Source organism: Streptomyces sp. NPDC029292, from assembly GCF_055569295.1.
Genome location: NZ_JBVHXR010000014.1, coordinates 109861 through 166701, shown reverse-complemented (window position 1 = coordinate 166701; position 56841 = coordinate 109861). Strand labels below are relative to the sequence as shown.

At 69.4% G+C, this 56841-nt stretch carries 50 protein-coding genes and 2 pseudogenes (1 of these 52 only partly in view); 30 read left to right on the top strand and 22 right to left on the bottom strand.

Translation table 11 applies throughout. From position 1 onward, the window contains the following. Positions 1 to 25: 25 nt before the first annotated feature. From ACZ4WS_RS28635 to ACZ4WS_RS28605, 7 genes are all read right to left on the bottom strand, one after another. Complete coding sequence (locus ACZ4WS_RS28635) at positions 26 to 247, bottom strand: hypothetical protein (RefSeq protein WP_467984804.1); 222 nt, start codon at positions 245 to 247, stop codon at positions 26 to 28. A gap of 255 nt (positions 248 to 502) precedes the next feature. Continuing rightward, entirely contained in the window at positions 503 to 1492 is a 990-nt protein-coding gene (locus ACZ4WS_RS28630) for a zinc-dependent alcohol dehydrogenase family protein (protein WP_467984802.1), read from the bottom strand. Continuing rightward, the gene (locus tag ACZ4WS_RS28625; RefSeq protein WP_467984800.1) at positions 1489 to 2337 is read right to left on the bottom strand and encodes a carbohydrate ABC transporter permease; all 849 of its coding nucleotides are present in this window, start codon (positions 2335 to 2337) and stop codon (positions 1489 to 1491) included. The genes ACZ4WS_RS28630 and ACZ4WS_RS28625 overlap by 4 nt, the downstream gene beginning before the upstream one ends. Continuing rightward, on the bottom strand, positions 2334 to 3272 hold the full coding sequence (locus ACZ4WS_RS28620) for a carbohydrate ABC transporter permease (RefSeq protein ID WP_467984798.1): 939 nt from the start codon (positions 3270 to 3272) through the stop codon (positions 2334 to 2336). Before ACZ4WS_RS28620 ends, ACZ4WS_RS28625 begins: the two co-directional genes overlap by 4 nt. Continuing rightward, positions 3269 to 4636: an ABC transporter substrate-binding protein gene (locus ACZ4WS_RS28615; RefSeq protein WP_467984796.1), complete on the bottom strand. Its 1368-nt coding sequence runs from the start codon at positions 4634 to 4636 to the stop codon at positions 3269 to 3271. The genes ACZ4WS_RS28620 and ACZ4WS_RS28615 overlap by 4 nt, the downstream gene beginning before the upstream one ends. A gap of 112 nt (positions 4637 to 4748) precedes the next feature. Then, on the bottom strand, positions 4749 to 5519 hold the full coding sequence (locus ACZ4WS_RS28610) for a DeoR/GlpR family DNA-binding transcription regulator (RefSeq protein ID WP_467984794.1): 771 nt from the start codon (positions 5517 to 5519) through the stop codon (positions 4749 to 4751). A gap of 275 nt (positions 5520 to 5794) precedes the next feature. Further along, positions 5795 to 6619 carry an NAD-dependent epimerase/dehydratase family protein gene (locus tag ACZ4WS_RS28605; RefSeq protein ID WP_467984792.1) on the bottom strand — a complete coding sequence of 275 codons (825 nt, stop codon included), beginning with the start codon at positions 6617 to 6619 and terminating at the stop codon, positions 5795 to 5797. A gap of 266 nt (positions 6620 to 6885) precedes the next feature. Between ACZ4WS_RS28605 and ACZ4WS_RS28600 the strand changes: the two genes are divergently transcribed. Then, positions 6886 to 7827 carry a 5-dehydro-4-deoxyglucarate dehydratase gene (locus ACZ4WS_RS28600; RefSeq protein WP_467984789.1) on the top strand — a complete coding sequence of 314 codons (942 nt, stop codon included), beginning with the start codon at positions 6886 to 6888 and terminating at the stop codon, positions 7825 to 7827. Positions 7828 to 7912: 85 nt separating this feature from the next. After that, positions 7913 to 9082, top strand: a complete 1170-nt coding sequence (locus tag ACZ4WS_RS28595; RefSeq protein WP_467984787.1) for a hypothetical protein — start codon at positions 7913 to 7915, stop codon at positions 9080 to 9082. A gap of 120 nt (positions 9083 to 9202) precedes the next feature. On the opposite strand, the gene ACZ4WS_RS28590 is transcribed toward ACZ4WS_RS28595, so the two are convergent. Continuing rightward, a complete protein-coding gene (locus ACZ4WS_RS28590; protein WP_467984785.1) occupies positions 9203 to 10396 on the bottom strand; it encodes an MFS transporter in 1194 nt (397 codons plus the stop codon). A gap of 144 nt (positions 10397 to 10540) precedes the next feature. Between ACZ4WS_RS28590 and ACZ4WS_RS28585 the strand changes: the two genes are divergently transcribed. The 19 genes and pseudogenes from ACZ4WS_RS28585 to ACZ4WS_RS28495 all read left to right on the top strand — a co-directional run bounded on the left by ACZ4WS_RS28585 (position 10541) and on the right by ACZ4WS_RS28495 (position 32120). Continuing rightward, complete coding sequence (locus ACZ4WS_RS28585; protein WP_467984783.1) at positions 10541 to 11137, top strand: TIGR03086 family metal-binding protein; 597 nt, start codon at positions 10541 to 10543, stop codon at positions 11135 to 11137. Between the two features lie 213 nt (positions 11138 to 11350). Beyond that, a complete protein-coding gene (locus ACZ4WS_RS28580; protein ID WP_467984781.1) occupies positions 11351 to 12106 on the top strand; it encodes an MBL fold metallo-hydrolase in 756 nt (251 codons plus the stop codon). Between the two features lie 163 nt (positions 12107 to 12269). After that, the gene (locus ACZ4WS_RS28575) at positions 12270 to 12926 is read left to right on the top strand and encodes a GntR family transcriptional regulator (protein WP_467984779.1); all 657 of its coding nucleotides are present in this window, start codon (positions 12270 to 12272) and stop codon (positions 12924 to 12926) included. Beyond that, on the top strand, positions 12923 to 13831 hold the full coding sequence (locus tag ACZ4WS_RS28570) for a dihydrodipicolinate synthase family protein (protein ID WP_467984777.1): 909 nt from the start codon (positions 12923 to 12925) through the stop codon (positions 13829 to 13831). The genes ACZ4WS_RS28575 and ACZ4WS_RS28570 overlap by 4 nt, the downstream gene beginning before the upstream one ends. Then, entirely contained in the window at positions 13828 to 15549 is a 1722-nt protein-coding gene (araD, locus tag ACZ4WS_RS28565) for an L-arabinonate dehydratase (protein WP_467984775.1), read from the top strand. The genes ACZ4WS_RS28570 and araD overlap by 4 nt, the downstream gene beginning before the upstream one ends. A gap of 121 nt (positions 15550 to 15670) precedes the next feature. After that, the gene (locus tag ACZ4WS_RS28560; protein ID WP_467984773.1) at positions 15671 to 16606 is read left to right on the top strand and encodes a carbohydrate ABC transporter permease; all 936 of its coding nucleotides are present in this window, start codon (positions 15671 to 15673) and stop codon (positions 16604 to 16606) included. Positions 16607 to 16674: 68 nt separating this feature from the next. Beyond that, complete coding sequence (locus tag ACZ4WS_RS28555; RefSeq protein ID WP_467984995.1) at positions 16675 to 17523, top strand: carbohydrate ABC transporter permease; 849 nt, start codon at positions 16675 to 16677, stop codon at positions 17521 to 17523. A gap of 35 nt (positions 17524 to 17558) precedes the next feature. After that, positions 17559 to 18827 carry a pectate lyase family protein gene (locus tag ACZ4WS_RS28550; protein WP_467984993.1) on the top strand — a complete coding sequence of 423 codons (1269 nt, stop codon included), beginning with the start codon at positions 17559 to 17561 and terminating at the stop codon, positions 18825 to 18827. Then, positions 18824 to 19996, top strand: a complete 1173-nt coding sequence (locus tag ACZ4WS_RS28545) for a Gfo/Idh/MocA family protein (protein WP_467984771.1) — start codon at positions 18824 to 18826, stop codon at positions 19994 to 19996. Before ACZ4WS_RS28550 ends, ACZ4WS_RS28545 begins: the two co-directional genes overlap by 4 nt. After that, a complete protein-coding gene (locus tag ACZ4WS_RS28540; RefSeq protein WP_467984769.1) occupies positions 19993 to 20835 on the top strand; it encodes a DUF6807 domain-containing protein in 843 nt (280 codons plus the stop codon). Before ACZ4WS_RS28545 ends, ACZ4WS_RS28540 begins: the two co-directional genes overlap by 4 nt. Further along, complete coding sequence (locus tag ACZ4WS_RS28535; protein ID WP_467984767.1) at positions 20832 to 22367, top strand: glycoside hydrolase family 43 protein; 1536 nt, start codon at positions 20832 to 20834, stop codon at positions 22365 to 22367. The genes ACZ4WS_RS28540 and ACZ4WS_RS28535 overlap by 4 nt, the downstream gene beginning before the upstream one ends. A 40-nt stretch (positions 22368 to 22407) precedes the next feature. Then, positions 22408 to 24011: pseudogene (locus tag ACZ4WS_RS28530) on the top strand (pectate lyase family protein). Positions 24012 to 24056: 45 nt separating this feature from the next. After that, positions 24057 to 25391, top strand: coding sequence for an ABC transporter substrate-binding protein (locus tag ACZ4WS_RS28525; RefSeq protein WP_467984765.1), 1335 nt, complete (start codon positions 24057 to 24059; stop codon positions 25389 to 25391). A 161-nt stretch (positions 25392 to 25552) separates the two neighbouring features. Beyond that, positions 25553 to 26356 (top strand): rhamnogalacturonan acetylesterase, encoded by an 804-nt coding sequence (locus tag ACZ4WS_RS28520; protein WP_467984763.1) that lies wholly within the window; start codon positions 25553 to 25555, stop codon positions 26354 to 26356. A gap of 27 nt (positions 26357 to 26383) precedes the next feature. Beyond that, positions 26384 to 27697 (top strand): pectate lyase family protein, encoded by a 1314-nt coding sequence (locus ACZ4WS_RS28515; RefSeq protein ID WP_467984761.1) that lies wholly within the window; start codon positions 26384 to 26386, stop codon positions 27695 to 27697. Between the two features lie 2 nt (positions 27698 to 27699). After that, positions 27700 to 28842: a pectinesterase family protein gene (locus ACZ4WS_RS28510; RefSeq protein ID WP_467984759.1), complete on the top strand. Its 1143-nt coding sequence runs from the start codon at positions 27700 to 27702 to the stop codon at positions 28840 to 28842. A gap of 1 nt (position 28843) precedes the next feature. Further along, complete coding sequence (locus ACZ4WS_RS28505; protein ID WP_467984757.1) at positions 28844 to 29857, top strand: pectinesterase family protein; 1014 nt, start codon at positions 28844 to 28846, stop codon at positions 29855 to 29857. 87 nt (positions 29858 to 29944) lie between these two features. Continuing rightward, positions 29945 to 31057, top strand: coding sequence for a right-handed parallel beta-helix repeat-containing protein (locus ACZ4WS_RS28500; protein ID WP_467984755.1), 1113 nt, complete (start codon positions 29945 to 29947; stop codon positions 31055 to 31057). Positions 31058 to 31325: 268 nt separating this feature from the next. Then, positions 31326 to 32120 (top strand): HAD family acid phosphatase, encoded by a 795-nt coding sequence (locus tag ACZ4WS_RS28495; protein WP_467984753.1) that lies wholly within the window; start codon positions 31326 to 31328, stop codon positions 32118 to 32120. A 6-nt stretch (positions 32121 to 32126) separates the two neighbouring features. Here ACZ4WS_RS28495 and ACZ4WS_RS28490 read toward each other — a convergent pair whose 3' ends face one another. Beyond that, positions 32127 to 34340, bottom strand: coding sequence for a glycoside hydrolase family 43 protein (locus ACZ4WS_RS28490; RefSeq protein WP_467984751.1), 2214 nt, complete (start codon positions 34338 to 34340; stop codon positions 32127 to 32129). Between the two features lie 238 nt (positions 34341 to 34578). On the opposite strand from ACZ4WS_RS28490, the gene ACZ4WS_RS28485 reads away from it, so the two are divergent. Beyond that, on the top strand, positions 34579 to 35736 hold the full coding sequence (locus ACZ4WS_RS28485; protein ID WP_467984749.1) for a right-handed parallel beta-helix repeat-containing protein: 1158 nt from the start codon (positions 34579 to 34581) through the stop codon (positions 35734 to 35736). A gap of 73 nt (positions 35737 to 35809) precedes the next feature. Here the strand turns inward: ACZ4WS_RS28485 and ACZ4WS_RS28480 are convergent, their stop codons facing one another. The 4 genes from ACZ4WS_RS28480 to ACZ4WS_RS28465 form a co-directional block, all read right to left on the bottom strand. Then, complete coding sequence (locus ACZ4WS_RS28480) at positions 35810 to 37492, bottom strand: rhamnogalacturonan lyase B N-terminal domain-containing protein (RefSeq protein WP_467984747.1); 1683 nt, start codon at positions 37490 to 37492, stop codon at positions 35810 to 35812. A 10-nt stretch (positions 37493 to 37502) separates the two neighbouring features. Then, entirely contained in the window at positions 37503 to 38333 is an 831-nt protein-coding gene (locus ACZ4WS_RS28475; protein ID WP_467984745.1) for a pectate lyase, read from the bottom strand. An 86-nt stretch (positions 38334 to 38419) separates the two neighbouring features. Further along, positions 38420 to 39301, bottom strand: coding sequence for a hypothetical protein (locus tag ACZ4WS_RS28470; protein ID WP_467984743.1), 882 nt, complete (start codon positions 39299 to 39301; stop codon positions 38420 to 38422). Beyond that, complete coding sequence (locus tag ACZ4WS_RS28465) at positions 39298 to 39864, bottom strand: SigE family RNA polymerase sigma factor (protein ID WP_467984741.1); 567 nt, start codon at positions 39862 to 39864, stop codon at positions 39298 to 39300. The genes ACZ4WS_RS28470 and ACZ4WS_RS28465 overlap by 4 nt, the downstream gene beginning before the upstream one ends. 256 nt (positions 39865 to 40120) lie before the next feature. Here ACZ4WS_RS28465 and ACZ4WS_RS28460 point away from each other — a divergent pair, with 256 nt between their 5' ends. Continuing rightward, positions 40121 to 41572, top strand: coding sequence for an NCS2 family permease (locus ACZ4WS_RS28460; protein ID WP_467984739.1), 1452 nt, complete (start codon positions 40121 to 40123; stop codon positions 41570 to 41572). A 66-nt stretch (positions 41573 to 41638) separates the two neighbouring features. On the opposite strand, the gene ACZ4WS_RS28455 is transcribed toward ACZ4WS_RS28460, so the two are convergent. From ACZ4WS_RS28455 to ACZ4WS_RS28445, 3 genes are all read right to left on the bottom strand, one after another. Beyond that, positions 41639 to 43090, bottom strand: coding sequence for a peptidoglycan D,D-transpeptidase FtsI family protein (locus ACZ4WS_RS28455; RefSeq protein WP_467984737.1), 1452 nt, complete (start codon positions 43088 to 43090; stop codon positions 41639 to 41641). An 80-nt stretch (positions 43091 to 43170) separates the two neighbouring features. Next, positions 43171 to 43641: a GNAT family N-acetyltransferase gene (locus ACZ4WS_RS28450; protein WP_467984735.1), complete on the bottom strand. Its 471-nt coding sequence runs from the start codon at positions 43639 to 43641 to the stop codon at positions 43171 to 43173. A gap of 1 nt (position 43642) precedes the next feature. Continuing rightward, positions 43643 to 44416, bottom strand: a complete 774-nt coding sequence (locus ACZ4WS_RS28445; protein ID WP_153291284.1) for an IclR family transcriptional regulator — start codon at positions 44414 to 44416, stop codon at positions 43643 to 43645. A gap of 143 nt (positions 44417 to 44559) precedes the next feature. Between ACZ4WS_RS28445 and ACZ4WS_RS28440 the strand changes: the two genes are divergently transcribed. Then, entirely contained in the window at positions 44560 to 46089 is a 1530-nt protein-coding gene (locus tag ACZ4WS_RS28440; protein ID WP_467984732.1) for an aldehyde dehydrogenase (NADP(+)), read from the top strand. Between the two features lie 132 nt (positions 46090 to 46221). Continuing rightward, positions 46222 to 46830, top strand: coding sequence for a DUF1349 domain-containing protein (locus ACZ4WS_RS28435; protein WP_467984730.1), 609 nt, complete (start codon positions 46222 to 46224; stop codon positions 46828 to 46830). Positions 46831 to 46918: 88 nt separating this feature from the next. Here ACZ4WS_RS28435 and ACZ4WS_RS28430 read toward each other — a convergent pair whose 3' ends face one another. Next, positions 46919 to 48304: an MFS transporter gene (locus tag ACZ4WS_RS28430; RefSeq protein ID WP_467984728.1), complete on the bottom strand. Its 1386-nt coding sequence runs from the start codon at positions 48302 to 48304 to the stop codon at positions 46919 to 46921. A 70-nt stretch (positions 48305 to 48374) separates the two neighbouring features. Here ACZ4WS_RS28430 and ACZ4WS_RS28425 point away from each other — a divergent pair, with 70 nt between their 5' ends. From ACZ4WS_RS28425 to ACZ4WS_RS28405, 5 genes and pseudogenes are all read left to right on the top strand, one after another. Next, entirely contained in the window at positions 48375 to 49370 is a 996-nt protein-coding gene (locus tag ACZ4WS_RS28425) for a GlxA family transcriptional regulator (protein WP_467984726.1), read from the top strand. Beyond that, positions 49367 to 49873, top strand: a complete 507-nt coding sequence (locus ACZ4WS_RS28420; RefSeq protein WP_467984723.1) for a GNAT family N-acetyltransferase — start codon at positions 49367 to 49369, stop codon at positions 49871 to 49873. Before ACZ4WS_RS28425 ends, ACZ4WS_RS28420 begins: the two co-directional genes overlap by 4 nt. 75 nt (positions 49874 to 49948) lie before the next feature. Beyond that, the gene (locus ACZ4WS_RS28415) at positions 49949 to 50668 is read left to right on the top strand and encodes a DsbA family oxidoreductase (RefSeq protein ID WP_467984721.1); all 720 of its coding nucleotides are present in this window, start codon (positions 49949 to 49951) and stop codon (positions 50666 to 50668) included. Between the two features lie 96 nt (positions 50669 to 50764). Beyond that, a complete protein-coding gene (locus ACZ4WS_RS28410) occupies positions 50765 to 51814 on the top strand; it encodes an aminotransferase class V-fold PLP-dependent enzyme (RefSeq protein WP_467984720.1) in 1050 nt (349 codons plus the stop codon). Positions 51815 to 51939: 125 nt separating this feature from the next. Then, positions 51940 to 52278 (top strand): annotated as a pseudogene (locus tag ACZ4WS_RS28405) (maleylpyruvate isomerase family mycothiol-dependent enzyme); the annotation flags it as partial. Between the two features lie 205 nt (positions 52279 to 52483). Here the strand turns inward: ACZ4WS_RS28405 and thpD are convergent. The 5 genes from thpD to ACZ4WS_RS28380 form a co-directional block, all read right to left on the bottom strand. After that, positions 52484 to 53371: an ectoine hydroxylase gene (gene thpD / locus ACZ4WS_RS28400; protein ID WP_467984717.1), complete on the bottom strand. Its 888-nt coding sequence runs from the start codon at positions 53369 to 53371 to the stop codon at positions 52484 to 52486. 7 nt (positions 53372 to 53378) lie between these two features. Further along, complete coding sequence (locus ACZ4WS_RS28395; protein WP_467984715.1) at positions 53379 to 53783, bottom strand: ectoine synthase; 405 nt, start codon at positions 53781 to 53783, stop codon at positions 53379 to 53381. A 47-nt stretch (positions 53784 to 53830) separates the two neighbouring features. Then, positions 53831 to 55102: a diaminobutyrate--2-oxoglutarate transaminase gene (gene ectB, locus ACZ4WS_RS28390; protein WP_467984713.1), complete on the bottom strand. Its 1272-nt coding sequence runs from the start codon at positions 55100 to 55102 to the stop codon at positions 53831 to 53833. 37 nt (positions 55103 to 55139) lie between these two features. Next, the gene (gene ectA / locus ACZ4WS_RS28385; protein WP_467984711.1) at positions 55140 to 55682 is read right to left on the bottom strand and encodes a diaminobutyrate acetyltransferase; all 543 of its coding nucleotides are present in this window, start codon (positions 55680 to 55682) and stop codon (positions 55140 to 55142) included. Positions 55683 to 56122: 440 nt separating this feature from the next. Further along, positions 56123 to 56841: the 3' portion of a pyridoxal-phosphate-dependent aminotransferase family protein gene (locus ACZ4WS_RS28380; RefSeq protein ID WP_467984991.1), read on the bottom strand. It continues 385 nt past the right edge of the window; 719 of the gene's 1104 nt are visible here — the last part of the coding sequence; its start codon lies beyond the right edge, outside the window; its stop codon occupies positions 56123 to 56125.

Genomic DNA, 56841 nt, shown 5'->3' with positions numbered 1-56841 from the left:
TTCCCTTACCCTGCCGCCAATTGAGTCAGCGGCTGTTGCGGGGGTGGTTGCGGGCCGTTCGCTCGTTGCCCCGCTTGTAGTTTCCGGTCCAGCGGGCCATGACCAGCTGGGGATCGCCGGATTTCACCTCCGTGAGGAACTGGTCGGCTCGGGCGCCACGCAGCGTTCCGGCGGGGCGGCCGAGGTGCGTGATCATTACGGTGCCGTCGGACTGCTCGGCGTACGAGAATCCCTGGGGGCGTGGCATGACGTGGATGCTAGGGCCGCTGGATGGCCGGGGCCCAGTGGATTTCACCCCGCCACCCCTGCACTTCCCCAAAGTCGTCGGCTCCGCTCGAGCAGGAGACCCCCCACGTCTCCTGGAGCTGCCGCCCCCGGACAGTGGGCCCTGCCGCTTCTTCAGTATCCCCGCAATCCTGAACAGCGGTTCTGCCGCCTCAGTACGGCCAGGTCGACGGGTCACTCACGAAGCGGCAGCCCAGGCATGGGCGGGCAACGTTCTCTAGGGGACCACCACGATCTTCCTGCCGATCCCGGACGCGAACTGCTCCAGTGCCTGGGGGTACTGGTCCAGAGGCAGCCGGTCGCTGATGAAGATCTCGGGATCCAGGACCCCGTTCGCGAACAGCTCAGCCGCGCGTTCGAAGCTGTGGAGGACGGCCATGGAGCCGGTGATGGTGAGCTCCTGGTTATACATGCGGTACGGGTCGATCGTCACCCGGGTCGCGTAGTCGGCCACGCCGAACTGGAGGAAGGTGCCGGCCTTGGCGACCCGGTCCAGGCCGTCCTGGATCGCCGCGGCGTTCCCCGTGGCGTCGATGACCACGTCCCAGCCCTGCGGCCGGCCCAGCTCATCGGCGTTCGCGGCGGAGCCGGAGACCCCGAGGCGCTGGGCCGTGGACAGGCGCTCCCGGTTGAGGTCGACGACGTCCACGCTCGCCGCCCCCGTACGCTTCGCGAGCTCCAGCATCATCAGGCCCATGGTCCCGGAGCCGTAGATCAGGACATGTGCGCCGAGACGGGAGTTCAGGACGTCGTAGCCGCGTACGGCGCAGGAGAGTGGTTCGACGAGCGCCGCGTCCTGGGTGCGGACGTGCTCGGGGAGCTTCACGCAGTTGGCCACGGGGGCGACGGCGTACTGGGCCGCCCCGCCCGCCGTCGTCACGCCGATCGCGGCCCACCGCTCGCAGAGGTTGTTGTGGCCCGTACGGCAGTACCGGCACTCGTAGCAGTAGAGGGAGGGATCGACGGCGACTCGGTCGCCGACCGAGAGTTCCGTGACCTGGGTGCCGACCCCGACCACCTCGCCCGCGAACTCGTGCCCCGGCACGATCGGCAGCTTGGGCGCGAACTCGCCCTGGAGGATGTGCAGGTCCGTACCGCACAGGCCGCAGGCCGCGACCTCGACGACGACCTCGCGGGGGCCCGGCGTCGGGTCCGGGACCTCGGCCACGACGGCGCGACCGACGGACTCGATGACTGCGGCCTTCATTTCACGGCTCCCAACGACAGACCCTGGACCAGCTTGTCCTGGGCGGCGAACCCCGCGGCGAGCACCGGCAGGGAGATGACGAGCGACGCGGCGCACACCTTCGCCAGGAACAGGCCCTGGCTGGTGATGAAGCCGGTCAGGAAGACGGGGGCGGTCTCGGCGACCACACCCGTGAGCACTCGGGCGAAGAGGAGTTCGTTCCAGCTGAAGATGAAGCAGATGAGGGCGGTGGCGGCGATGCCCGGCAGGGCGATGGGGGCCACCACGCGCGCGAGGATCGTCGGGAGGCGCGCCCCGTCGATCTGGGCCGCCTCGATGACCGCCACCGGCACCTCGGCGAGGAACGACTGCATCATCCACACCGCGATCGGCAGGTTCATGGAGGTGTAGAGGATGACCAGGAGCCAGATGTTGTCCAGCATTCCCGTGTTCTTCGCGAAGAGGTAGATCGGGAGCAGGCCTGCCACCACCGGCAGCATCTTCGTCGACAGGAAGAAGAACAGGACGTCCGTCCACTTCTTCACCGGGCGGATCGACAGGGCGTACGCCGCCGGGAACGCCAGCAGCAGGACGCAGAGGGTGGAGACCGCTGATGCCACCGTGGAGTTGATCAGAGCGGGCCAGGGGCTCGCGCCGCCTCCCGTGCCGAAGAACTCGCGGTAGCCGTCGAGGGTGAGGGCGGCGCCGAAGGACGGCGGGTTGGTCGCCGCGTCCGACTCCGAGTGGAACGACGTCAGGGCCATCCAGGCGATGGGCAGGAAGAAGACGATTCCGGCCAGCCAGGCCACCAGGCCGAGGCCCGCTCCTTTACGGCGGGCACGTACGCGTACGGCGATGTCGCTCATGCGCGGGACACCTCCTCGCGGAACAGGGACGACACCACGCGCAGGGCGAAGGTCGCGATGATGATCGAACCGATGACGACCAGGACGCCCGCGGCCGAGGCGAGGCCGTTCTCGTGGGCCTGGTAGAAGCTCTGGTAGACGGTGTAGGGCAGGTTCGCGGTGCCCAGGCCGCCGGAGGTGAGCGTGAAGACCGCGTCGAAGTTCTGGACGATGTAGATCGAGCCCAGCAGGGCACCCAGTTCGAGGTAGCGGCGCAGGTGGGGGAGGGTCAGATGGCGGAAGATCTGCCAGTCGCTCGCGCCGTCCACCCGGGCGGCCTCGATCTGCTGGTGGTCGCGGCTCTGCAGCCCGGCCAGCAGGATCAGCATCATGAACGGTGTCCACTGCCAGACCAGGGAGGCCTCGACCGCCAGGAGCGGGGTGTTGGAGATCCAGTCCGGCTGCGGACCGCCGACGTAGTGCAACAGGCCGTTGAGCAGGCCGTATTCAGGGTTGTAGAGGACGTGCTTCCAGAGCAGTGCCGCCGCCACCGGGACCACCAGGAAGGGCGCGATGAGGAGCGTACGGACGATGCCTCGACCGCGGAACCTCCGGTCCAGGAGCAGGGCCAGACCCAGGCCCAGGATCAGGCTGACCAGGACCACGGTCACGGTCAGCAGGATCGTCGTCCAGACCGAGTGGCGCAGGTCCGGATCGGTCAGGACGTCCGAGTAGTTGCCGAGGCCCGTGAAGTGGCGGGCCTTCGGGTAGAGGGCGTTCCAGTCGAAGAAGGAGATCACCAGCGTGGCCACGAAGGGGAGCTGGGTCACGGCGATCATGAAGATCAGGGCGGGGAGCAGGGGGGCGCGGGTGGCCCAGGCGCGCAGTCGGCCGGAGGGCCTGCGCGCGGTGCGTACGGAAGCGGTCGCCAGGGGCGCTGTCGTTGCGGCGGTCATCGTCCCTCGTACTCCTTGGAGATCTTCTCGGCGAGTTTCTGGGACTTCTTCAGGGCCGACTCGACGGACTGGCGTCCGGCGATGGCCGCGCTGATCTCCTGCGAGACCTTGGTGCCGAGATCGGTGAACTCGGGGATGCCGACGAACTGGATGCCGGGCGCGGGACGCGGCTGCACCCCGGGGTCGCGCGGCCGGGCGCCCTCGATGGCGTCGCGCGTCGTGGCCTGGAAGGCCGCGGCCTCCTTGACGTAGGCGGCGTTCGCGTAGGTCGAGGCGCGCTTGCCGGCCGGGACGTTGGACCAGCCGATCGTGTCCCCGACCAGCTGCTCGTACTGCTTGCTGGAGGCCCAGGAGATGAACTTCCAGGCCTTGTCCGAGTTGTGGGAGGCCTTCTGGAGGCCCCAGGCCCAGGTGTAGAGCCAGCCGGAGGACTTGGTCTTCTCGACGGGCGCGGGTACGTAGCCGATCTTGCCCTTGACCGGGGAGTCGGATGCCTCCAGCGAGCCCGCCGCGGACGTGGCGTCGTACCACATGGCCGTCTTGCCCTGCGTCATGTTGTTGAGGCACTCGGCGAAGCCGGACTGGGCCGCGCCCGACTCACCGTGCTTGCGCACGAGGTCCACGTAGAACTTCGTCGCCTTTTCGAACTCGGGGGAGTCCAGGCGTGCCTTCCAGTCCTTGTCGAACCAGGTGCCTCCGAAGGTGTTCACGACGGTGGTGAGGGGGGCCATGAGCTCGCCCCAGCCGGGCAGGCCGCGCAGACAGATGCCCTTCATGCCGGACTCGGCGCCGTCGGCCTCGGCGGCGAGCTGTCCCACCTGCTCCCACGTGGGGTGCGCGGGCATGGTCAGGCCCTTCTTGGCGAACACGTCCTTGCGGTACATCAGGAAGGACGACTCGCCGTAGAACGGCTGCCCGTAGAGCTTGCCGTCGTCGGCCGTCAGGGACTGCCGCATGGGCGTGAGGATGTCCTGCTCGTCGTAGGCGCTGTCCTGACGCACATACGAGTCCATATCGTGCAGCCAGCCGTTCCTGGCGTAGATCGGTATCTCGTAGTTGGACAGCGTGGCGACGTCGTACTGGCCCGCCTGGTTGGCGAAGTCCTGGCTGATCTTGTCGCGGACGTCGTTCTCCGGCAGGACGGTGAAGTTCACCCTGATGCCGGTGTCTTTGGTGAAGTGGGCCTTGGTGAGCTTCTGCAGCTCCACCATCTGCGGGTTGTTGACCATCAGGACGTTGATGGAGTTGCCGCCTGAACCTGACCCGCCCGCTCCGACCCAACAGCCGGAGAGCAGCGGGGCGAGCAGCGTCCCTGCGGCGGCCGCGGCGAGTGCGCGCGACCTCCGTCGGCTCTGGGTTCGCATGGATCGCTCCTGGACGTATAGGGAGATAAAGGGCGTCTCCGGGTGTGGGCGTGCCCTTGAGGTGGGTGGGTTGGTCTTTCAAACGCGATTCGAGAGTGCGTGAGTTGGGTTTTCAGACTCGGATGACCTGGGGGCCTTGCAGTGAGTAGCGGTGCGCCTCGGGCGCAGGGAGCAGCGTGCTCGTGACGATCGCCTCCAAGGAGCTGATGTCGGCGAACCGACAGAAGCTGACCGCGCCGAACTTGGTGTGCACGCCCGCGAAGACCGTGCGCCGGGAGGCGCGGATCGCCTGTGCCTTGACCTCGCTGACCGCGGGGTCGGGGGTGGTCAGGCCGTGTTCGCGGGAGATGCCGTTGGCTCCGATGTAGGCGAGGTCGATGACGAAGCCCGCGAGCATCTTCGTCGTCCAGTGGTCCACGGTCGCGAGCGTGCCGGGGCGGACCCGGCCGCCGAGCAGCAGGACGCTCGTGTGGTCGGCCTCGGCGAGCGCGCCCGCTGTGGCCAGGGATGCGGTGACCACGGTCAGTGGCCGGTCCCGGGGCAGTGCCTCGGCGATGAGCTGCGGGGTGAACCCCTCGTCGACGAAGACCGTCTCGGCGTCCCCGAGGAGCTCGGCCGCCGCGGCCGCGATGCGGCGCTTCTCGGGCACATGGCTCGTGGTGCGGAAGGCGAGCGTCGTCTCGAAGCCGGCGCTCTCCACGGGATAGGCGCCGCCGTGGGTGCGGCGCACCAGGCCGTGGTCCTCCAGGGTGCGCAGATCCCGCCGTACGGTCTCCTTGGCGACGCCCAGTTCCGCGGCGAGCGCGGTGACGTCGACCGAGCCCGTGCGGCGCGCGGCCCGTACGATCTCGCGCTGTCGTTCTTCCGCTGTCATCGCCGTCATGGTCGTCACCCGCTCCCTCGCGCTCCGTCGCGCACTGCCCGTTCGGGCCCTGTGCGGCCCTTGAGGGAAGTTCTACAGCGGGTATCGGCCACTGACCAGGCCTGTTGCGTGCCCGATGCTGCCCGGCTGTGCCCGTATGGCGATACGGGTGCCCGCGGCGGACCTGGGGCGGAGCGGGTGCGAAGGTGGGATCGGGCACGGTTCGTGCCCGAAAACCGGAGCGGGCGGGCCCGTTCGGTGCCCGCCCGCTCTTGGTTCGTGCTCTCGCCGTGGCGTCAGTACGGCCAGATCGGCGGGTGCGTGGTGAAGTGGCCGCCCAGGTGGGCGTGGTCCGGGTTGGCCGGGTCCAGCTCGCCCTGCTCGGCGATGAGCTTCTCGGCGTACGGCTCGGAGTCGTCCTGCGGCTCGTAGCCGAGCGCCCGCGCGGTCGACAGGTCCCACCACAGGCGGGTGTTGGCGGACGAGCCGTAGACGACCGTGTGTCGCACGTCCTCGGCGGTCAGGGCCGCGTGGAAGAGGCGGGCGCCGTCCTCGGGGCTCATCCAGACGGAGAGCATGCGCACGCTGGTGGGCTCGGCGAAGCAGGAGCCGATGCGGACCGAGACCGTCTCCTGGCCGTACTTGTCCCAGTAGAACTGGGCCAGGTCCTCGCCGAAGGACTTGGACAGGCCGTAGAAGGTGTCCGGGCGGCGCGGGGCGTCGATCGGGATCAGCGCGCTGTCGTCGAAGGGGGCGTCTCCCTGGGGGCGCGGGGTGAAGCCCACCGCGTGGTTGGAGGAGGCGAAGACGATGCGGCGTACGCCTTCCTCGCGTGCCGCCTCGTACAGGTTGTACGTCCCCTCGATGTTCGCCTTGAGGATCTTCTCGAAGGAGGCCTCCAGGGAGATGCCCGCGAGGTGGATGATCGCGTCGACGCCCCGGACCGCCTCGCGCAGCGCGGCCCGGTCGGCGAGGTCCGCGGTGATCGCGTCCGGCTCGCCCTCGATGGGGAGCAGGTCGAGGAGGCGCAGCTCGTAGCCGTACTTCGGCAGCAGCCCCCGCATCAGGGTGCCGAGTCCGCCGGCGGCGCCGGTGAGCAGAACGGTGCGGGGAGCGGGCATCCTCGGGTCTCCTTGAATCGTCAGCCGTAGGCCGTGAGCCGTCAGCCATGGACCATGCGTATGCGTGTACGGCATTCACATCCATGGACACGCTAAGGATCACTGACGTGCTGCGTCAAGTGTCGCGCGGAGGCGGGGAATCCGCCTCCGTGTTGCGGGTTTGCCTGCTTGACCGGCCCCAAGGTCGCGCTTTAGCGTGGGCGCGTTCAGAAATATGGACGTGGATCAGAAACGTGCACCGGTGCGTGCCTGTTGAGGGAGAGTCCGTGACGTCAGCCCCCCTTGCCGCTCGGCTCAGCATCCCCAGCGGGCCGCTGTTCTTCCCCGTCACCGCGTACGGCCCCGACGGCTCCGTCGACCTCGATGTCTACCGGGAGCATGTGCGGCGCGGCGTCGAGGCCGGTGCCGCGGCCGTCTTCGCCTGCTGCGGCACCGGGGAGTTCCACGCGCTCACCCCCGAGGAGTTCGAGGCGTGCGTGCGGGTGGCTGTCGAGGCGGCGGAGGGGCGCGTGCCGGTGGTCGCGGGGGCCGGGTACGGGACCGCGCTCGCCGTGCGGTTCGCCCGGCTGGCGGAGGCCGCCGGGGCCGACGGGCTGCTAGCCATGCCGCCGTATCTCGTGGTGGCCGGGCAGGAAGGCCTGCTGCGGCACTATCGGGAGCTCGCCGCGGCGACCTCGTTGCCGGTCGTCGTCTATCAGCGCGACAACGCCGTGTTCACGCCCGAGACCGTGGTCGAGCTGGCGCGCACCGAGGGGATCATCGGGTTCAAGGACGGGGTGGGCGATCTGGACCTGATGCAGCGGATCGTGAGCGCGGTGCGCAGCGAAGTGCCGGGCGAGTTCCTGTACTTCAACGGGCTGCCGACGGCCGAGCTGACGGGGCTCGCGTACCGGGGCATCGGGATCACGCTGTACTCGTCCGCGGTGTTCTGCTTCGCTCCGGAGATCGCGCTGGCCTTTCACAAGGCGTTGAACGCCGGAGACGACGATGTGGTGAACCGGCTGGTCGACGGGTTCTACCGGCCGTTCGTCGATCTGCGGGCGCAGGGTCGGGGGTACGCGGTCTCGCTCGTCAAGGCGGGGGTCCGGCTGCGGGGGCTCGACGTCGGTGAGGTGCGACCGCCGCTGCACGAACCGGCCGAGGACCATGTCAAGCAGCTCGCGCAGCTGATCGAGCGTGGGTACGCGCTGCTCGAAGAGGGCGAGTGAGGCGTGTGAGGCACATGAGGCGCGTGAGGCGCGTGAGGAGCGTCAGGCGTGTGACGGTACTGGTGGGGCTTCTTGGGGAGGGTGTGTGAAGGCGTCCGCTTTCGTCTATCCGTGGGACGTCGTCGGGGATCCGGGGGCGGCCTCGTGGATCGCCGGGCTCGGGGTGCGGCAGGTGACCCTCGCGTCCGCGTACCACTCCACGCGGGCGTTGACGCCCCGGCATCCTCGCCATCGGATCGTCACCGCCTCGCACGCCGCCGTGTTGTATCCGGTGGCGGACGCGCGGTGGGAGGGGCGGTCGCTTCGGCCGTACGCGGCCGGGGAGTGGGCGCCCGGGGACGCGTACGGGGCGGCTGCCGCCGAGCTCGCGAAGGCCGGTCTCGAGGTCCACACCTGGGTGGTCCTCGCGCACAACTCCCGGCTGGGAGAGGAGCATCCGGACACGTCCGTCGTCAACGCCTACGGGGACCGGTATCCGTGGGCGCCGTGCATCGCGCAGGACGACACGCGGGCGTATCTGGTCGACCTCGCGGCCGAGGCCGCGGTGCGGCCCGGGGCCCGCGGTACGGAGCTGGAGTCACTGGGGTGGTACGGGCTCGCCCATCTGCACGCGCACGACAAGATCGGCGGGGTGGGGCTCGGGGACGCCGGGCAGTACCTGATGTCGTTGTGCTTCTGCGCGGTGTGCCGGCAGGGGTACGGGCGGCAGGGGCTCGACGCCGATGCGTTGGCGGTGGCCGTACGGGAGGCTCTGGAGCCGGTGTGGCGCGGGGCGCCGTCGGACGGGGGCTGGGCCGGGGTCGAGAAGCTGCTCGGGGCGGAGGCCGCGGGGGCCACGCGGGCGTGGCGTGACGGTGTGGCCCGTACGCTCCAGGAGGCGGCGGTCTCGGCAGTACGGGAGGCCGCGCCCGCCGGGTTCCAGGTGCTGCTGCACGCGGATCCGGTGTCGTACCACTGTGGCGCGAACGCCGGTGTCGATCCCGGGCACATTCTGTCCGTGGCGGACGGGGTGGTGGTGCCCTGCACGGGGGGTGCGGGCCTGTTGACGCCCTTCGCCGAGGCGGGTCGGGAGGGGAGTGTGCTGGCCGCCAACTTCACCGTGGTGTCGGGGATGGGGGGCCGGCCGGGCACGCTCGCCGCGGACGCGGCGCGTGCGGCTTCGTCGGGGGCGACGGAACTTCGGCTGTATCACGCCGGGTTGGCGTCGGACGGGGATCTGGAGACGGTGCGGGGGGCGTTGGCGGGGCTGGGCTGAGAGCGGTTTTCGCCCCGGACGGGCTAAAGGATTCAGCCCCTCCGGCGTTTGAGGAGCGGGGTCTGGGGCGGAGCCCCAGGTACGGGACGGGTAGGGGCGGAGGGGGCGAAAACCCCGCTCTTAGCCCCGTACCGGCGCCGAGCGTCCGCGCAGCAAAGGTGCCACCGTCACCAGGAGCGTCACGCCCAGGGTCACCACCAGGAGCCGGTAGTCGACCAGTTCGACCAGGGCGGCGCCGGCGGCCAGGCCGAGTGCGTTCGGGGCGTACAGGAGGGTGTTCGCGGTGGCGGTGGTGCGGCCCAGGAGGTGGTCCGGGGTCTCGTGCTGGACCGCGGTGTACGCCGCGATCAGGACACAGGGCAGCCCGACGCCCACGGCCGCGCTGGAGGCGAGGGCGACGACGTCGGACGGCACCGCGCGGAGCGCCACCGCGCAGGCCGTGAGCGCGATCCCGCACCCGGCGAAGCGGCGCTCACCCAGGTGGCGCAGCAGGGGGCCGGAGACGAGGCCGATGGTTACGGAGCCGGCGCCCTGGACGACGTACAGGAGGCCCACGTACGCGGGGGAGTGGCCCAGGCCCTCGACGACGGCGTAGATCGTCGCGCCGTTGAGGCCCGCGAAGAGCATGGTCGTACCCCCGGCCAGGACCAGCGGGCGCAGGCGGGCATGGTGCCAGAGGTAGCGGGTGCCCTCCGCCGTGAGGGTGCGCCAGCCCGCGGTGTCCCGCGCGGGCGGCGTCTCGCGGATGCGCAGCCGCGCGTACACGCCCGCCGCCAGCGCGAACGTCACCGCGTCCAGGAGGGCGACCCGCGCGCCGCCGTACGCCGCGTACAGGCCCGCCCCGGCGAGGGGAGCCAGCAGCTTCATGCTCTCGTTGGCCGTCATGCGCAGGCCGTTGAAGTCGCCGAGGAGGCGTTTGTCGACGGCCGTGGCGATCAGCGCCGACTCCGCCGCGTCGTGGACGACGCCCGTGGCCCCGTACAGCAGGAGCACGATGAAGAGGATCCAGAGGCGGCCCGGTGTGGTGACGGCGAAAAGCGTCAGCAGGACCACGGCCAGACCCAGGTTCGTCCAGATCAGGAGGGGGCCGCGGCGCGTGCGGTCCGCGAGGGTGCCCAAGGCGGGGCCGATCAGCGTAGGGGCCCAGAGGGCGAAGACGCAGAGGGCCGCCAGTCCGTTCGAGCCCGTCAGGTCCTTGACCCAGATGCCGGACGCCAGCCACATCGCCGATGTGCCGAAGCCGGAGATCACCACGGCGGCCAGGTACGACCCCGCGCTGCGGTCACTCAGAACGCGTGTCACCGTCCATGTCATGGCAGGTGATCGTGGTTCTAAGGCGGCCGTCCGGGGATCGGGCAGGTGCCTTAGGTGTGGGTGAACCGGTGCGCCGCGAGCGATGAGTTTCGGGCGCGTCCCCGGTCTACCCCATGAGCGAAGACAAGCTGTGAGGAGAAACGGATGACCGGCCGGACTCTCGACACTCTCGACCTCGGGCCGCAGGCCCTGATCGTGGCGCGCCTCGCGAGTGGTGTGACGGAGGCGCAGCTCGACGGTGCGACCCCCTGTCCGGGGTTCGCGGTGCACAACATGCTGGGGCATCTGGCCGGACTGGCCGTCGCCTTCCGTGACGCCGGGCGCAAGGACCTCGGGGTGACCACGGACACCAGCCCCGACGACGTCGTGCCCGACATCGGGCCCCGCTGGCGCGAGGAGCTGCCGAAGGCGCTCGACGAGCTCGCGGAGGCCTGGCGCGACCCGGCCGCCTGGACCGGTGAGACCCGGGCGGGCGGGGTGTCCCTGCCGGGTGCGGTGGCGGGTGCCGTCGCCGCCGACGAGCTGGTGGTGCACGGCTGGGATCTCGCGCGCGCCACCGGCCAGGAGTACGAGCCCGATGCCGGGGCCCTGCGGGCGTCGTACGAGTTCCTCGTCGCCGCTGCGGAGGACCCGAGCAGGGGCGGGGGCATCTTCGGGCCCGTGGTGCCGGTGCCGGACGACGCGCCGCTCCTCGACCGGGCGATCGGGTTCAGCGGCCGCGACCCCGGCTGGAAGCCGTAGAGCGCCGGTAGGGAGAAACTGTAAGCCGTAGAGCCCGGTATGGAGTAACTGGAAGCTGTAAAGCCCGGTATGGAGTAACTGGAAGCCGTGAAGCGCCGGTAGGGAGTAACCGGAAGCCGTGAAGCGCCGGTAGGGAGTAACCGGAAGCCGTGAAGCGCCGGTAGGGAGTAAAAGGAGGCGCCTGCGGGCGGAGCGACTCCGTACGCTCCCCGCATGCCCCTCACCCTCACCGTCCTCGGTACCGCCTCGCCCCACCCGGGTCCCGGCCGCCCCTGCTCCGGCTATCTGCTGAGCGGCGGGGGCGCCGAGGTGTGGGTCGACGCCGGGCCCGGGAGCTTCGCAGAGTTGCAGAGGCATACGCATCCGGCGGGTCTGAGCGCGATCTGGATCTCGCATCTGCACGCGGATCACTGTGCCGATCTGCTGGCCGCCCTTTACGGGCTTGCCTATGGCGGGCTCACTCCCGCCGCGCCGCTTCCCGTGTACGCGCCGGGCGACCTGGGGCAGCGGCTCGCCGGTTTCTTCGGGCAGGGGGATCCGGGGTTCCTGGGCGGGATCTTCGACTTCCGGACCCTGTACGACGGGCATGAGGCGCGCCTCGGCGGGCTGCGACTCCTCAGCCGGGCCGTCGTTCACGACACCGAGGCGTACGGGCTGCGGGCCGAGTGCGAGGGGAGTGTTCTCGCGTTCTCGGGGGACAGCGGGCCGTGCCCCGCGCTCACCGAACTCGCCACGGACGCGGACCTGTTCCTGTGCGAGGCCGACATCGACCGGCATCGCGATGGCGAACGGAGAGTTCATCTCACGCCCGAGGACGCCGGGGCCGTGGCCGAGGAGGCGAGCGTGCGTGAGCTGCTCGTCACCCACGTGGGACCCACGCTCACGCCGGAGTCGGCCACCGAACGCGCCGCCGCCGTCTTCGGCGGCCGGACCTCCACCGCCCGCGAGGGCGACATCAGGACCGTCTGAGGACCGCCCCTCCCTCGAGTCACTCCAACTTCTTTTGTCAGAAGCGTTGACGAAACACAGTCACGCTCCTACCTTCATCGCGTCGTACTTCGTACGTCATATATGAGACGCGATATGCGAGATCCGATACACCAGATCCGCACGTGAGATCCGAGAGGCGCGCATGACCTCTGTGCCCACCCCGATCCCGTCCCGCACGCAGTTCGTGCTGGAGGGGATCAAACACCGCATCCTCACCGGGCAGTTGACCCCGGGACAGGCTCTGGTCGAGACCGAGCTCGCCGCGCAGTTCGGGGTGTCGAAGACGCCCGTGCGCGAGGCGCTCAAGACCCTGGCCGGCACCGGGCTCGTCGTGATGAACCAGTACAAGGGCGTCACGGTGCGCATGGTGGACGCGGACATGGCGCGCGAGGTGTACGACGTGCGGCTGCTCCTCGAACCGGAAGCGCTGCGCCGGACCGTACGGCGCGAGGCGTCGCTCGCCGCCGCCCGCGACGCGCTGACCCGCGCCGACGACGCCTCCGACACCGCCGAACGCTCGCTCGCCAACCGGGAGTTCCACCGCGCCCTGTACGTGGCCTGCGGCAACCCGCTGCTCGGCCGGATGCTCGACGAAGTACGGGATCAGGCCGCGCTGGTGTCGGCGGTCGCCTGGGCGGCCAACCCGTCCTGGGAGCGCGAGGCCAGCGAACACCGGGAGATCCTGCGGCTCGCCCTCGACGGGGACGCCGACGGCGCTGCCGGTGCGCTGCACGCCCATATCGCGTCGTTCGTGCAACGGGCCTTCCCCCAGGGCCAGGAAGAGAATGGACAGGAATGACAGCGACGTACGAGACCCAGCGGGCGGCGCTCGCCGAGGTCGTGGCGATCCCGGTGACCCCCTTCGCCGAGGACGGCACGATCGACCGCGACACCCACCGGGCCCTGCTGCGTCGGCTGCTGGATGGCGGCGTCAAGACCCTCACCCCGAACGGCAACACTGGCGAGTTCTACACGCTGACCCCCGAAGAGCGGCAGCTGGTCACGGAGTTGACCATCGAGGAGACGGGGGACCGGGCCGCCATCCTGGTCGGGGTCGGGCACGACGTGCCGACCGCCGTTGCCTCGGCGCGGCACGCACGGGAGCTCGGGGCGGAGATGGTGATGGTCCACCAGCCCGTGCACCCGTATGTGTCGCAGGGCGGCTGGGTCGACTATCACCGGGCCGTCGCCGAGGCCGTACCGGAGCTGGGAGTCGTTCCCTACATCCGTAATCCGCTGCTCGCCGGTGCTCGGCTCGCCGAGCTCGCCGATGCCTGCCCGAATGTCATCGGGGTCAAGTACGCCGTGCCGGACGCCGCGGGCTTCGCCGCCTTCGCGCGGGACGCGGGGCTCGAACGGTTCGTGTGGGTGGCCGGGCTCGCCGAGCCGTACGCGCCCTCGTACTTCTCGGCCGGTGCCACCGGTTTCACCTCGGGGCTCGTGAACGTCGCCCCGTCCGTTTCGCTGAACATGATCGAAGCGCTTCGATCCGGCGACTACCGGGCCGCCATGAAGGTCTGGGAGCAGATCCGCCGCTTCGAGGAGCTGCGCGCGGCCAACGGCTCCGCCAACAACGTGACCGTGGTCAAGGAGGCGCTGGCCTCGCTCGGGCTGTGCCGCCGTGACGTCCGCCCGCCGAGCAAGTCGCTGCCGGAGTCCGAGCGGGCGGAAGTCGCCGCCATCGCCGCGGGGTGGTCCATATGAAGGGCCCGGAGGACCTCAGAAGCCACCAGTGGTACGGCACCGAGGGGCTGCGCTCCTTCAGCCACCGGGCCAGGACACGGCAGCTCGGCTATCTGCCCGAGGAGCACCTGGGCAAGCCGGTCATCGCGATCCTCAACACCTGGTCCGACATCAATCCGTGTCATGTGCATCTGCGGGACCGTGCGCAGGCCGTGAAGCGGGGGGTGTGGCAGGCCGGGGGCTTCCCGCTCGAATTCCCGGTGTCCACGCTGAGCGAGACCTTCCAGAAGCCGACCCCGATGCTCTACCGCAACATGCTCGCGATGGAGACCGAGGAGCTGCTGCGGTCGTATCCCGTGGACGGGGCCGTGCTGATGGGCGGCTGCGACAAGTCGACGCCCGCCCTGCTCATGGGGGCCGCGTCCGTCGACCTGCCCGCCGTCTTCGTGCCCGCCGGGCCCATGCTGCCGGGCCACTGGCGCAATGAAGTCCTCGGCTCCGGCACCGACATGTGGAAGTACTGGGACGACAAGCGCGCCGGTCTCATCGGGGACTGCGAGATGACCGAGCTGGAGAGCGGGCTCGCCCGGTCGCCGGGGCACTGCATGACCATGGGTACGGCGTCCACGCTCACGGCGGCCGCCGAGGCGCTCGGCGTCACCGTGCCCGGCGCGTCGAGCATTCCCGCCGTCGACTCGGGGCACGACCGGATGGCGGCCGCCGCCGGTCTGCGGATCGTCGAACTCGTCCGCAAGGACCGGAAGCTGTCCGACATCCTCACCGAGGAGGCGTTCGAGGACGCGGTGACGACCGTCCTCGGGCTCGGCGGCTCGACCAACGCCGTGATCCATCTGATCGCCATGGCCGGACGCGCGGGCGTCACGCTCACGCTCGACGACTTCGACCGGATCGCGCGGACCGTACCGGTGCTCGCCAACGTCCGGCCCGGCGGCCAGAGGTACCTCATGGAGGACTTCCACTTCGCCGGCGGCCTGCCCGGGTTCCTGTCGCGGATCACCGATCTGCTGCACCTGGACCGGCCGACGGTGTCGTACGACAGCCTGCGCGAGCAGCTGGCGAGTGCCCAGGTTCACAACGACGACGTCATCCGCACCCGGGACAACCCGGTCGCGGCCGAGGGCGGCGTCGCCGTCCTGCGCGGCAACCTCTGCCCCGACGGCGCCGTCATCAAGCACATCGCCGCCGAGCCGCACCTGCTCAGGCACACCGGTCCCGCGGTCGTCTTCGACGACTACAAGACCATGCAACGGACCATCAACGACCCGGAGCTGGGCATCACCGCGGACAGTGTGCTGGTGCTGCGCAACGCCGGGCCCAAGGGCGGTCCGGGCATGCCCGAGTACGGGATGCTGCCCATCCCCGACCACCTGCTCAAGCAGGGAGTGCGGGACATGGTGCGGATCTCCGACGCCCGGATGAGCGGCACGAGTTACGGCGCCTGTGTGCTGCATGTGGCACCCGAGTCGTACATCGGCGGCCCGCTCGCGCTGGTGCGGACCGGGGACACGATCACTCTGGACGTCGAGGCAAGGTCACTCCAACTCAACGTGGACGACGCGGAGTTGGAGCGCAGGAGGGTGGAGTGGACGCCGCCGCCCGTCCGTTACGAGCGAGGCTACGGCGCGCTCTACAACGAGCAGATCACCCAGGCGGACACCGGCTGCGACTTCGAGTTCCTGGCCAGGCCGGGCAAGGTGCAGGACCCGTACGCGGGCTGAACCACCCTCGGCCGCCCGCCATTTGGCCGAGATCTCGAACAACGTACGCGAAGCGCTTCACCACAAGAACGCACCGGAAGCACCACCCCGCACGAGAACGCCCGAGAAACGGAGAACAGTCATGGCCCAAGCCGCAGCCGTGGCGAAACCGCCCGCGCCACCCCGGCGGCGCCGTGCCTCCGCGACCCCGCGCAGGCTCCCGTATCTGCTGATCGCCCCGGCGGCACTGCTGATGCTGGGTTTCATCGCCTACCCCGTCATCAGCGTCTTCTACTACAGCCTGCAGAACTACAACCCGACCAAGCCGTGGCGCAACGGCTTCGCGGGCTTCGACAACTTCACGCACGCCTTCACCAACGACCCCCAGTTCTGGGACACGCTGACCTTCAGCGCCAAGTGGGTCATCGTCGAGGTGGGCCTGCAGCTGCTGTTCGGCCTGGCACTCGCGCTGATCGTCAACCAGACCTTCGTGGGGCGGGCCGTCGGGCGCGCGCTGGTCTTCTCGCCGTGGGCCGTCTCCGGCGTGCTGACCTCCGCGATCTGGGTGCTGCTCTACAACTCCCAGACAGGCATCACCCGTTACCTCGCCGACGCGGGTATAGGGCAGTACGGCACCAGCTGGCTGTCGGACACCTCCACCGTCTTCCCGGCCGCCGTGGTCGCGGACCTGTGGCGCGGTGTCCCCTTCTTCGCCATCCTGATCCTCGCCGATCTCCAGTCCGTCTCCAAGGACCTGTACGAGGCCGCCGAGGTCGACGGCGCCAGCCGCTTCCGGCAGTTCCTGCACATCACGCTGCCGCACCTCAAGGACGCGATCATCCTGTCCACGCTGCTGCGCGCGGTGTGGGAGTTCAACAACGTCGACCTGCTCTACACGCTCACGGGCGGTGGTCCCGCGGGCGAGACGACGACCCTCCCGCTCTACATCGCCAACACCAGCGTCGACGCGCACAACTTCGGTTACGCGTCCGCCCTGACCACGGTCGCGTTCGTGATTCTGCTGTTCTGCTCGATCGTCTACCTGCGACTGAGCAAGTTCGGAGGTGGGGACAAGTGATTACCGAGGACGCCCAGTCCAACACCCGCACGGTCGTCGTGCCGGGCACCCCGGAGTCCGGCACGGGCATCGCCGTCCCGGTGCGCCCCGCGAAGAACCACCGTGCCTGGGACGAGGTCCCGCGCTGGCAGATCTACGTCCCCCTCGGCATCTACCTGCTCTTCACCCTGATCCCCTTCTACTGGATCCTGCTCTTCGCGCTGCGCCCGGCCGGTTCGACCTCGCTCGTGCCGTGGCCCATGACCTTCGAGCACTTCGACAAGGTGTGGAACGAGCGCAGCTTCGGGACCTACTTCCAGAACAGCGTGCTCATCGCCGTCGCCACCCTGGTGATGACCACGATCGTCGCCCTCGCCGGCGGTTACGCCCTCGCCCGCTTCGACTTCAAGGTCAAGCGCGGCTTCATGCTGGCCCTGCTCTGCTCCCAGTTCGTCCCGGGCGCGCTGCTCCTGGTCCCGCTCTTCCAGATCTTCGCCAAGCTCCAGATGATCAACTCGCTGGGCAGTGTCATCATCGCCGAGACGGTCTTCCAGCTGCCGCTGTCGATGATCCTCATCAGCGGGTTCATCAGGAACGTCCCGTACTCCCTGGAAGAGGCCGCCTGGGTCGACGGCTGCAACCGCTTCGACGCCTTCCGGATCGTCGTGCTCCCGCTGCTGCGGCCCGGGCTGATCGCCGTCGGCTCCTTCGCCTTCGTGCACGCCTGGAACCACTTCCTGTTCGCCCTGATGTTCCTCAGCGACCAGAGCAAGCAGACCATCCCCGTCGGCCTCAACACCCTGATGAGCTCCGACAGCGTCGACCTGGGTGCCCTCGCGGCGGGCGGCATCATCGCCGCCGTACCCGTGGTCATCGTCTTCGCCTTCATCCAGAAGTGGCTGATCACCGGCTTCAGCGCAGGGGCGGTGAAGGGATGAGCTCCGGGAAGAGACATCTTCTTCAAGTGGCTGCCATGGTCGGCCTGTTGGGAGCGGTGCTCAGCACCCCGGCCGGCGCCGACGCCCGGGACATCAGCCGCGACACCCTGGCCACGGACGACGGCTGGGCCGCGGCCGAGGGCGGCACCACCGGCGGTGCCGCCGCCGACGACGCGCACGTCTTCACCGTACGGACGCGGGCCGAACTGGTCCGCGCCCTCGACGGCGGCAGCGCCACCCCGAAGATCATCAGGATCGCGGGGACCATCGACGCCAACACCGACGACGACGGACATCACCTGGACTGCGACGACTACGCGACCGACGGGTACAGCGTGAAGACGTACCTGGCCGCCTACGACCCGCGCACCTGGGGCTCGGCCAAGCCCTCCGGCCCGCAGGAGGAGGCCCGGCAGGCCTCGGCCGCCGCGCAGGCCGAGCGCGTCGAACTCCTCGTCGGCTCCAACACGACCATTCTCGGCCTCGGCTCCGGTGCCGTGCTGAAGGGCGGGAGCCTCCAGGTCAAGAACGCGGACAACGTCATCGTCCGCAACCTCGAACTCCGCGACGCCTACGACTGCTTCCCCGTTTGGCAGCCCAACACCGGCGGCCTGGGCGACTGGAAGACGTCGTACGACACCCTCTGGCTCAGCGGCGCCACGCACGTCTGGGTCGACCACATCACCGCGAGCGACAAGGGTCACCCCGACGAGGACGAGCCCACCTACTTCGGCCGCAACTACCTGCGTCACGACGGCCTGTTGGACATCACCACGGGCTCCGACCTGGTCACCGTCTCCTGGAGCCGGTTCGCCGACCACGACAAGGCGATGCTGCTCGGCAACAGCGACGCGGCGACCGGCGACCGCGGCAAGCTCCGCGTCACCCTGCACCACAACGAGTTCGAGGGCGTCGTCCAGCGCGCGCCGCGCGTCCGCTACGGGCAGGTGCACGTCTACGACAACCGGTACGTCGTGCCCGAAGGCGCCGACTACCGCTACTCGATCGGCGTCTCCACCGAATCGGCGATCTACGCGGAGAACAACGCCTTCACCACCCCCGGCCACGTCGAGGTCGCCGACCTCGTGAAGAGCTGGAACGGCACGGCCCTGCACCAGACCGGGACGCTCTTCAACGGCTTCCCCGTCGACCTGCTGGCCATCTACAACGCGTACAACTCCGGCAGCGAGCGCGACCTGACGGCCGATGTCGGCTGGACGCCCACGCTGCACGGGGAGATCGACAGCGCCCGGCAGGCCGACCGCGACGTACAGCGCGGCGCGGGCGCGGGGAGGATCCGATGAACACGGCCGCCACGAAGGAAACCCCCCTGCCCGTCGTCCTCGCGGGCGCCCGCGGTCACGGCCGCTGGCACCTGCGCAACCTCCGCCGTCTCCAGGACAAGGGGCTCGTACGGCTCGCGGGCATCTGCGAGCTGACCCCGCTCACCGAGGAGGAACTCAAGGAGGACTTCGAGGGCGAACTTCCCGAGCAGTCCGCCGACTTCGGCGCCCTCCTCGACTCCACCGGCGCCGCGATCGCCGTGATCTGCACGCCCATCCCCACCCACACCGACCTGGCGCTGATCGCCGCCGAAAAGGGCGTACACCTGCTGCTGGAGAAGCCGCCCGCGCCGTCGTACGCGGAGTTCCGCAGGATGGCCGACGGGGTCGCCGCGGCCGGAGTCGTCTGTCAGATCGGCTTCCAGTCGCTGGGCTCGCACGCCGTGCCCGCGATCCGGGGGCTGATCGCCCAGGGCGCGCTCGGCAGGGTGTGCGGGATCGGCGGGGCGGGGGCCTGGGCGCGCGACGAGGCGTACTACCGGCGTGCGCCGTGGGCGGGCAAGCGCCGCCTGAACGGCGTGGACGTGGTCGACGGGGTCCTGACGAACCCCCTCGCGCACGCTGTCGCCACGGCCCTCGCGCTGGACGGCGCCACCCGCGCCGAGGACGTCACCGCGATCGAGACCGAGCTGCTGCGCGCCAACGACATCGAGTCCGACGACACCTCGTGCGTGCGCGTCGTCACCGCGACGAGCCGCATCACCGTCGCCGCGACACTCTGCGCCGAGCGGCCCGACGAGCCGTATGTCCTCGTGCACGGCACCCAGGGGCGCATCACCTTCTGGTACAAGCAGGACCGGGTGCTCGTGCAGCGTTCCGGGCGTGGCCCCGAGGAGATCGAGTACGGCCGGACGGACCTGCTGGAGAACCTGGTCGCGCATCTGACCGACGGCGCCGAACTGCTGGTCACGCCCGAGTCGACGGGCGCCTTCATGAGGGTTGTGGAAGCGATTCGACAGGCGCCCGACCCGGTCGCGCTGCCCGACGACGCCTGGGAGCTGCTCCCCGGCGAGAACCGCCGGGTGGTCCGCGGCATCGACGGACTCGTCGCGGCCGCCGCCGACACCCTCGCCCTCTACTCCGAGCTGGGCGCCTCCTGGGCGCTCCCGAACGAGGTGAGCACCGGATGAACAACGAGTCGCTGGTCCTGCGCATCGCGGGCCGCCCCGTCGGCCGTTACATCACCCGCCCTGCACTGCCGCCCCGGCTCTCGCCGCGTCCGTATCTGCACCCCGTCACCACCCTGGCCGGCACGGCCGTCACCGAGCTCAGCCCCGCCGACCACGCACACCACCTCGGCGTCGGTGTCGCCGTTCCCGACGTCGAGGGGCACAACTTCTGGGGCGGGCGCACCTATGTGCGCGACCAGGGGCCCACCGAGCTGGACAATCACGGCGCCCAGCGGCACTCCGGCTTCCAGCTGCGCGACCCCGACGGCTTCGTGGAGGAGCTGCGCTGGGTGGCCGCGGGCGGCGAGCTGCTGCGCGAGCGCCGTACGGTCGCCGCGATCGAACTCACCGACACCGCCTGGGCGTTGGACTTCACTTTCTCGCTCACGAACACGACGGGGCAGGTGCTCTCCCTCGGCAGCCCCGCCACCAACGGGCGGCCCGGCGCGGCCTACGGCGGCTTCTTCTGGCGGGCCCGCAAGGAGGCCGAGACGCCGCGCGTGTTCACCGCCGACACCGAGGGCGAGGACGCGGTCCACGGCGCCCGCGCCGACTGGCTCGCCCTCGCGGGCGCCACCTGGACGCTCGTCTTCGCCGGGGCCACCGACGCGACCCGCCGTGACCCGTGGTTCGTGCGCACCGCCGAGTACCCGGGCGTGGGCTCCTCCCTCGCGCACGACGCACGGCTGCCGATCGCGTCCGGGGAGACGGTCGTACGCCGGGTCGTCACCGTCGTCGCGGACGGCAGCCTCGACCGGAGCGAAGCCGCGGCGCTCGTACGGAAGGCGGTGAGCCCATGAACAGCGCGTTCAGCGCGGACCGCGGGGACGGCACCTACCGCAACCCCGTCCTCGACGCCGACTGGTCCGACCCCGACCTCGTCCGCGTCGGCGACGACTTCTACCTCACCGCCTCCAGCTTCGGCCGCGCCCCGGGCCTGCCCCTGCTGCACTCCCGCGACCTCGTCAACTGGACGCTCGTCGGCCACGCCCTCCAACGCCTCGAACCCGCAGGCGAGTTCAGGAAGCCCCGGCACGACTGCGGAGTGTGGGCGCCCTCCCTGCGCCACCACGACGACCGCTTCTGGATCTTCTGGGGCGACCCCGACCACGGCATCTTCCAGGTCAACGCCCCCGAGATCCGCGGCCCTTGGACCCGGCCGCACCTGGTCAAGGAGGGCAAGGGGCTCATCGACGCCTGCCCGCTGTGGGACGAGGAGACCGGCGAGGCGTATCTCGTGCACGCCTGGGCCAAGTCCCGCGCGGGCGTGAAGAACCGGCTCACCGGACACCGGATGCGGCCCGACGCCACCGGACTGCTCGACGAGGGCAAGCTGATCGTCGACGCCGACCGCCTGCCCGGCTGGTTCACGCTCGAAGGGCCCAAGCTCTACCGGCACGACGGCTGGTTCTGGATCTTCGCCCCGGCCGGGGGAGTGGAGACCGGCTGGCAGGGCGCCTTCCGCTCGCGCGGCTTCTTCGGCCCGTACGAGGAGCGGATCGTCCTGGAGCAGGGCGACACCGAGGTCAACGGCCCGCACCAGGGCGGCTGGGTGCGCACGGCGAGCGGCGAGGACTGGTTCGCGCACTTCCAGCAGCGCGGCCCGTACGGCCGTGTCGTCCACCTCCAGCCGATGCGCTGGGGCGCGGACGGCTGGCCGGTGCTCGGTGACGAGGGCGCCCCCGTCACCGTACACAAGAAGCCGGACCTGCCGTCGCAGCCGCCGTCCGCGCCCGCCACCGACGACGACTTCCCCGGCGGCCGGTACGGGCGCCAGTGGCAGTGGACCGCCAACCCGCAGGACGGCTGGGCCACCCAGCACTCCGGGGACGGGCTGCGGCTGAGCTGTGTACGGACGGTCGACGCGCACGATCTGCGCAAGCTGCCGAACCTGCTCACCCAGCGGCTGCCCGGCATCACCGCCACCGTCGAGGTGGAGCTGCGGCTCGACAGCGAGGAACCGGGCGCGCGGGCGGGTCTCGCGGTGCTCGGGGACGCGTTCAGCTGGATCGGGCTCCAGCGGGACACCGACGGTTCGGTGCGGCTCGTGCACCGGTTCGCCGAGTCGGTCGCCGAGAGGGAGCGCGACGCCGCGCATCCGCTGGAGGCGCCCGAGGGGCGGGCCAGGCTCTGGATCGAGATCGGCGCGGGGGCGCGCTGCCGCTTCTCGTACGACGTGGGAGACGGCCGGGAGTCCTCCGGCCAGGTCTTCGCCGCCACCCCCTGGCGCTGGGTCGGCGCCCTGCTCGGACTCTTCGCGCTCGCGCCCGTCGGCGGGGGACACGCCGGCGCGGCCACGTTCACTCAGTTCCGCATCACCGTGACCCCCTGAGGGTCGATTCCTGCCATCCGTACGCCTGTTGGGAGCCGCAATGACGCACCTCCATAGCAAGCGCTTGCCAGGTCCAGGCCTGGGGAGAACCCTGGCCGCCGTCGTGGGGCTGGTGGCGGCCCTGACCTTGGGGGCTGTCGGCCAGGCGAAGGCCGCCGACTCCGCACCGAAAGCCCTTACAGCGGTGAATCGTTGGACCGATCAGCCGCATGGTTTCGCCTCCCTCGACGGCGGCACCAGCGGCGGCGCGGGCGGCAAGGTCGTCACGGTCACCGACCAGGCCTCGCTGGCCAAGTACGCGGCCGCCGAGGAGCCGTACGTCATCCGGGTCTCGGGGGCCCTCACCGTCGAACCCTTCGGCTCCGACATCGTCGTGACCTCGAACAAGACGATCATCGGCGTCGGCGACTCCGGCGAGATCGTCCACGGGGAGCTGCACCTCAACCCCGGCACACACAACGTGATCATCCGCAATCTGACGATCCGGGACTCGTACGTCGAGGGCGACTGGGACGGCAAGACACAGGACTTCGACGCGATCCAGATGGACACCGTCGACCACGTGTGGATCGACCACAACCGCTTCACGCACATGGGCGACGGGCTGCTCGACATCCGCAAGGACAGCCAGTACATCACCGTCTCCTACAACCAGTTCACCCACCACAACAAGGCGTTCGGGATCGGCTGGACGTCCAATGTGCTGACGCAGATCACCATCGACCACAACTGGTTCAGCGGTACGAAGCAGCGCAATCCGTCCGCCGACAACTGCGCCTACGCGCACCTCTACAACAACTATCTGTCGGCCCAGGTGGCGGACGGCGATCCGGTCTGGACGTACGGCAACTGGTCGCGCGGCCACACCAGGATGGTCATCGAGAACAGCTATTACGACGGGGTCCAGCACCCCTATCAGGCCGATGACACGGCCGAGTTGGTGCAGCGCGGGTCCATTCTGAAGAACACCACCGGACGGCACGACGCGTGGGGCACGGCCTTCGATCCGCACGACTTCTACGCCTATCGGCTGGACCCCGCGGCCGCCGTTCCCGCGCTGGTTCGTAAGTTCTCAGGTCCGCAATCGCGGATCGGCACCCTGCTGGACGTGCCCGCCGACTACCCGACCGTCCAGGCGGCCGTGGACGCCGTACCCGACGGCAACAGCAACGACTTCGACGAGGCCGCGTACGAGTACAGCGGTGAGCAGGCGCCGGCCATGGGGGCGTCCCTGTGAGGCGCCCTCATGGCCAGTGGGTGGGTGCAACCAGGACACCCTGTTGGCCCGACCCCAGCGTTGAGGCGGGGCTCCGGTCATCGCTGACTTGGCTGCCGCCACCGGGTATTGCCGAACGTAGCCGATCAACTACCCCGAGGTGGGGTGGTTCGCCGGAAAGGGCCGACGCCGTCGCCGATGTGCTGATCCGCGACACCGAGCTGCCGGCCGCGGTCAAGTCCTCGCCGTGGACCGACATGAGCGGCTTCTCGTGGAAGGGCGCGCGGTTCGCCGAATACCGCACGTACGGACCGGGTTCCGCCGTCACCGCCGACCGGTCGCAGCTGTCGGACGCCGACGCGGCCACTCACACGGTCGCCGACTACCTCGCAGGCACGGACGGTTGGGCGCCGTATGCCCGCCGCTGACAAGACCCCACAACCCCGTTGGATCCAGAAGAAGAGAGCCGACCAATGAAGATCAGCATTCGCAGAAGCAGGCGTGCCGCCACGGCCGTCGCCCTGGGCTCCGTGCTCGCACTGACCGCCACCGCCTGCGGTGACGACGGCAGCGGCACGGGAGACAAGGGCAACGAGGGTTCCGGCAAGGGCGAGATCACCTTCTGGGACAACAACGGCGGTGTCCGCACCGACATCTGGAAGCAGATCATCGCGGACTTCGAGAAGAAGTACCCGGACATCAAGGTCAACTACGTCGGAATACCCGCCGCGAGCGCCCAGTCCAAGTACGACACCGCCATCCAGGGCGGCGGCCTGCCCGACGTCGGCGGCGTGGGTACCGCCATGCTCGCCGAGGTCGCGGTTCAGGGAGCACTCGAGCCGCTGGACAGCCGGCTCGAGAAGAGCTCGCTGAACGGCAAACTGGGCCAGAACCTGCTCGACAGCAGCCGGGCCGCGGGCGGCGGTGACGCGCTTTACCAGGTGCCGACCTCCGCCAACAACGGCACGCTGTGGTACCGGACGGATCTGTTCAAGTCCGCAGGCCTCGACGCGCCGACCACCTGGACCAACTTCTTCAAGGCCGCCGACAAGCTCACCGACCAGGGCAAGAACAAGTTCGGCTTCACCATCCGCGGTGGCGAGGGCTCCATCGGGCCGGCCCTGGACGCGATGTACGGCCAGACCGGCATCACCTCGTTCTGGAACGGCGACAAGACCACCGTCAACGACCCGAAGAACGTGGCCGCCCTCGAGAAGTACGTCGCCCTGTACAAGGAGGACACCCCGTCCGCCGACCTCAACAACGATTTCACCAAGATGGTCGCCCAGTGGGACAGCGGCACCATCGGAATGCTGAGCCACAACCTCGGTTCCTACCAGGACCACCTGAAGGCGCTGGGGGCGGACAAGTTCCGCGGCATCCCGAACCCGACGCTGGACGACGGCACGCGCGTGCAGGTGTCCAACCCGGTCGACGGACTGAGCGTGTTCAAGTCCAGCAAGAATAAGGCGGCCGCCTGGAAGTTCATCGAGTTCGCCGTCTCGGCCGAGGAGAACTCCAAGTTCAACGAGTCCGCGGGCCAGGTGCCGGCGAACACCGAGGCCGCCAAGGACGCCTGGATCCAGAAGGCCGAGCCCACCAAGCTGGCCGCGGAGGCGCTCAACGGTGCCAGCACCAAGATCGTGCAGCTGCCGTACTACCTGCCCGACTGGAACACCATCTCCAAGGCCGACAACGAGCCGAACTACCAGAAGGTGCTGCTCGGGAAGATGAGTGCGAAGTCCTTCCTGGACACGTTGGCCGAGCAGCTGAACGCCGCTCAGGCGGACTGGAAGGCCAATCACTAGGCCTGGTGGCTTGGTTGTGCGCGGTCGGTCCGTGGTCGTCAGGTTCTATTGCGGCCGCGGGCCGGTCGTGGCTGGTCGCGCCCACGCGGCGAAGCCGCATGTTGACACAGCCCCGCGCCCCTTTGGGGCGCGCTCTGCCCCCTGTTGAAAGGCACAGCCCCGTGTCCCTTACCCGCAGACAGGTCACCACCGCGGCGCTCGCCGCCTTACCCCTCGCCGTTGCCGCGTCGTCCCCCGCGTTCGCGGCGCCCTCCGCCAGAAGGCACCGCACCCTCTACATCGCCGGTGACTCCACCGCCGCTCAGAAGTACGCCGATGCCGCTCCCGAGACCGGCTGGGGGATGGCGCTGCCCTTCTTCCTCCACAAGGATCTGCCGGTCGCCAACCATGCGGTGAACGGGCGTAGTTCGAAGAGCTTCATCGATGAGGGGCTGCTGGACGTCATCCTCGAAGCGATCCGGCCCGGCGACTTCCTGCTCATTCAGTTCGGGCACAACGACGAGAAGAGTGCCGACCCCCTCCGCCACACCGAGCCGTGGACGACGTACCAGGACTATCTCCGTCAGTACATCGACGGGGCTCGGGGCCGTGGCGCGCGGCCCGTGCTCGCCACCTCCGTGGAGCGCAGGAAGTTCGACGCGGACGGCAACGCCGTGGCGACCCATGGCGACTACCCGGCGTCGATGCGCGCCCTCGCCGAGGACGAGCATGTCGCGTTGCTCGACATCCAGGCGCTGTCGCTCGCCCTGTGGCAGCAGCTCGGTGTCGAGGAGACGAAGAAGTACTTCAACTGGACCGAGACCGAGCAGGACAACACGCATTTCAACCCGCCCGGTGCGATCGCCGTGGCCCGTCTCGTCGCCGCTGGGCTGTTGCGCCGCCGGGTGATCACGCCCCGGGACGTACGCCGTCTCGACGAGCAGATCCCCGAGTCCTGGATCACCTGGCCGGAAGCCACCGCGTAACCCCTTCCTCAGAAAGCGAGCCGCACAATGAACGGACAGAAGTGGCATGGACACGTCACAGCACTCGCGCTGGTCGGCTGCACCGCCCTGGTCCTCGCCGTCACGGGCACCACGGCGCAGGCGCAGAGCCGCGACCTCGGCCGAGAGACCCTGGCCGCCGGTGACGGCTGGGCCTCCGACGGCACCGGCACCACCGGCGGTTCGGCCGCCGACGCCGCGCACGTCTACACCGTCACCACCTGGGACGAGTTCAAGGCGGCCCTGAAGGACGGCGGCACCGCGCCGAAGATCATCAAGGTCAAGGGCACGATCGACGCCAACGCCGAGGGCTGCGACTCCTTCGCCGTCGACGGCTACGACTTCGACGCCTACCTGGCGAAGTACTCGCCGGAGAACTGGGGGTACGACACGAACCTGGACGCCGAGCCGGACGACAGCCCCGAGGGTCTGCGCCGTGCCTCCGCCGCCGTCCAGGACACGGCCATCAAGGCGAACGTGCCCGCCAACACCACCATCGTCGGCATCGGCAAGGACGCGGGCTTCAAGGGCGCGAGCCTCCAGATCAAGGCCGTCGACAACGTCATCGTCCGCAACCTCGCCTTCGAGAGCCCCCTCGACTGCTTCCCGCAGTGGGACCCGACCGACGGCGACACCGGGAACTGGAACTCCGAGTACGACAGCGCGGTCGTGTACGGGTCCACGCACGTCTGGCTGGACCACAACACGTTCACCGACGGCGACCATCCCGACAGCACGCTGCCGACGTACTTCGGACGCCTCTTCGAGCAGCACGACGGCGAGCTGGACGTCGTCAAGGGCGCGGACTACGTGACCGCCTCCTGGAACGTGTTCGCCGACCACGACAAGACGATCCTGATCGGCAACAGCGACAGCGCGTCCACCGCCGCGGTCGACCGGGGGCACCTGAAGGTCACCTTCCACCACAACCTGTTCTCGGGCCTCGTGGAGCGCGCGCCCCGCGTCCGCTTCGGCCAGGTCGACTCGTACAACAACCACTTCGTGGCCGACTCCACGTACTCCTACAGCTTCGGCATCGGCATGGAGTCCCAACTCGTCGCCGAGCACAACGCGTTCACACTGCCGGACGGGACCGGCGCGGCCACCGTCCTGAAGAAGTGGAAGGAGGCGCCGGTCACCGCCGACGACAACTACGTCAACGGCTCGCTGACCGATCTCATCGCCGTGCACAACGCGGAGGTCCCGGCCGAGACGCTCCAGTCCGGTGCCGGGTGGACGCCCACCCTGCGGACGAAGGTCGACTCGCCGAAGGCGGTTCCGGGCATCGTCGACCACCGCGCCGGCGCCGGAAAGATCTGCTGACCATGGCCGAACTCCCGCTCAGCAGAAGGGCGTTCATCGTCGCGAGCACCGGAGCCGCGCTGGCTCTGGGGCTCGCGGCCCCCGCCCGCGCCACACAGCGCTCCGTCTTCGGACGCTACGGTTCGCCGTCCGCGCGCCTCACCGAGCAGACCCTGTACGTCCACCCCGGCGGCCTCGGCGACCACACCACCGTCCAGGCCGCGGTGAACGCCGCGACCGGTGCGGGATACACGCTGGTCATCGCGCCCGGTGTGTACCGCGAGACGGTCTCCGTCGGGGTGACCGACCCGGCGACGGGGCTGCCCGGCGTCGCGGGGACCGAGCTGACCTGGATCGGCGCCTCCGAGGATCCGCGCGATGTCGTCGTCGTGTACGACAACGCCAACGGCAAGCAGAAACCGGACGGTTCGGGCACGTACGGCACCACGGGGTCGGCCACCACCACCGTGCGCACCGACGGCTTCACGGCCCGCTGGATCACCTTCGCCAATGACTGGCTGCGCGCCGACCACCCCGAGATCACCGGCACCCAGGCCGTCGCCATCAAGGTCCAGGGCGACCGCTCGGCCTTCGAGCACTGCCGCTTTCTCGGGCACCAGGACACGCTGTACGCCGACTCGATCGCGCTCGGCACCTTCGCCCGCCAGTACTACCGCGACTGCTACATCGAGGGCGACGTCGACTTCGTCTTCGGCCGGGCGACGGCGGTGTACGAGCACTGCCACTTCCACACCCTGAACCGCACGGACCTGGCCGCCGCCCCGTACGGCTTCGTCTTCGCGCCGTCCACCGCCCTCGCCAACCCGCGCGGATACCTGGTCACCCGGAGCCGTGTCACCAGCGAGGCCCCGGACGCGTACTACAAGCTGGCCCGCCCCTGGGTGCCCGGCTCGGACACCACCGCCCGGCCGATGCTGACCGTCCGCGACACCCGCCTCGACGCCGGGACCGACGCGGGCGCGCCCTATACCAACATGTCGGACAGCTACCCGTGGCAGAGCCAGCGGTTCGCCGAGTACCGCAACACCGGTCCGGGCGCCGTGATCAGCGTCCCGGAGAACCGGCCCCAACTCACCGAGGAAGAAGCTGAGTCGGCGACCCGCGAGGTGTACCTCGGCGACTGGACCCCGTGGAAGGGGTGCTGAGATGCGCCGACGTGCCTTTCTCGCGGCCGGGGCGCTGACGGCTCTCGGCGCGACTCCTGCCTTCGCGGGCGGACGCCGGGTCCTGCACGTCCGCCCCGGCGACTCCGTCCAGGCCGCCGTGGACGCGGTGGAGGGACCCGGCTGGACCATCGTCGTCCATCCGGGCACGTACCGCGAAGTCGTCAACATCCCTGCGGAGAACGCGGACTTGACGCTGCGTGGCGCCTCCCACGATCCGCGTGACGCCGTCCTCGTGTACGACAACGCCAACGGGACGCAGAAACCGGACGGTTCCGGAACGTACGGCACCGCGGGCTCCGCCACCTTCACGTCGGCGGCGCCCGGTCTGACCGTACGCGGCCTGACGATCGCGAACGACTGGCTGCGCGCGGACCACCCGGAGATCACCGGGACGCAGGCGGTCGCCGCGTACATCACCGGAGACCGCTCGCACGTCTCGCGGGTACGCCTGCTGGCGCACCAGGACACCCTGTTCGCGGACACCACGGCGCTCACCGCCTTCGACCGGCAGTACTACCGCGACTGCTACATCGAGGGCGACGTCGACTTCGTCTTCGGGCGGGCCACCGCCGTCTTCGAACGCTGTCACTTCCACACCCTCGACCGGGACGTCACGTTCAAGCCCGAGGGGATGGTCTTCGCGCCGTCCACCGCCCGCGCGAATCCGTACGGGTTCCTCGCGGTGCACAGCCGGGTCACCTCCGGCGCCGAGGACGCCGCGTACAAGATCGCGCGGCCGTGGGTGCCGTCGTACGAGACGACTGCCTGGCCCTCGCTCGTCGTACGGGAGACGGAACTCGGCCCCGGTATCGACGCGGTCGCGCCGTACATCAACATGCGCGAGGCCTACCCGTGGCAGTCCATGCGCTTTCGCGAGTACCGCAACACCGGCTCCGGCGCGGAGATCACCGTGCCGGAGAACCGTCCCCAGCTCACGGACGCGGAGGCCGAGGCGCACACCCGTGCCACGTACCTCGGCGACTGGCGTCCCTGAACCACCGGCAACCTCCGGCACCGGAAACCTCCGGCACCGGAGTTCCCCGGCACATCCCCGCAGGAATCGACGAAAGGACCGCACTCCATGTCTCGTCGTACCGCCCGCACGCTCGGCGCCGCCCTGGCGCTGGGCGCCGGCCTCGCCGCACTCCCCACCCAGGCCCATGCCGCGACCGTCGTCGTCTCCACCACCGCCGAGCTGACCAGCGCGATCGCCGGCGCGTCCGCGGGCACCGTCATCCAGGTGCGCGGCGGCACGTACTACCCGCCGGCCACGCTCCAGTCGACGGCCAACGGCACCTCGTCGAGCCCCGTCACCCTCCAGGCGTACGGCTCGGAGACGGTGAAGATCGACGGTTCGTCGCTGCCCGACGGCGACTGGATCTTCAAGCTGACCGCCGACTACTGGAACGTCTCCAACATCACCTTCCAGAACTCCCCGGACAGCGCCGTCGTCTGCCAGTCCTGCACCGGCACGAACTGGAACAACATCAAGACCATCAACGGCGGCGACTCCGGCTTCACGCTCACGGGTGACGGCACCGTCAACAACACGGTCAAGAACATCGACTCGTACGGCAATTACGACCCCGCCAACCATGGCGAGAACGCGGACGGCGTGGCCGTGAAGTTCGGCTCCGGCACCGGCAATCTGATCACCGGCGCCCGCCTGTACAACAATTCGGACGACGGGATCGACTTCTGGTCCTTCTCCTCGCCCGTCACCGTCGAGCACACCTGGTCCTTCGGCAACGGCAAGAACCGCTGGTCGGACACGGCCTTCGCGGGCGACGGCAACGGCTACAAGCTGGGCGGCGACGGCGAGGTCGTCGCGCATGTCGTCAACAACTCCGCCGCCTGGGACGACGCGGGCAATGGCTTCACCGAGAACAGCAACACCGGCGCGATCGTCATCAACCGCACCACCGCGTACGCCAACGGCAAGTACGGCTACTACTTCGCCACCAGCTCGGCGAAGCTCGGCAAGAACCTCGCCGTCAGCAACGGCAGCGCGGCCGTCTCCAAGGGCTCCTCGGTGACGTCGGCCGGCAACAACTGGGACTCCGGCATCTCCACCCCGTCCTTCGTCTCCACGGACGCGACGACCACGTACAACTCCCGCCAGTCCGACGGCTCGCTGCCCGCGACCACCTTCCTGACGACGGGCAGCAGCACCATCGGCGCCACGATGAACTGATCCCGCCCGGGGAGCGAGAAGGAGAGAAGCGGGCCGGAGGTCCGGCCCGCTTCCGCAGTCACCGGCGCTCCGGCCGGGAAGAAGCCGCCGATGTTTCCCCAGCCGTCCACCCCCGGCCAACTCTTCCCTTCATGCCACCAGTTGGGATGAGGGGAATTTCCTGTGGGTGAGGTATCGATCGGATAAAGGCTCTCGCGCGGTGTGCGTGATGCGCGTAGACAGTGCGTGACCTGGTGCGGAATCCAACACACCCAGATCCGGAGAATCCATGCGGAAGTCCCTCAGAGCGGCAGCCATCACTGCCGCTTGTGCCGTCGCCGGTGCTGCCCTGTACAGCACCGGCGTGGCCACCGCCGACCCGTCGACGGCGAACAGCACTACGGAGCCCCACAACATCGGGCTTCTGGTCACGGAGATCAACACCTACTACGGCGCCAAGCTCGACAGCAACGGCGTCTACCAGGCCTCCTCGGACAGCCCGTACGCCAAGGACCTGGCGAGCCTCGAGGCCGACGCCGAGAAGTACATAGACAAGGCGGCGCGCAAGGCCCACCACAAGGGCGAGAAGCCCGCGGTCGTCTTCGACATCGACGACACGCTGCTGCTCTCCCTCGACTACGAGAAGAAGACCAACTACGTCTACAACTCGACCTCTTGGGCCGATTACGTGGCCAAGGCCGACCGTCCGGCCGTCTTCGGCACCCCCCAACTCGTCGCGTACGCCGAGTCCAAGGGCGTCGAGGTCTTCTACAACTCGGGTCTGAAGGAGTCGCAGCGCGTCTCCGCGGTCGCGAACCTGAAGAAGGTCGGCGCCGACATCAACCTCGACGCCGACCACATGTTCCTCAAGGACACGGCCAACCCGCCGGGGTACCTGAGCGACTGCGCCACCGCCGGTACCTGGACCTGCACGACCGTGCAGTACAAGTCCGGCACCCGCAAGCACATCGAGTCCCTCGGGTACGACGTCATCGCCAACTTCGGCGACCAGTACTCCGACCTCGACGGGGGCTACGCCGACAGGACGTACAAGCTCCCGAACCCGACGTACTACGTCGGCTGAGCCCCTTCAGGAACGGTCGGTCCGTACGGGGCGGATCGACTCCAGGGTCGGCAGCACCGGCTTGATCGTTTCGTCGGCCGCGAATTCGAGGCGGTCGACGGTGGTCTCCCGGTGCGTGCCGTCCCCGCCCGGCTTCCCGGGGCCGTTCAGGGCGAACCGGTGATAGACGATGTACCAGTCGTCCGTGCCGGGGACGTTCACCACCGAGTGGTGACCGGTGCCCTTGATGCCGTACTCCGGGCGCTTGGACAGGATCGTGCCCCGCTTGGTCCACGGACCGAGCGGGGACGGTCCCGTCGCGTAGGCCACGTGGTAGTTCTCGCTGCGGGTGTCGTCCTCGGACCACATGAAGTAGTACGTGCCCTGCCGCTTGACCACGAAGGACCCCTCACGGAAGTCCGCCTGGGTGATGTCCTTCACCCGCGCCGCGTCGAACGACACCATGTCGTCGTTCAGCGGCACGACGTATCCGTGCCCGTTGCCCCAGTAGAGATACGACTGGCCGTCGTCGTCCGTGAACACCGCCGGGTCGATCATCTGGCCCGTGAACTGCCCCTTGGCGATCAGGGGTTTGCCCAGCGCGTCCTTGAAGGGGCCTGCCGGGGAGTCCGCGACGGCCACGCCGATCTGCTGCTCCGCGCAGAAGTAGAAGTAGTACTTTCCGTCGCGTTCGGCGATCGCGGGCGCCCAGGCGTTCTTGTCCGCCCAGGACACATCAGGACCCAGGTCGAGGATGACTCCGTGGTCCTTCCAGTGCACCAGGTCCTTCGACGAGTACGCCTTGAAGCTCGTCCCGCTCCAGCCCGCGTAGCCGTCCGTCGTCGGATAGATCCAGTAACGGCCGTCCAGGTACTGGATGTCCGGGTCGGCATTGAGACCGGGGAGCAGCGGACTTCGCGTGGGCACCGCCTCGACCGTCCACGTCCGCGTCGTTCCGTCCGCCGCCGTCACGGTGTACTCCCGCGGCTTGCGGAAGTCGCGGCGCGTCCCGGAGGCGGGGGTGACCGTCGCGCCCTCGCCTACCGTCAGCCGCGGGGCCAGCTTCGCGAGGTCGGCGTCCGGCTTCATCGGCAGCACGACCTTCGAGGCGGACTCGGTGACGACCGCGTAGCCCTGCTGGTGGGCGGCGGTGGCGTCCACGACCGAGGTGGGGCTGACCGGATACGCGGCGAGCAGCCGGTCGTACTCGGCCTGCGTCACCGGCATCACCGTGCCGTGCCGCGGGCTCGCGGGCAGCTGGTAGTTCGTGGACATGGTCCACTTGCCCGAGTCGAGGTCGGTGGTCTCGAAGGGGACGTAGCCGCGGCCGCCGTACTCGTCGATGAAGAGGTACCACTTGTTCTCGGTGTTGGACTTGAAGACCGTCGGGCCTTCGCCGCGGTCGATCGAGCCGCTGCCGACGCAGTCGGAGACGAAGTCGTACGACGTGTCGGTGAGCGTCGTCGACTTCTCCGCGGTGATGAACTTCGAGCAGGGCGAGTCGGACGACGGGTTCCGTTCGTCCTTGGTGAAGCGGTAGTAACTGCCCTTGTTCTTGATGACCGTTGAGTCGATCACCGAGTAACCGGGGTCGTCCCAGACCTGCGGCTCGCTGAAGGTGCGGAAGTCCTTCGTGGTGGCGTACAGCATCTTGTTGTACGTCGATCCGGTGTGCTCGGGATCGTCGTCGGCGTACAGCTTGGAGGCCCAGAAGACGACGTACTCGCCGAGCGTGTCGTCCCAATAGGCCTCAGGCGCCCAGGTGTTGCCCGCGTTGTCCGGGGCGATCTTCACCAGTCGCTGGTCGGTCCAGTGGACCAGGTCGGTGGACTCCCAGATCATGATGGACTTGCTGCCGTGCCGCTGGACGTCGTCCCAGCTGCCGCTGCTGTTCTTGTACATCTTCAGGTCGGTGGCGATCAGATAGAACTTGTCGCCCTCGGGGGAGCGGATCACGAACGGATCGCGCAGGCCCTTCTCGCCGAGGTCGGAGGTGAGGACGGGCTGGCCGGCATTCAGTTCCCGCCAGTGCAGCGGGTCGTCGCCGCGACTGAGGGCGTAGCGGATCTGCTCGCCGTCGGCGGTGCCCTCGCCGGTGAAGTAGGCGAAGAGATAGCCGGCGTACTTCTGGTGTGTCACGGGCGGTGCTCCGGAGTATGCGGGGCTGGGGGGTGCGGCGAGCAGGCCCAGCAGAAGGGCGAACAAGGGGATCAGGAGCGTGCGGGCGGTGCGGCGTCGCATGACACATCCTGGGGGAGTCTGGTGGATTCTGTGGGATGAACTGCCCTCGGAGTGTTACCAGTTGGGAACGGTGCGTCAATTGATGTGGACGGGGCAGGGGAGGCCGAAAAATTTCGATCGCTTTCGTATGGACCTTGGCAACCTTCTCGGCCGTGGCGGCGACCAGGGATCAGAAGCGGGCCGGGGCGGCCCCTCCGGCCCGCTTCGCAGCCCCATTCCCTAGGAAAGGAACCGCCCCGTGCGTCAGAGCACCGGACGCCACCGCCGAACCCGTACGCTCTCGATCGCCGCCGCGGTGGCCGTCGCCGCGGGGGCGGGCGGCGTCTACTTCGGCCTGTCGGACAACGGAGAAGCGCAGGCCGCCGCCACGACGGTCACCGTCTCCACCACCGCCCAGCTGGAGTCGGCCGTCGCCAATGCCGCCGCCGGTACCACCATCCAGGTGCGCGGTGGGACGTACTACCCGACGTCCACCCTCAAGTCCACGGCGAACGGCACCAGTTCGTCGCGGATCACGCTCGCCGCGTACGGCAGCGAAACGGTGAAGATCGACGGTTCCAAGCTCGCTGCCGGCTCCTGGCTGGCCGGGATCTACGGCGATTTCTGGACCGTCCAGAACATCACCTGGCAGAACTCGCCCGCCCAGGGCTTCGTCGTCACCTCGTCCGTCGGCGGCATCTTCAAGAACCTGGTCACCGCGAAGAACGGCGACTCCGGCTTCACCCTGCGCGGCGACGGCACGACCGACAACCTCGTGCAGAACCTGGACAGTTACGGCAACTACGACGCCGCGGGCCATGGGCAGAACGCCGACGGCATCGCCATCAAGTTCGGCTCCGGCACCGGCAACAAGGTCACCGGAGCGCGCCTGTACAACAATTCGGACGACGGCCTCGACCTGTGGCAGTTCTCCTCGCCGGTCACCATCGAGCACTCCTGGTCCTACGGCAACGGCAAGAACCGCTGGAACGACTCGGCCTTCGAGGGCAACGGCAACGGTTTCAAGCTGGGCGGCGGAGGCGTCACGGTCGCGCACGTCGTGAACAACAACGCGGCCTGGGACAACACCCTGAACGGCTTCACCGAGAACTCCAACACGGGCGCCATCATCCTCAACCGCAACACCGCCTACGCCAACACCGAGGCCGGCTTCTACTCCGCCACCGGCAAGGCGCGGCTCGCCCGGAACCTCGCCGTCAGCAACAAGGGCGGCCTGGACAAGCTCGGCTCGTCCACGGTCTCCGCGGCCAACAACTGGGACAGCGGCATCTCGACGCCGTCCTTCAAATCGACCGACGCGACAACCGCGTACGGCTCCCGCTCGTCGAGCGGCATGCTGCCCTCGACGACGTTCCTGACGACGGGCTCCACCACCATCGGCTCGACGATGAACTGACCTACGTCACAAGGGCGAACGCCCCCGCCGGTCGTCACCGGCGGGGGCGTTCCTCTGACTGGCCGAGGGGGGCTCAGGCCAGCAGATCCAGGCAGTCGAACGACGTGCCGGGGCTCAGGAACGCCGAGCCCGTCGAGCCGCTGACCACGTTCAGTTTCAGCACGTTGTACTGACTGGTGTCCGTCTTCCACGCACTGGAAGGGACGTTGAAGGTGAACGTGTGGTTGTTTCCCCGGTACGAACCCGTGGTGAGCGAGCGCGTCGAGGGCTGCGTGGGCGCGGAGGGGATGGCCGACACCCAGTCGTTGACCGTCACACGCGGACGGCCGTTGATGTACGCGTCCGTCACGCCGACGCGCAGGGTGTGCGCGGCGGCGGCCTGCGCCGCGGTCAGCTTGAAGTAGACGAGGATGCCGTCGTTGACGTCCTTCCAGATGTACGCCGGGAAGGACGCGGCCTCGCTGCCGCTGCCGATGGTGACGTTCCCGGTCCACTTCGAGGCGCGGGTGTCGGACGGGTGCGCGTACGTCAGCAGCCGGGCGTTCTTGAACTCGCCGGGCGTGCCGTCCCAGTCACCGAGCCGCCAGACGGTCCGCGCGGCGGACGGATCGCCGGTGAGGGTGATCGTGTGCAGTGAGGTCGTCGCGCCGGCCGTCACCTTCACCTCGGCCGTCTGCACGGCGAGTTCGCCCTTGTAGACGGTCAGCGTGTACGTCCCCGGAAGCATCCCCGGGCAGGAGAAGGCGCCGGTGCCGGAGGCGGCCTTCGACCAGTACCGGGCATCGGAGTTGGCGAAGCCGACCGTGTACGCGTACGCCGCGTCCATGCCCTTGAGGCCGACGCCCGCCACCTTGCCGCGGCCCGCTTTGCCCACCCAGCCGGTGATGCCGAGCCCGTCCACCCACGAGGTGTCCAGGTTCGCGTGGAACAGCGTCGAGGAAGGCGCACCACCGTCGGTGAAGTTCAGCACGTACGGGCCCTGGAGCCCGAAGCGCTCGGCCTCCGTCTGGGCCTCGTTGTAGTGCAGGATCTCGTACAGCCCGGCCCCGAGGTCGTTCGAATGGCGCAGCAGCGAGCGGTAGAACGGGCCGCCGGAGGCCTTCTCGTGGTTGGAGCGCACCAGCCACAGGGCGGCCGAACCGGTGGTGAAGCCGATGTAGTCGTAGTCGATCGTGCGCTTGCCCGAGTAGTGCTTGGAGTGCGTCGTGCCGTCCGAGCGCTTCCAGACGTCACCCGCCTCGATGACCGTGTCCGAGGCCTCGATCCAGGAGTCCGAGCCCTCGTTGGGGAAGACCCCGGCCTTGAGGCGGACGATGTAGCGGGTCGCGGTGAAGGACGCGTCCGCCTTGTCCGTCCACAGGTAGACGCTGTTCTGGCCGCTGCGGGCCGCGTACCACTGGGTGATCGCGCCGTGCACCACCTTCACCAGGATCGTCGACCCGGAGTGGGTGAGGGTGACGGTGGAGGCGCCGAGGCCCGACTCGACGTGCGAGTGCTTGCCGCCGTAGCCCTCGTACTCCTTGCCCTTGTAGGCCAGCGAGGTGATGTCGCCGGTGGACTTGGAGATCTTGAAGACCAGCGAGGCTCCGGTGTCGATCACATAGTGGGAGCCGTCGTCCGTGTAGCCGAAGGTCGCGGCGGAGGCGGACGACAGGAGGCCGGTGCCCGCGGCGACGGCGACGCCCGTGGCGGCGACGCCGATCGCCGAGGCCCCGAGCACACGTCTGCGGGCGAGGCGTTTCCCGTGGGTGCTCAAAGGGACTCCGTCACTCGTAGCTGATGTCGGAGGCCGTGAAGTTGCACGACGTGCCGTCCGGGCCGGTGCCCAGCTCGGTGGGCTCCGCGCCGGTGTTGTTGCCCTTGAAGCGGACGCAGGTCTTGATCTTCTTGCTGCTGTCGCCGTGGATCCGGATGTTGCGCAGCGCGGCCGTGTCGCCGTAGTTGGAGTTGATGCCGACGATCGCCTTGCCGGGCGAGGTGATGTCCACGTCGTTGATGATGATCGTGCGCTTGTACTGCGTCTTGCAGTTGCCGCAGGAGCGCACCAGCTTGCCGAAGTTCTCGACCTGGAACTTGCTCACCACCAGCTTGCCCGCGCCGTTGAACTGGAGGACCTTGTCGTCCGCGCCCTTGGCGCCGCCGCCGTAGACCTTGTACACGGCGGACGACGACTTGCCCTTGAAGCTGGCCGCGTCCTCGCCGACGTCCAGCCACCACACGTTCTGCAGCGTGCAGCTGCCCAGGCAGTGGACGCCGTCCGCGGCGGGGGTGCCGATGATGACGTTCTTGAGGACGGCGCCGTCGGCCAGCTCGAAGATGGGGCCCTGGTCCTCGTCCTGGCTGCCCGTCCCCAGGTCACCGCTGCCGTAGAACTTCGTCAGCTTGCCGTCGTACGTGCCCGACACCGCGATCGTCGACGACACGGCCTTGCTGCCGGTGGGCTCCGGCCAAGCCGTCGCCGCGCCCGCCGAGCCCAGCATCGAGGTCGTGACGAGCGCCGCCGCGGTGAGGCCGAGAGCGGCTGTTCCACCGATGACCGCGCGCCGCTTGCTGACCCGACGACGGTGGCGTACACGCTGTTCAACTCGTGCAGTCATGAACCGAGTTCCTTGAGTGGGAGGAGATCGTTGTGTCTCCTGGTCGCCACTGGTGAGGAAAGGGTTGCCGCGTCTGCGGAAGTTCTTTACGAGTCGCCTTCCGCCGCTGAGGCGTCGGCGGTGTTCGTCGCGAAGTCACCGGCCACGGTGGCCTGCCGGCCGTCCGTGGCGGTGGCCGTCACCGTGTAGCTGTCGTCCTTCGCGTCCCGGCCGCCGCGGTCGTGGTCGTACTGGCCCGCGAACACCCACTCGCCCGGCCAGACCGTGTGGTCCGGCTTGAGTACCCACGTGTAGAGAAGGAAGCCGTCCTTCTCCTCGACCGTCGTCGTGAAGTCGTCCTCGGACAGCGAACGCCAGGCGCCCGCGTTGGTGACCCCGCCGGTCTGCTTGATCCTCAACTCGACCGTGAGTGAGGTGAGCTGCTTGCTCGTCTTCAGGGTCACATTGCTCTGCGCCCAGAACTCGTTGCTGTGCGGGTCGACCGAACCGTCGGACCACAGCGGGCCGTTCTGGTTGCCGCCCGCGGCGGGCGACTGGGTGCCGGAGGGCGCGGAGTTCTTGGACGTCGGACTGTTCGAGGGGGACGAACTCGGCGTCCCGGACTGCTTCGACGCACCGGAACGGTGCGTCGGGTCCGGCGCGACCGGCCCCCGGCTCGTCGCGTCCGGCGACGGGTCCGGCGTCGGTGAGACCGCGACGGTCTGCTGCGGCGGGTTGTCGCCCTTGACCGCCGAGGCGACCGCGTAGCCGCCCACCGCGAGGACGCTCGCGACCGCGGCCGTGGCGCCCACGACACGGGCCCAGCCGAGCAGCGGCGGACGCGCCGCGCGCATGGGCCGCCGCTCGTCGGCGCCCGCCATGCCGCGCTCGACCCGGGCCAGGATGCGCGCGCGGTCGGGCTCGTGCGCCTCGGCCGCCTCACGCAGCCCGGCGCGCAGCTCGTCGTGCACGTCCTGCGCCTTCCTCATCGGTCCCTTCCTCCGGCTCCATCCGTGGGCAGCACTCCCGCGTGCACCCGCATCGGGGCCTCGTCGGTGCCGAGGAGCCGCTTCAATTCGGCCATCCCCTTCGACGTCTGACTCTTCACCGTACCGACCGAGACGCCGAGGGCGAGGGCCGTGTCCTTCTCCGAGAGGTCGAAAGCATGCCGCAGTACGACACATGCGCGCTTGCGGAACGGCAGTCTGCGCAGCGCCTCCTGGACATCGACCTTGCCCGGTATGTCGGGGTTCTCGGTCTTGTCCTCGCGCTGCGACCAGAACAGCGTGATCCGTCTGCGCTCGCGCACCGCGCTGCGGATCCGGGTGCGGGCCAGATTGGCGACCACGCCGCGCGCGTACGCCGCCGGGTGGTCCGCCGCGCGCACCCGGTCCCAGCGGTGCCACAGCGCGAGCAGCGCGTCGGCCGCCAAGTCGTCGGCGGCGTCCGGCTCTCCGGTCAACAGGTGGGCCAGGCGGGCGAGTTCGGCATAGTGCCGCTCGAAGAAGGCGTGGAACTCCACGGAGGCTGCGTCGTCGACGACAGTGCCCACGGGCGACCTCTCCTCGCTGCGGCTATCGGCACCGGTGCAGGTGCGTGCGTATACGGCCCCGTGTGTCACCCGTGAAGGAATGGTGTCCCCGTGGGGCGAGATGCGAGAGCGTACCAGCGCTCGTACAGGGCTTCGAACGCCGTATGGCGGGCCGAACTCGATTCCGTAACACGGAGAAAACCTGAAAGAGGTTCAACGCGGGAACAATCCAGCCAGCATCCGCACACCCAGCACGCAGGTAACGAGGAGTAACGCCATGCCCGAAACGCAGAAGGTGACCGACCGGCCAAGTGCCGCGCCTCCCGCGGCGAACAGCGTCGACCGGTTCTTCAAGATCTCCGAACGGGGCTCCACCTTCGGCCGGGAGATACGCGGCGGCTTCGCCACGTTCTTCACCATGGCCTACATCCTTGTCCTGAATCCGATCATCCTGGGCAGCGCCAAGGACAAGTTCGGCCACCAGCTCGACGCGGTCCAACTGACCACCGCCACCGCCCTGGTGGCCGCGGTCATGACGATCATCATGGGCGTCGGCGGCAACCTCCCGCTCGCGCTCGCCGCGGGCCTCGGCCTCAACGCGGTCGTCGCCTTCCAGATCGCCCCGCTGATGAGCTGGGACGACGCGATGGGCCTGATCGTCCTGGAGGGCCTGCTCATCTGCGTGTTGGTGGTGACGGGTCTACGCGAAGCGGTGATGCACGCGATCCCGCAGCCGCTGAAGCAGGCGATCAGTGTCGGCATCGGCCTGTTCATCGCCTTCATCGGCTTCGTCGACGCCGGGTTCGTCACCCGCATCCCGGACATCGCGAACACGACGGTGCCGGTGCAGCTGGGCGGCACGGGCGCGCTCGCCGGGTGGCCGATTCTCGTCTTCTGTCTCGGCGTGCTGCTCACCATCGGGCTGCTCGCGCGCAAGGTCAAGGGCGCGATCCTGATCAGCATCGTCACCATGACGATCGTGGCGATCATCATCAACTCCGCCGCCGACATCAAGAGCTGGGGCCTGACCACGCCGAAGCTCCCCGACAGCATCACGGCCTCACCGGACTTCGGACTGCTCGGTCACTTCAGCCTGTTCGGCGCCTTCGGCGAGACCAGCGCGATCACCGTCGTCCTGCTGGTCTTCACGCTGATCCTGTCCGACTTCTTCGACACCATGGGCACGGTCGTCGGCATCAGCGCCGAGGCGGGCCTGCTCGACGAGGAGGGCAAGGTGCCCAACCTCGGCCGCGTGCTGCTCATCGACGGCGCCGCGGCGGTCGCCGGCGGTGCGGCCTCGGCCTCCTCCTCGACGTCCTACATCGAGTCGGCGGCGGGCGTCGGCGAGGGGTCGCGCACCGGCTTCTCGAACCTGGTCACGGGCGGCCTCTTCGCCCTCGCGCTCTTCCTGACCCCGCTGCTCACGATCGTCCCGCTGCAGGCCGCGGCGCCCGCTCTCGTCGCGGTCGGCTTCCTGATGATGACCCAGGTCAAGCACATCGACTGGGACAAGTACGAGATCGCGATTCCCGCGTTCCTGACGATGGCCGTGATGCCGTTCACGTACTCGATCACCAACGGTATCGGGGCGGGGTTCCTGGCCTACGTCCTGATCAAGTCCGTGCTGGGTAAGGCGAAGGAGATCCACTGGCTGCTGTGGGGGGCGTCCGCGCTGTTCCTGGTGTACTTCGCGATCGACCCGATCGAGCAGCTCTTCAACGTGAAGTGACCCGGCATGCGTGAAGGGCCGTCCTCCAGCGGTGCGAGGGCGGCCCTTCCGTCATGTCCGCGGCGCTCAGTTCTTCAGAGCCGCCTGCATCATCGCCTTGGCCACCGGGGCCGCGAGACCGTTGCCGCTGACCTCCGAGCGGGCGGCGTCGGACTGCTCGACCATGACCGCGACGGCGACCTCCTTGCCGTTCGTGTCGGACTTCGCGTACGACGTGAACCAGGCGTACGGCGTCTTGCTGTTGTTCTCGCCGTGCTGGGCCGTACCGGTCTTGCCGCCGACGGTCGCGCCGGAGATCTGCGCGTTCGTGCCCGTACCGTCCTCGACGACCGTCTGCATCGCCGACTGGAGCTGCTCGGCCGTGGACGAGCTGACGATCTCCTTGGTCTCCGTGCCGTCGTCGTAGTTCTTCAGCACATTGCCGTCGGCGTCACTGGTCTGCGAGACCATGTGCGGCGAGACCAGCTTGCCGCCGTTGGCTATGGCAGCCGACACCATGGCCATCTGGAGCGGGGTCGCGGTCACGTCGTACTGGCCGATGCCCGTCAGGGCCGTGGACGGCTTGTCCATGTTCGAGGGATACACGCTGGGGTACGCCCGTACCGGCACGTCCTGCGTCGTGTCGTTGAAGCCGAACTTCTCCGCCATCGCCTTGACCTTGTCCTGGCCCAGGTCGACGGCCATCTTCGCGAAGACGTTGTTGCACGAGTACTGGAGCGCGACCCGGATCGAGGCGTTCTTGCACGGCGCGGAGGAACTCTCGTTCTTCAGGTCGGTGGTCGTGTTGGGCAGCGTGTACGGGTTCGGGCTGTCCGTCTTCGCGTCCACGTCCGCATACAGCCCGTCCTCCAGCGCCGTCGCCGCGACGACCAGCTTGAACGTCGACCCCGGGGGCAGCGGCTGGCGCAGCGCCCGGTTCGTCATCGGCTTGTCCGAGGACTTGGTCAGCGACTTCCAGAGCGTGTTGTTGCCCGTGCTCAGCTGCGAGGGGTCGTACGACGGTGTCGAGACGACCGCGAGGATCTTGCCGGTCTTCGGGTCGATCGCGACGGCGGCGCCCTTTTTATTGCCGAGCGCCTGGTACGCCGCCTTCTGCACATCCGGGTCGATCGTCGTGACCACGTCACCCGGATCGGCGCGCTTGTTGGTGAGCGCGTCGAGGGGGTTCTTCAGCTGGGTGTCCGTGCCGTCGAGCAGGTCCTGGTAGATGCCCTCCAGCTGGGTCGCCCCGTACACCTGTGAGCTGTAGCCCGTGACCGCCGCGTACAGACTGCCGTCCGTGTATGTGCGCTTGTACTTGAGGTCGCTGCCCTTCGTCTGCGCGGAACCGGTGATCGCTTCACCGGCCACGATGATGTTCCCGAGCGGGTTCGCGTACAGCGAGATCGCGTTCCGCCGGTTGTGTTTGTTCTCCGCGAGCGCCTTGCCGTCGTAGAACTGCACCCAGGTCGCCCTGACCAGCAGGGAGAGCACGAGCAGCAGAGTGAAGACGGCGGTACGCCTGATCGTCTTGTTCATCCCGCTCATAAAGACGAGCGGGATGAAGCGAATCGTTCCCTTCCGGCCTGATTTCTCATGCGTCCTTCATGAAGCTCGGCTCAGCCGTCCAGGGTGAGAACCACTTCGTCCGTCTCCGCCCCGCGCGCGTTCGCATACCCTCTGGCCTGCGCGGTCACCCGGAAGCCGCACTTCTCCAGAACGCGGCGCGACGCCGTGTTGTCCGCTGCGGCGCGGGCGTACAGCGGGCGCTCGGGGACGGCGGCGAGCAGGGCCCGCAGGGCCGCCGTCGCGATGCCGCGGCCCCAGTGGGCCCGGTCGATCCAGTACGTGACCTCACGCTCGCCCGGTTCGCCGTACACCGCCGCGCTCCCGACGACGTCGCCGTCCACCAGGACCGTACGGAGCACGTCGGAGGAGGAGCGAATGCGGGCCCAGTGGGCGTCGAAGCGGTCCCGGTCGGCGGGGTCCTCCGCCGTGAACGCGGCCATGCGGAGCGCGGCCGGGTCGTTCATCTGCCGGAAGAAGACCGGCAGATCGCTGTCGTGGACCTCGCGGAGCGCCACCTCCACGTCAGAGCCTCCGCGTCGCCAGCGTCAGCCGGTCGCGGGCGTCGAAGAGGGCGTCCTTGACCATCTGTTCGTGCGCCGGCGTCAGGCGCGCCACCGGCACCGAGCAGCTGATCGCGTCACGGGCGGGCGTGCGGTAGGGGATCGCGACGCCGAAGCAGCGCAGGCCCAGCGTGTTCTCCTCGCGGTCCACCGCGAAGCCCTGTTCACGGACCTGGTGCAGCTCCCCGATGAGCTTCTCCCGGTCGGTGATCGTGTGCTCGGTGAGGGCGGGGAGCGTCTCCGGCAGCATCTTGCGGACCTGCTCGTCGGTGTGGGTGGCGAGCAGGGCCTTGCCGAGGGAGGTGGAGTGGGCGGGGAGACGGCGGCCCACCCGCGTGAACGGACGCAGGTAGTGCTGCGACTGGCGTGTGGCCAGGTAGACGACGTTCGTGCCGTCGAGGCGGGCCAGGTGGATCGTCTCCGTGGTGTCGTCGGAGAGGCGGTCCAGCGTCGGTCGGGCCGCGGCCACCACCTCGTCGCCGTCGATGTACGACGTGCCGACCAGCAGGGCCCGTACGCCGATGCCGTACCGCGTGCCCGTCGCGTCCGTCTCGACCCAGCCGAGCTCGACGAGCGTACGCAGCAGCATGTAGAGGCTGGACTTCGGATAACCGACGGCTTCCTGCACGGCGGCCAAGGAGTGCATACCGGGTCGGCCGGCGAAGTATTCGAGCAATTCCACGGTCCGTACCGCGGACTTGACCTGCGCCCCGCCGCCTGTCTCGCCTGCCGACATCGCCCTTGACCCCTTCGTTGGACGGGAAATAGTCTCCGCATCATATTCATCATCAGAGACAGCGTTCAGTATATCGAACGCCCCTGGTGGATGGCATAAGAACTGCGGTGAAGAACTGCGGCAACAATCTGGAGGGACCCGCGGTGGCAGCAGCACCAGTCTGGAGTGTCGACCCCCGAACCGGGAAGCAGCGTGAACAGGTTGCGGTGGAGGCCACAGCCCAGGAGGTGGACGAGGCCGTCCGCGCCGCGCACAGCGCGCGCCCCGCGCTCGCCGACCGCGCGGTGCGCGCCGCCTTCCTGCGCACCGCCGCGGACCTGCTCGAAGGTGCCAAGGACCAGCTCGTCGAGGCCGCCGACGCGGAGACCGCGCTCGGCCCGGTCCGGCTCACCGGCGAACTCGCCCGCACCTGCTACCAGCTGCGCGCCTTCGCGGACATCGTCGACGAGGGCGCCTTCCTCGACGTCGTGATCAACCACCCCGACGACACCGCGACCCCGCCGATCCCCGACCTGCGCCGCTACAAGGTGCCGCTGGGCGTCGTCGCCGTCTACTCGGCCTCGAACTTCCCCTTCGCCTTCTCGGTCGCGGGCGGCGACACGGCGAGCGCGCTGGGCGCCGGCTGCCCGGTCGTCGTCAAGGCCCACCCTGACCACCCCGCGCTCTCCGAGCTGGTCGCGGCCGTCCTGCGCCGGGCCGCCGCCCGGCACGGCATCCCCGAGGGCGTCGTCGGTCTCGTCCACGGCTTCGAGGCGGGCATCGAGCTGATCAGGCACCCGCTGGTCACGGCGGCCGGTTTCACCGGTTCGATCCGCGGTGGCCGCGCGCTCTTCGACGCCGCGGCCGCGCGTCCCGTGCCGATCCCGTTCCACGGCGAGCTCGGCTCCCTCAACCCCGTCGTGATCACCGAGGCCGCCGCCGCCGAGCGCGCCGAGGCGATCGGTGCCGGGCTCGCGGGCTCGATGACGCTGGGCGTCGGCCAGTTCTGCGTGAAGCCGGGCCTGGTCCTCGCACCGGCGGGCGCGGCGGGCGACCGCCTGCTCAAGTCCCTCACCGACGCCGTCAGCGACACCGACGCGGGCGTGCTCCTGGACCACCGGATGCGCGACAACTTCATCGCCGGAGTCGCCGAGCGCGCCGAACTCCCGGACGTGGAGTCCCCGGTGACCCCGGGCGCGGGCGGCGAGCACACCGTGAGCCCCGGCTTCCTGACCGTGCCCGCGCAGAAGCTCACCGCCGAGGGCGAGCACGACCTGCTCCTGGAGGAGTGCTTCGGCCCACTCACGGTGGTCGCCCGCTACGAGGACGAGTCCGAGGCCAGCGCGGTCCTCTCCCGTCTCCCCGGCAACCTCACGGCGACCGTGCAGCTCTCCACGGAGGAGGCCGCCGGCGAGGGCCGTGGCGCGGAGATCCTCGCCGAGCTGACGCCGCTCGCGGGGCGCGTGCTGGTCAATGGCTGGCCGACGGGTGTCGCGGTCGCCCCGGCCCAGCACCACGGTGGGCCGTATCCGGCGACGACGTCCACGTCGACCTCTGTCGGCGGTACGGCCATCGAGCGGTGGCTGCGCCCCGTTGCGTACCAGAACGCGCCGGAGGCGCTGCTGCCGCCGGAGCTCCGTGATGACAATCCGCTGGGGCTGCCCCGCCGTTACGACGGCCGACTGGAGCGATAGCGCCGTCAGGGCTGAGCGGGTGTACGGGCTGCGGACCGTCCGTGGCTGATCGTGCCCACGCGACGGAGCCGCATGATTGTCACAGCCCCGCGCCCCTTAAGGGCGCTGTACTGGACCTGAGAGACTCACGCAATGGACGTCGAACTCCCCGAACTCCCCTTCGCCCTCCGCACCTACGGCTCCGACGGGCACTGGTCGTACGAGGACGGGATCCTCACCGGCTGGGCGGGCCCCCGCCAGGACCGCTTCGTCCCGCCCACCGGCGAAGCCCTGGACCCCGCCTCCGACGCGCCCCGCCTGCTCGGGGCGCCGGAGGGGGACTTCCAGCTGATCGCGCGCGTCACGGTCGGCTTCGCGGCCTCCTTCGACGCGGGGGTTCTCTACGTCCATGTGGGCGAACGGGCCTGGGCGAAGCTGTGTCTGGAGTACTCCCCGGACGTGCCCACCGTCTGCACGGTGGTCACCCGGGGGCACTCCGACGACGCCAACTCCTTCACCGTGGACGGCTCTTCTGTCTGGCTCCGGCTGAGCCGCACGGGCCGCGCCTTCGCCTTCCACGCCTCCCGCGACGGCGAGCGCTGGACCTTCGTGCGCCTCTTCACCCTGGGCGACGAGAAGGAGACCTCCGCCGCCCTCGTCGGCTTCATGGCCCAGTCGCCCATGGGGGAGGGCTGCGTCGTGACGTACGACGGGATCGAGTTCCGCCCGAACTGGCCGCGGGACTTGAGAGACGGCAGTTGATGCGCCCGGGGGCGACCTTCTGGGCCCTGTCGTCAAACTCCCGTCGTCCGCCCGGAGGGCGGGGCAGACGGAAGTTTGATGTCAGGGCCTAGCGAGCCACCCGCATGCCGAAGGTCGCCGTCGCCGACACGGCGAGCAACGCCGCACTGAGTCCGAGGCTCACCCGCAGCCCCGACTCGAAGCCCCCCGAGACGAGGGAGCCGAAGGCCGCGATGGCGAGGCCGCCGGACACCTGGCGGGCGGAGTTGAGGACCCCCGCCGCCAGCCCCGCCCGGTCCGAGGGCACCGCGTCCATCATCGCGGCCGTGAGCGGCGGGATCGTCAGGGCGCAGCCCAGCGCCATGGGGACCAGGAGCACGGCTACCAGGGCAGGGGGAGTCGACGAATCGACGTACAGCAGGATCAACGACCCCAGCGCGGCCAGGGACTGGCCGAGCAGCATCGGCAACCGCACGCCGTACCGCCCCGCCAGCTTGCCCGCCCCGATGTTCGTGACCGCGATGAGGCCCGTCATCGGGAGGAACATCAGGCCCGCGTACAGCGCCGAACGCCCCTGGACCTGCTGGAAGAAGAGCGAGAACAGGAACACCACCCCGTAGAAGGCCACGCTGCACGCCGCCCCCGCCGCGACCGCCACGCTCACGTTCCGGCTGCGGAACAGACCGAGCGGCACCACCGGGTGCGCCTGCCGGGTCTCCACGCGGAGGAAGACCAGGGCCGCGGCCACCGCCACCGCCAGCGCCACCAGCCCGGTACGGCCGCCCTCGATGACCGCGAAGGTCAGCGCCGTGAGCGCCACGACCGCGGTCAGCTGGCCGGGGAGATCCAGCGGCGCGGGCCGGGGCCGCGAGCGCGGCGCCCGTACCAGCAGCACGAGTGCCACCGCCCCCAACGGCACGTTGATGAAGAAGATCCCCCGCCAGTCCCACACCGTGGTCAGCGCACCGCCCGCCACCGGGCCCAGCGCCACCGCGACCGACCCGCCGGCCGCCCACAGGGCCACCGCCCGCGCCCGCCTCGCGGCATCGGCGTACGCCTGCCGCACCAGTGCCAGCGAGGCGGGCAGCACCACCGCCGCCGCGACCCCCTGCACGACGCGCGAGCCGACCAGCACCGGCAGACTCGGCGCGAGACCGCACGCCACCGACGCCAGCGTGAACACCGTGATCCCGATCCCGTACGCCCGGCTCGCCCCCGCCCGGTCCGAGAAGGCCCCGGTGGACAGCATCAGCGCCGCGAACGCCAGTGTGTACGCGTCCACCACCCACTGGAGCCCCGACATCCCGCCGCCGAGGGCCGCCCCGATCGACGGGAGCGCCACGTTCACGACGGACGCGTCGAGGGTGATCAGGGCGAAGCCGAGGAGGGCGGCGGTGAGGGTGAGTGCGGGAGAAGGGGAGTGATTCAACTCCCGTTTGGCAGAGGACTGTTGAGCATCGGCTGCGCGCGTTTCGGTGGTCGGGTTCGTTGACATGCCTCCATGCTGCGGATGTCCGGCGGCGTACAGTAGTGGCCTGAACGCCATACATCCGGAGGTTCTGGCCATGACCCGATCGCGGGGCGTCCACCGCATCGCCGTCATCGCGGCGTCGCCCGTGTCGATGTTCAACCTCGCGATCCCGGAGCTCCTGTTCGAGAAGGTCGAGGTCGGCGGCCGGCCGGGCTATGAGGTGATCATCTGCGCCCCGGAGCCGGGCCCCGTACCCACCACCGGCGGCCTCGATCTGCACGTACGACACGGACTGGACGTCGTGCGCGATGCGGACACGCTGCTCGTCGCGGGCACCGGGCAGCGGTATGCGCCCGACCCGCGCACGGTCGCCGCCCTGCGCGAGGCCGCGGCCGCGGGAAAGCGGATCGCGTCCATCTGCAGCGGTGCCTTCGCGCTGGCCGAGGCGGGGCTGCTCGAGGGCCGTGAGGCCACGACCTACTGGGAACAGGCCGAGGAGCTGCGCAAGAGGTACCCGGCGGTCGACCTCAAAGGCGATGTCCTGTACGTCCAGGACGGCCAGATCCTCTCCTCGTCCGGGTACGCCGCCGGAATCGACCTCTGCCTGCACATCATCCGGACGGACTACGGTGCCGCGGCGGCGAACCAGGTGGCGCGGCTCGCCCTCGTCGCCCCCGTACGGCCGGGCGGCCAGACCCAGTTCACGCAGACGCCGCTGCCGCCCGAGCGCGGCGAGGCCTGCGCCGACACCCGCGGCTGGGCGATGCGCAACCTCGACAAGCCGCTCACGCTCACCGACCTCGCCCGGCACGCGGGCGTCAGCGTGCGCACGCTGACCCGCCGCTTCCATGCCGAGAGCGGCGTCAGCCCCCTCCAGTGGCTCCTCCACCAGCGCGTCGAACGCGCCAAGGAACTCCTGGAGACGACCACGCTCCCGATGGACCAGGTGGCCCGCTCCTGCGGCCTCGGCACGGCCGACTCCCTGCGCGGCCATCTGGTGCGCCGCACCGGCCTCACCCCGAGCGCGTACCGCGCGCAGTTCAGCCGCCTCGGAACCGCGGCCGTCTCCGAAACGTCCTCGGCTGCATGATCAGAACACGCCGCACCGTCGGTTCCCTCGTGATCAGGACCGCGCTGCCCAGCGAGGCCGACGCCGTCGCCGAACTGCACGTCCGTGCCCGGGCCACGTACTACCCGCAGGGCCTGCCGGAGGACGGTTTCGACTGGCCGGCCCGCTGGCGGAGCACCATCGAGCGCCCCGACGGCCATGTCCTGTGCGCGGTGCGCGAGGGGCGTCTGGTGGGCATCGCCTCCTTCCGCACCGCCGAGGGCGCGCCCGCCGACACCGTGAAGCTCTACCAGTTCCACGTCGCCCCCGACCGCTGGCGGGACGGCATCGGCACCGCGCTGCACGCGGCCTGCGCCGAGGAGTGGCGGGCCGACGGGAAGCGGACGGCCACCCTCGACGTGCACGTCGGCAATGCGCGCGCCCAGGCGTTCTACGCGCGTCAGGGCTGGGTCCCCGACCCGGAGAACCCGCCCGCCGAGGGTGACCACCACTTGTTCCTCAGGTATGCGGTGGCCGGGGAATGACCCGACTCGATTGAATGTTCACGTACTGGGCGGAGAGCGTCTCCGCATCCGTACGACCTGGAGAGAGCCGAAGACATGCGCGTCGAGATCTGGAGCGACATCGCCTGCCCCTGGTGCTACGTGGGCAAGGCCCGCTTCGAGAAGGCGCTCGACGCCTTCCCGCACCGCGACGAGGTCGAGGTCGTGCACCGTTCGTTCGAGCTCGACCCCGGTCGCGCCAAGGGCGACATCCAGCCCGTGATCAAGATGCTCACCAAGAAGTACGGCATGAGCGAGGCGCAGGCGCAGGCCGGCGAGGAGAACCTGGGCGCGCAGGCCGCCGCCGAGGGCCTGGACTACCGCACCCGGGACCGCGACCACGGCAACACCTTCGACATGCACCGCCTGCTGCACTTCGCCAAGGAGCAGGGCAGGCAGGACGAGCTGATCGGCCTGCTGTACAAGGCGAACTTCGCCGAGGAGCGGACCGTCTTCGCCGACGACGAGCGGCTCGTGGAGCTGGCCGCCGCCGCCGGGCTCGACGCGGACGCGGCCCGCGCGGTCCTCGCCGACCCGAAGGCGTACGCCGACGAGGTGCGCGCCGACGAGCGCGAGGCCGCCGAGCTGGGCGCGAACGGTGTCCCGTTCTTCGTCCTCGACCGCAAGTACGGCGTCTCCGGCGCCCAGCCCGCCGAGGTCTTCGCGCAGGCGCTGACCCAGGCGTGGGGCGAGCGCCCGCCGCTCAAGCTGATCCAGGACGGTTCCGCCGGCGCGGAGGCCTGCGGCCCGGACGGATGCGCGGTACCGCAGAGCTGAAAAGCGCAGGTCGGAGCCCACGTATAAGCGCCTCTTAGCGGTTCCACGTAAAAATCGGCAATGGACGGGGGGTTCCTGGGACCGCAGAGTGGTCCCATGGAGACCTTCGAGAGCCTCGTACGTGCCGAGTTCGCCCCGGAGAACACCTACCTGAACACCGCGAGCACCGGACTCGTACCGGCGCGCACGGTGGCTGCCATGCGCGCGGCCGTCGAGTCCGTCGCCGCCGGGCGGCCGGCCGACATGTTCGCCGACGTCGAGGCCGCACGCGAGTCGTTCGCCCGGCTGGTCGGGGTTCCCGGACGCCGGGTGGCGGCCGGGGCCTCGGTGGCCGTCTACAGCGGGCTGATCGCGGCCTCGCTGCCGCAGGGCGCCGAAGTCCTCACCGCCGAGGCGGACTTCAGCTCCGTCGTGACCCCCTTCCACGTCCGCGGCGACCTCAAGGTCCGTGCCGTACCGCTGGAGCGGATGGCCGAATCCGTACGCCCGGGCACGGCGCTCGTCGCGGTCAGCGCCGCGCAGTCCGCGGACGGGCGGGTCGCCGACCTGGAGGGGATCCGCGAAGCCGCGCGGGCGCACGGGGCGCGTACGTACATCGACGCGTCCCAGGCCGCCGGATGGCTGCCGCTGCGGGCGGACGCGTACGACTATGTCTCCTCCGTCGCCTTCAAGTGGCTCGTCTGCCCGCGGGGCGTGGCCTTCCTGGTCGTCCCGGAGGACCTCGGCGGACTCTCCCCGGTGTTCGCGGGCTGGGTCGCGGGTGAGGCCCCCTGGGACAGCTGCTACGGCCCCGTCGAGGAACTCGCCCACTCCGCACGACGGTTCGACGAGAGCCCGAGCCTCTTCTCGTACGCCGGCGCCCGGCAGTCCCTCGCCCTGATCGAGGAGTTGGGCGTGGCGAACGTACACGCCCACGACCTCGCCCTCGCCGACCGCTTCCGTGAGGGTCTGTACGCCCTGGGTCACGAACCGATCCCCGCCCCCGGCTCATCGATTGTCTCTGTGCCGGAACTGGGCCATCTTCAGCCCGAGTTGAGCCGCGCGGGTGTCGAAGTATCGGACCGCGCGGGCAACTTGAGGGCCGCCTTCCACCTGTACAACACGCCCGCGGATGTCGACCGGCTGCTGGACGTCCTGTCCGGCTGAGGGGCTCTCCCTCTGGCGCGGGGTGCGGGAGGGCGCTAGGAAGGCACCACGAGGTGGTGGTGCCGGTGGATCCTGTGGATCCTGTGGATCCGACCCTCACGGACGCCGAGTTGCATCGGCGGCTGGTGTACGGCGACGACATCGGACGGGCCCTCGGACTCGCGGTGCCCCCGCCGCCGGATCCTCACCTGTGGCAACTCGTCCGGCTGGCCGTCCGGATCCTGGGCATGGCCCTGGGCTCCACGGCGGCCCCGGTGCTGTTCGCGGTGGCCGGGGGAGACGCCCAGTGGGTGCTGGGCTCCGAGGACGAGCCCGTACGGGCCGAACTCGTCCTGGATCCCGTCGACTTCTGTCTGCTGGTGGGCGGGCGGTACGCGCCCGACGAGGTGCCCCGGGGCGCGACCGGCGACGAGGGGGCCGTGCGGAACGTACTGGAGCGGGCGGCTTCGCTGGCGTGGCTGTAGCGGGAACGAAGACCCCGGCAGCGTGAGGGAGTTGGGGGGGGGGGGGGGGGGGGGGGGGGGGGGGGGGGGGGGGGGGGGGGGGGGGGGGGGGGGGGGGGGGGGAGGGGCGGGGGCGGGGGCGTGACCGTTCGTATAAGCATAGAAACCCCAGGTGGGGGGGGGGGGGGGGTTCCCCCCCCCCCCCCCCCCCCCCCAGGCCCGGATGTCACTTCACCGGCGTGAAGTCCCGGGCTCCGATGAACTCGGGCCGGCGCACCGGTGCCGCGAACGGCTCCACCGCCGCGTTCTCCACGCTGTTGAACACGATGAAGACGTTGCTGCGCGGGAACGGCGTGATGTTGTCCCCCGAGCCGTGCATGCAGTTGCAGTCGAACCAGGTCGCCGAACCGGCCCTGCCCGTGAAGAGCCTGATGCCATGCCGGGTGGCGAAGCGGGTGAGTGCCTCGTCGGAGGGCGTGCCCGCGTCCTGCATCTGGAGGGACTTCTTGTAGTTGTCCTGCGGAGTGGCCCCCGCACACCCGAGGAACGTCTTGTGCGACCCCGGCATGATCATGAGGCCGCCGTTGGTGGCGTAGTTCTCGGTCAGCGCGATCGAGACGGACACCGTCCGCATGTTCGGCAGACCGTCCTCGGCGTGCCAGGTCTCGAAGTCCGAGTGCCAGTAGAAGCCACTGGCCCCGAAGCCCGGCTTGACGTTGATCCGCGACTGGTGGACGTACACGTCCGAACCGAGGATCTGCCGGGCCCGCCCGACCACGCGCTCGTCGCGTACGAGCCGGGCGAAGATCTCGCTGATCCGGTGCACCTCGAAGACGGACCGGATCTCCCGCGACGTCGGCTCGACGATGGACCGCTCGTCGGCGCGGATCGCAGGATCGGTGACGAGACGCTCCAACTCCTGCCGGTAGACGGCGACTTCGTCCTCGGTGATGAGCTCCTCGACGGCGAGGAAGCCGTCACGCTCGTACTCCTGGAGACCGGAGACCGGGATCGGGCCCGGCTCGCCCGGCGCGCTCCACACGACCGGGTCCTGGCGGGGCACGGAGACCTCGGTGGCGCCGCGGCTGGGGTAGAGATCGGTGACAGTGGTCATGGTGATGTCACACCTCCTCGGGCTCGGTGAGCAGGGGGTAGACGCCGTTCTCGTCGTGGTCCTCCCGTCCGGTGACGGGCGGATTGAAGACGCAGATGCAGCGGAAGTCCTCCTTGATCCGCATCGTGTGCCTCTCGTGTCCGTCGAGGAGGTACATGGTGCCGGGCGTGATCGTGTACTTCTGCCCGGTCTCGTCGTCGGTGAGCTCGGCCTCGCCCTCGACGCACACGACGGCCTCGATGTGGTTCGCGTACCACATCGACGTCTCCGTACCCGCGTACAGGATCGTCTCGTGCACGGAGAAGCCGACCTTCTCCTTGGCGAGGACGATGCGCTTGCTCTCCCAGGTGCCCGAGGCCGACTTGACGTGCCGGTCGGTGCCTTCGATGTCCTTGAACGAACGGACTATCACGGTGGTGCGATGCCTCTCTTTCGTGCTTCTCAGATTTTTCGTGCTTCTCAGACGGTCTCTCGTACGGCGCGGGCGAGGGTGCGCAGCCCCTCGTCCAGCTCGTCGGGGGTGATGGTCAGCGCGGGGAGGAGTTTCACGACCTCGCTCTCCGGCCCGGACGTCTCGATGAGCAGCCCGAGTTCGAAAGCACGCTGTGCCACGCGCCCCGCGCGCTCCTTGTCGTGGAACTCCAGCCCCCAGACGAGCCCCCGCCCCCGGTACTCCTTGACGTCGGCGAGGTTCTCCTCGGTGAGGGAGATCAGGGCCTGCTCGATCTGTTCGCCGCGGGCGCGGGTCTGCTTCTCCATGGCGGAACCGTCGGCCCAGTACGCCTCCAGGGCGGCGGTGGCCGTGACGAACGCCGGATTGTTGCCGCGGAAGGTGCCGTTGTGCTCGCCCGGCTCCCAGATGTCCAGCTCGGGCTTGAACAGGCACAGGGACATGGGCAGTCCGTACCCGCTGATGGACTTGGAGACGGTCACGATGTCGGGCACGATCCCCGCCTCCTCGAAGGAGAAGAACGCCCCCGTCCGTCCGCAGCCCATCTGGATGTCGTCGACGATGAGCAGCATGTCGCGCCGTTCGCACAGGTCGGCGAGGGCGCGCAGCCACTCGGCCCGCGCGACGTTGATGCCGCCCTCGCCCTGCACGGTCTCGACGATGACCGCGGCGGGCTGGTTGAGCCCGGAGCCCTGGTCCTCCAGGAGCCGCTCGAACCAGAGGAAGTCCGGGACCTGGCCGTCGAAGTAGTGGTCGAACGGCATCGGCGTGCCGTGCACGAGCGGGATGCCCGCACCGGCCCGCTTGAAGGCGTTGCCGGTCACGGCGAGCGAGCCCAGCGACATCCCGTGGAAGGCGTTGGTGAAGGACACGATCGCCTCGCGGCCCTTCACCTTCCGGGCCAGCTTCAGCGCGGACTCCACGGCGTTGGTGCCGGTCGGCCCCGGGAACATGACCTTGTACGGCAGATCGCGCGGCCGCAGGACGAGGTTCTGGAAGGCCTCCAGGAAGGCGCGTTTGGCGGTCGTCGACATGTCGAGGCCGTGGGTGACGCCGTCGCGTTCCAGGTAGTCGATGAGAGCGCGTTTCAACACCGGGTTGTTGTGGCCGTAGTTGAGGGAACCGGCGCCGGCGAAGAAGTCCAGGTATGCGTGTCCGTCCTCGTCGTACATCCGGCTGCCCCGCGCCCGGTCGAAGACGGTGGGCCAGCCGCGGCAGTAGCTGCGCACCTCCGACTCCAGGGTCTCGAAGACGCTCAGGTCCGGCTGGGTGATGGTCACAGCGAATCGCTCCTCGAAGCGTGGGGGGAGAAGGAGATCAGGACAGGGGACCGATGCGGTACAGGACTTCGGGATCGTGCGGTCCGTCGGGGAACTGGCCTGCCTCGAACAGCACTTCGCGCTCGACGGTCGCGCCGTGGCGCGCGGCGTACGAGGTGAAGAGCCGCTCGGAGGCGGTGTTGCCGGGCGTGATGGTGGTCTCGACGGCGGTCAGCCGGTGCTCGTTCTCCTCGGTGACCCGTGCGGTCAGGCCGTCGAGCAGCGCCGCGGCCAGACCGCGCCCGCGGTACGCGCCGTCGACGGCCACCTGCCAGATGAGCAGGGTGCGCGGGCGCTCCGGCCGGACGTACCCGGTGACGAATCCGACCGGCACGCCCTCCGCGTCGCGCGCCACCGCCGAGGTGCCGGCGAAGTCACGGCACCACAGCAGATAGCTGTATGAGGAGTTCAGGTCGAGGGTTCTGGAGTCCTTGGCGATGCGCCAGAGCGCGGCCCCGTCGGCCACCTCCGGACGGTCGATCCGAAGTCCCTCCGGCATTTCCAGGAATTCCGCTTGCAGGTCTGCGTGTGCGGCGGTCATGCGGATTGAATTTACCGAGGGAAAGCTGAAATTGCATCGTCGGCTGGGGTTACGCACGGTGCGCCTGTGTGTTATCACGCGCCCGCGTAGGGCCGTCTGAAATCGGGGAAAGAGGCCCCTGTTTGCCCGGGAAAATGCGGATAAAAAGGATGCGTTGTGGAGTGCGTCACAGCAACGTAATGGCCATGAGATCTGCCCGAATTACGTCGTTTGGCGTTCGCGAAATCTTAGCGTTTAGGGTCTGGAAAACCGGGCAGAAGAATACGGGAAGCTGTGGTGAATTAGTGACGCGATAAGCGGGTGGAGAAGGCCTTGAATTCTCTTCTTTAGTCCGTCCGGTGTTTGAGGACGAGCCCATTGGGCCGATAGCGGGGGTCTGGGGGCGCAGCCCCCAGATACGGGACGGGTAGGGGCGGCGGGGGCGAAAACCCTCCCGGCGACTACCGCCCCCACGCCTCCGCCACAGCCCGCCGAGCCCCCTCCAGGTCCACCGAAAGCCCGGACTCGATGAGCGCGGCGCCCAGTGCCGCGAGGCTGGAGTGGACCACGCCCCGAGTGGCGTCGGGGCCGTAGTGGTTCACGCGGATCATCTCCTTCGCGAGGGCGCCGCCGCCCGCGACGAGCGGCAGCACCGGATCCGCGGCCAGCGCCTTCGCGACCAGCGAGGACGCGTCGACACCGGACGGCGCCCGCAGCGTCGTGGCGACGGGCGCCGCGTCGGACGCCTCGTACACGTACGGCTCCAGCCCGCCGCCCAAGGCGACCGCCCCCGCCCGGGTGGCCGCCGCGGCCGAGGCGTGCCGGGCCATCACCGCGTCGAGCTCTTCACTCTCGATCCGCTCGACGCAGGCCTCCAGCGCCAGCATCTCCAGCTGCGCCGGCGCGTGCAGCAGTGCCTTGCGGCCGCCGTCGACCCACCGCTCCTTCCAGTCCAGCAGCGACAGATACGACCGCCGCGGCGCCGCGGGATTGGCGGCCATCCGCGCCCACGCCCGCTCGCTCACCGACACCGCCGACACCCCGGCGGGCCCGCCCATCGCCTTCTGCGCCCCGATCACGCACAGGTCGACACCCCACGCGTCGGGCAGCACGGGCTCGGCCCCGATCGACGCGACGGCGTCCAGGTAGAACATCGCACCGTGCTCACGCACCACCTCGC

Excerpts from the sequence above, each read along its gene's own strand:
- ACZ4WS_RS28635 (WP_467984804.1), bottom strand. The coding sequence starts at position 247 with ATGCCACGCCCCCAGGGATTCTCGTACGCCGAGCAGTCCGACGGCACC.
- ACZ4WS_RS28630 (WP_467984802.1), bottom strand. The coding sequence starts at position 1,492 with ATGAAGGCCGCAGTCATCGAGTCCGTCGGTCGCGCCGTCGTGGCCGAG.
- ACZ4WS_RS28625 (WP_467984800.1), bottom strand. The coding sequence starts at position 2,337 with ATGAGCGACATCGCCGTACGCGTACGTGCCCGCCGTAAAGGAGCGGGC.
- ACZ4WS_RS28620 (WP_467984798.1), bottom strand. The coding sequence starts at position 3,272 with ATGACCGCCGCAACGACAGCGCCCCTGGCGACCGCTTCCGTACGCACC.
- ACZ4WS_RS28615 (WP_467984796.1), bottom strand. The coding sequence starts at position 4,636 with ATGCGAACCCAGAGCCGACGGAGGTCGCGCGCACTCGCCGCGGCCGCC.
- ACZ4WS_RS28610 (WP_467984794.1), bottom strand. The coding sequence starts at position 5,519 with ATGACGGCGATGACAGCGGAAGAACGACAGCGCGAGATCGTACGGGCC.
- ACZ4WS_RS28605 (WP_467984792.1), bottom strand. The coding sequence starts at position 6,619 with ATGCCCGCTCCCCGCACCGTTCTGCTCACCGGCGCCGCCGGCGGACTC.
- ACZ4WS_RS28590 (WP_467984785.1), bottom strand. The coding sequence starts at position 10,396 with ATGACATGGACGGTGACACGCGTTCTGAGTGACCGCAGCGCGGGGTCG.
- ACZ4WS_RS28585 (WP_467984783.1), top strand. The coding sequence starts at position 10,541 with ATGACCGGCCGGACTCTCGACACTCTCGACCTCGGGCCGCAGGCCCTG.
- ACZ4WS_RS28580 (WP_467984781.1), top strand. The coding sequence starts at position 11,351 with ATGCCCCTCACCCTCACCGTCCTCGGTACCGCCTCGCCCCACCCGGGT.
- ACZ4WS_RS28575 (WP_467984779.1), top strand. The coding sequence starts at position 12,270 with ATGACCTCTGTGCCCACCCCGATCCCGTCCCGCACGCAGTTCGTGCTG.
- ACZ4WS_RS28570 (WP_467984777.1), top strand. The coding sequence starts at position 12,923 with ATGACAGCGACGTACGAGACCCAGCGGGCGGCGCTCGCCGAGGTCGTG.
- araD (WP_467984775.1), top strand. The coding sequence starts at position 13,828 with ATGAAGGGCCCGGAGGACCTCAGAAGCCACCAGTGGTACGGCACCGAG.
- ACZ4WS_RS28560 (WP_467984773.1), top strand. The coding sequence starts at position 15,671 with ATGGCCCAAGCCGCAGCCGTGGCGAAACCGCCCGCGCCACCCCGGCGG.
- ACZ4WS_RS28550 (WP_467984993.1), top strand. The coding sequence starts at position 17,559 with ATGGTCGGCCTGTTGGGAGCGGTGCTCAGCACCCCGGCCGGCGCCGAC.
- ACZ4WS_RS28545 (WP_467984771.1), top strand. The coding sequence starts at position 18,824 with ATGAACACGGCCGCCACGAAGGAAACCCCCCTGCCCGTCGTCCTCGCG.
- ACZ4WS_RS28540 (WP_467984769.1), top strand. The coding sequence starts at position 19,993 with ATGAACAACGAGTCGCTGGTCCTGCGCATCGCGGGCCGCCCCGTCGGC.
- ACZ4WS_RS28535 (WP_467984767.1), top strand. The coding sequence starts at position 20,832 with ATGAACAGCGCGTTCAGCGCGGACCGCGGGGACGGCACCTACCGCAAC.
- ACZ4WS_RS28525 (WP_467984765.1), top strand. The coding sequence starts at position 24,057 with ATGAAGATCAGCATTCGCAGAAGCAGGCGTGCCGCCACGGCCGTCGCC.
- ACZ4WS_RS28515 (WP_467984761.1), top strand. The coding sequence starts at position 26,384 with ATGAACGGACAGAAGTGGCATGGACACGTCACAGCACTCGCGCTGGTC.
- ACZ4WS_RS28510 (WP_467984759.1), top strand. The coding sequence starts at position 27,700 with ATGGCCGAACTCCCGCTCAGCAGAAGGGCGTTCATCGTCGCGAGCACC.
- ACZ4WS_RS28505 (WP_467984757.1), top strand. The coding sequence starts at position 28,844 with ATGCGCCGACGTGCCTTTCTCGCGGCCGGGGCGCTGACGGCTCTCGGC.
- ACZ4WS_RS28500 (WP_467984755.1), top strand. The coding sequence starts at position 29,945 with ATGTCTCGTCGTACCGCCCGCACGCTCGGCGCCGCCCTGGCGCTGGGC.
- ACZ4WS_RS28495 (WP_467984753.1), top strand. The coding sequence starts at position 31,326 with ATGCGGAAGTCCCTCAGAGCGGCAGCCATCACTGCCGCTTGTGCCGTC.
- ACZ4WS_RS28490 (WP_467984751.1), bottom strand. The coding sequence starts at position 34,340 with ATGCGACGCCGCACCGCCCGCACGCTCCTGATCCCCTTGTTCGCCCTT.
- ACZ4WS_RS28475 (WP_467984745.1), bottom strand. The coding sequence starts at position 38,333 with ATGACTGCACGAGTTGAACAGCGTGTACGCCACCGTCGTCGGGTCAGC.
- ACZ4WS_RS28470 (WP_467984743.1), bottom strand. The coding sequence starts at position 39,301 with ATGAGGAAGGCGCAGGACGTGCACGACGAGCTGCGCGCCGGGCTGCGT.
- ACZ4WS_RS28460 (WP_467984739.1), top strand. The coding sequence starts at position 40,121 with ATGCCCGAAACGCAGAAGGTGACCGACCGGCCAAGTGCCGCGCCTCCC.
- ACZ4WS_RS28455 (WP_467984737.1), bottom strand. The coding sequence starts at position 43,090 with ATGAACAAGACGATCAGGCGTACCGCCGTCTTCACTCTGCTGCTCGTG.
- ACZ4WS_RS28445 (WP_153291284.1), bottom strand. The coding sequence starts at position 44,416 with ATGTCGGCAGGCGAGACAGGCGGCGGGGCGCAGGTCAAGTCCGCGGTA.
- ACZ4WS_RS28435 (WP_467984730.1), top strand. The coding sequence starts at position 46,222 with ATGGACGTCGAACTCCCCGAACTCCCCTTCGCCCTCCGCACCTACGGC.
- ACZ4WS_RS28430 (WP_467984728.1), bottom strand. The coding sequence starts at position 48,304 with ATGTCAACGAACCCGACCACCGAAACGCGCGCAGCCGATGCTCAACAG.
- ACZ4WS_RS28425 (WP_467984726.1), top strand. The coding sequence starts at position 48,375 with ATGACCCGATCGCGGGGCGTCCACCGCATCGCCGTCATCGCGGCGTCG.
- ACZ4WS_RS28420 (WP_467984723.1), top strand. The coding sequence starts at position 49,367 with ATGATCAGAACACGCCGCACCGTCGGTTCCCTCGTGATCAGGACCGCG.
- ACZ4WS_RS28415 (WP_467984721.1), top strand. The coding sequence starts at position 49,949 with ATGCGCGTCGAGATCTGGAGCGACATCGCCTGCCCCTGGTGCTACGTG.
- ACZ4WS_RS28410 (WP_467984720.1), top strand. The coding sequence starts at position 50,765 with ATGGAGACCTTCGAGAGCCTCGTACGTGCCGAGTTCGCCCCGGAGAAC.
- thpD (WP_467984717.1), bottom strand. The coding sequence starts at position 53,371 with ATGACCACTGTCACCGATCTCTACCCCAGCCGCGGCGCCACCGAGGTC.
- ectA (WP_467984711.1), bottom strand. The coding sequence starts at position 55,682 with ATGACCGCCGCACACGCAGACCTGCAAGCGGAATTCCTGGAAATGCCG.